This is a genomic window from Actinomadura sp. SCN-SB (assembly GCF_043906805.1).
Classification (GTDB): Bacteria; Actinomycetota; Actinomycetes; order Streptosporangiales; family Streptosporangiaceae; genus Spirillospora.
The window spans coordinates 1-43,364 of the sequence record NZ_JBIMPP010000066.1 but is presented as its reverse complement, the minus strand read 5'-3'; the positions used below and the strand labels follow the sequence as shown (position 1 = coordinate 43,364).

50 protein-coding genes and 1 pseudogene are annotated in these 43,364 nt (G+C 69.3%); 45 read left to right on the top strand and 6 right to left on the bottom strand.

Features of this window, described 5'->3' with window-relative positions; all coding sequences use genetic code 11:
- From ACGWYJ_RS31500 to ACGWYJ_RS31490, 3 genes are all read left to right on the top strand, one after another.
- A partial coding sequence (locus ACGWYJ_RS31500) for a hypothetical protein (protein WP_395110075.1) occupies positions 1–726 on the top strand: 726 nt, incomplete at its 5' end.
- Between the two features lie 345 nt (positions 727–1,071).
- Positions 1,072–4,539 (top strand): DNA-directed RNA polymerase subunit beta, encoded by a 3,468-nt coding sequence (rpoB, locus tag ACGWYJ_RS31495; protein WP_395110074.1) that lies wholly within the window; start codon positions 1,072–1,074, stop codon positions 4,537–4,539.
- A 20-nt stretch (positions 4,540–4,559) separates the two neighbouring features.
- The gene (locus ACGWYJ_RS31490; RefSeq protein WP_395110073.1) at positions 4,560–8,435 is read left to right on the top strand and encodes a DNA-directed RNA polymerase subunit beta'; all 3,876 of its coding nucleotides are present in this window, start codon (positions 4,560–4,562) and stop codon (positions 8,433–8,435) included.
- 128 nt (positions 8,436–8,563) lie between these two features.
- Here the strand turns inward: ACGWYJ_RS31490 and ACGWYJ_RS31485 are convergent, their stop codons facing one another.
- Complete coding sequence (locus ACGWYJ_RS31485) at positions 8,564–9,430, bottom strand: helix-turn-helix transcriptional regulator (protein WP_395110072.1); 867 nt, start codon at positions 9,428–9,430, stop codon at positions 8,564–8,566.
- Between the two features lie 187 nt (positions 9,431–9,617).
- Between ACGWYJ_RS31485 and ACGWYJ_RS31480 the strand changes: the two genes are divergently transcribed.
- A complete protein-coding gene (locus tag ACGWYJ_RS31480; RefSeq protein WP_395110071.1) occupies positions 9,618–10,379 on the top strand; it encodes an SDR family oxidoreductase in 762 nt (253 codons plus the stop codon).
- 221 nt (positions 10,380–10,600) lie between these two features.
- Positions 10,601–11,029, top strand: coding sequence for a replication initiator (locus ACGWYJ_RS31475; protein ID WP_395110078.1), 429 nt, complete (start codon positions 10,601–10,603; stop codon positions 11,027–11,029).
- 97 nt (positions 11,030–11,126) lie between these two features.
- On the opposite strand, the gene ACGWYJ_RS31470 is transcribed toward ACGWYJ_RS31475, so the two are convergent.
- Positions 11,127–11,552 (bottom strand): hypothetical protein, encoded by a 426-nt coding sequence (locus tag ACGWYJ_RS31470; RefSeq protein ID WP_395110070.1) that lies wholly within the window; start codon positions 11,550–11,552, stop codon positions 11,127–11,129.
- A gap of 90 nt (positions 11,553–11,642) precedes the next feature.
- Here ACGWYJ_RS31470 and ACGWYJ_RS31465 point away from each other — a divergent pair, with 90 nt between their 5' ends.
- A complete protein-coding gene (locus tag ACGWYJ_RS31465) occupies positions 11,643–12,881 on the top strand; it encodes a helix-turn-helix domain-containing protein (RefSeq protein WP_395110069.1) in 1,239 nt (412 codons plus the stop codon).
- A gap of 70 nt (positions 12,882–12,951) precedes the next feature.
- Here the strand turns inward: ACGWYJ_RS31465 and ACGWYJ_RS31460 are convergent, their stop codons facing one another.
- Positions 12,952–13,431, bottom strand: coding sequence for a hypothetical protein (locus tag ACGWYJ_RS31460; protein WP_395110068.1), 480 nt, complete (start codon positions 13,429–13,431; stop codon positions 12,952–12,954).
- Between the two features lie 243 nt (positions 13,432–13,674).
- Between ACGWYJ_RS31460 and ACGWYJ_RS31455 the strand changes: the two genes are divergently transcribed.
- The 31 genes from ACGWYJ_RS31455 to ACGWYJ_RS31305 all read left to right on the top strand — a co-directional run bounded on the left by ACGWYJ_RS31455 (position 13,675) and on the right by ACGWYJ_RS31305 (position 34,850).
- A complete protein-coding gene (locus ACGWYJ_RS31455) occupies positions 13,675–14,655 on the top strand; it encodes an aldo/keto reductase (protein ID WP_395110067.1) in 981 nt (326 codons plus the stop codon).
- 219 nt (positions 14,656–14,874) lie between these two features.
- A complete protein-coding gene (locus tag ACGWYJ_RS31450; RefSeq protein ID WP_395110066.1) occupies positions 14,875–16,413 on the top strand; it encodes a hypothetical protein in 1,539 nt (512 codons plus the stop codon).
- Between the two features lie 587 nt (positions 16,414–17,000).
- Entirely contained in the window at positions 17,001–17,375 is a 375-nt protein-coding gene (gene rpsL, locus ACGWYJ_RS31445; RefSeq protein WP_067889275.1) for a 30S ribosomal protein S12, read from the top strand.
- Positions 17,375–17,845, top strand: a complete 471-nt coding sequence (gene rpsG, locus ACGWYJ_RS31440; RefSeq protein WP_285694670.1) for a 30S ribosomal protein S7 — start codon at positions 17,375–17,377, stop codon at positions 17,843–17,845. Before rpsL ends, rpsG begins: the two co-directional genes overlap by 1 nt.
- Before the next feature lie 42 nt (positions 17,846–17,887).
- A complete protein-coding gene (gene fusA, locus ACGWYJ_RS31435; RefSeq protein WP_395110065.1) occupies positions 17,888–19,999 on the top strand; it encodes an elongation factor G in 2,112 nt (703 codons plus the stop codon).
- A gap of 102 nt (positions 20,000–20,101) precedes the next feature.
- Positions 20,102–21,295: an elongation factor Tu gene (tuf, locus tag ACGWYJ_RS31430; protein ID WP_285694668.1), complete on the top strand. Its 1,194-nt coding sequence runs from the start codon at positions 20,102–20,104 to the stop codon at positions 21,293–21,295.
- Between the two features lie 175 nt (positions 21,296–21,470).
- Entirely contained in the window at positions 21,471–21,779 is a 309-nt protein-coding gene (gene rpsJ, locus ACGWYJ_RS31425; protein WP_018657599.1) for a 30S ribosomal protein S10, read from the top strand.
- Positions 21,780–21,793: 14 nt separating this feature from the next.
- Positions 21,794–22,444, top strand: a complete 651-nt coding sequence (gene rplC, locus ACGWYJ_RS31420; RefSeq protein WP_395110064.1) for a 50S ribosomal protein L3 — start codon at positions 21,794–21,796, stop codon at positions 22,442–22,444.
- Positions 22,441–23,055 (top strand): 50S ribosomal protein L4, encoded by a 615-nt coding sequence (gene rplD, locus ACGWYJ_RS31415; protein ID WP_395110063.1) that lies wholly within the window; start codon positions 22,441–22,443, stop codon positions 23,053–23,055. The genes rplC and rplD overlap by 4 nt, the downstream gene beginning before the upstream one ends.
- Positions 23,052–23,351 (top strand): 50S ribosomal protein L23, encoded by a 300-nt coding sequence (gene rplW / locus ACGWYJ_RS31410; protein WP_285694665.1) that lies wholly within the window; start codon positions 23,052–23,054, stop codon positions 23,349–23,351. The genes rplD and rplW overlap by 4 nt, the downstream gene beginning before the upstream one ends.
- Before the next feature lie 48 nt (positions 23,352–23,399).
- The gene (gene rplB, locus ACGWYJ_RS31405) at positions 23,400–24,233 is read left to right on the top strand and encodes a 50S ribosomal protein L2 (protein ID WP_395110062.1); all 834 of its coding nucleotides are present in this window, start codon (positions 23,400–23,402) and stop codon (positions 24,231–24,233) included.
- Positions 24,234–24,245: 12 nt separating this feature from the next.
- Entirely contained in the window at positions 24,246–24,527 is a 282-nt protein-coding gene (gene rpsS / locus ACGWYJ_RS31400; RefSeq protein ID WP_285694663.1) for a 30S ribosomal protein S19, read from the top strand.
- Positions 24,528–24,562: 35 nt separating this feature from the next.
- Positions 24,563–24,943 carry a 50S ribosomal protein L22 gene (gene rplV / locus ACGWYJ_RS31395; RefSeq protein WP_395110061.1) on the top strand — a complete coding sequence of 127 codons (381 nt, stop codon included), beginning with the start codon at positions 24,563–24,565 and terminating at the stop codon, positions 24,941–24,943.
- A complete protein-coding gene (gene rpsC / locus ACGWYJ_RS31390) occupies positions 24,943–25,779 on the top strand; it encodes a 30S ribosomal protein S3 (protein ID WP_395110060.1) in 837 nt (278 codons plus the stop codon). The genes rplV and rpsC overlap by 1 nt, the downstream gene beginning before the upstream one ends.
- Positions 25,780–25,786: 7 nt before the next feature.
- Positions 25,787–26,206, top strand: coding sequence for a 50S ribosomal protein L16 (gene rplP, locus ACGWYJ_RS31385; protein WP_285694660.1), 420 nt, complete (start codon positions 25,787–25,789; stop codon positions 26,204–26,206).
- Positions 26,206–26,454, top strand: a complete 249-nt coding sequence (gene rpmC / locus ACGWYJ_RS31380; protein ID WP_285694659.1) for a 50S ribosomal protein L29 — start codon at positions 26,206–26,208, stop codon at positions 26,452–26,454. Before rplP ends, rpmC begins: the two co-directional genes overlap by 1 nt.
- Positions 26,447–26,722 (top strand): 30S ribosomal protein S17, encoded by a 276-nt coding sequence (gene rpsQ / locus ACGWYJ_RS31375; protein WP_395110059.1) that lies wholly within the window; start codon positions 26,447–26,449, stop codon positions 26,720–26,722. The genes rpmC and rpsQ overlap by 8 nt, the downstream gene beginning before the upstream one ends.
- Before the next feature lie 83 nt (positions 26,723–26,805).
- A complete protein-coding gene (gene rplN / locus ACGWYJ_RS31370; protein ID WP_285694657.1) occupies positions 26,806–27,174 on the top strand; it encodes a 50S ribosomal protein L14 in 369 nt (122 codons plus the stop codon).
- A complete protein-coding gene (rplX, locus tag ACGWYJ_RS31365) occupies positions 27,175–27,483 on the top strand; it encodes a 50S ribosomal protein L24 (protein ID WP_285694656.1) in 309 nt (102 codons plus the stop codon).
- A gap of 2 nt (positions 27,484–27,485) precedes the next feature.
- Positions 27,486–28,061 carry a 50S ribosomal protein L5 gene (rplE, locus tag ACGWYJ_RS31360; RefSeq protein WP_395110058.1) on the top strand — a complete coding sequence of 192 codons (576 nt, stop codon included), beginning with the start codon at positions 27,486–27,488 and terminating at the stop codon, positions 28,059–28,061.
- A gap of 56 nt (positions 28,062–28,117) precedes the next feature.
- The gene (locus ACGWYJ_RS31355) at positions 28,118–28,303 is read left to right on the top strand and encodes a type Z 30S ribosomal protein S14 (RefSeq protein WP_285694654.1); all 186 of its coding nucleotides are present in this window, start codon (positions 28,118–28,120) and stop codon (positions 28,301–28,303) included.
- A 112-nt stretch (positions 28,304–28,415) separates the two neighbouring features.
- A complete protein-coding gene (gene rpsH, locus ACGWYJ_RS31350; protein WP_117360379.1) occupies positions 28,416–28,814 on the top strand; it encodes a 30S ribosomal protein S8 in 399 nt (132 codons plus the stop codon).
- Positions 28,815–28,830: 16 nt separating this feature from the next.
- Positions 28,831–29,367, top strand: coding sequence for a 50S ribosomal protein L6 (gene rplF, locus ACGWYJ_RS31345; protein ID WP_395110057.1), 537 nt, complete (start codon positions 28,831–28,833; stop codon positions 29,365–29,367).
- A gap of 2 nt (positions 29,368–29,369) precedes the next feature.
- Positions 29,370–29,756 carry a 50S ribosomal protein L18 gene (gene rplR, locus ACGWYJ_RS31340; RefSeq protein WP_395110056.1) on the top strand — a complete coding sequence of 129 codons (387 nt, stop codon included), beginning with the start codon at positions 29,370–29,372 and terminating at the stop codon, positions 29,754–29,756.
- Between the two features lie 37 nt (positions 29,757–29,793).
- Positions 29,794–30,411 (top strand): 30S ribosomal protein S5, encoded by a 618-nt coding sequence (gene rpsE / locus ACGWYJ_RS31335; RefSeq protein ID WP_395110055.1) that lies wholly within the window; start codon positions 29,794–29,796, stop codon positions 30,409–30,411.
- A 79-nt stretch (positions 30,412–30,490) separates the two neighbouring features.
- Positions 30,491–30,676 (top strand): 50S ribosomal protein L30, encoded by a 186-nt coding sequence (gene rpmD, locus ACGWYJ_RS31330; RefSeq protein WP_395110054.1) that lies wholly within the window; start codon positions 30,491–30,493, stop codon positions 30,674–30,676.
- 2 nt (positions 30,677–30,678) lie between these two features.
- Positions 30,679–31,164 carry a 50S ribosomal protein L15 gene (gene rplO, locus ACGWYJ_RS31325; protein ID WP_395110053.1) on the top strand — a complete coding sequence of 162 codons (486 nt, stop codon included), beginning with the start codon at positions 30,679–30,681 and terminating at the stop codon, positions 31,162–31,164.
- Positions 31,165–31,477: 313 nt separating this feature from the next.
- On the top strand, positions 31,478–32,773 hold the full coding sequence (gene secY, locus ACGWYJ_RS31320; protein WP_395110077.1) for a preprotein translocase subunit SecY: 1,296 nt from the start codon (positions 31,478–31,480) through the stop codon (positions 32,771–32,773).
- A complete protein-coding gene (locus tag ACGWYJ_RS31315; protein ID WP_395110052.1) occupies positions 32,773–33,423 on the top strand; it encodes an adenylate kinase in 651 nt (216 codons plus the stop codon). The genes secY and ACGWYJ_RS31315 overlap by 1 nt, the downstream gene beginning before the upstream one ends.
- A 118-nt stretch (positions 33,424–33,541) precedes the next feature.
- Positions 33,542–34,366 carry a type I methionyl aminopeptidase gene (map, locus tag ACGWYJ_RS31310; RefSeq protein ID WP_395110076.1) on the top strand — a complete coding sequence of 275 codons (825 nt, stop codon included), beginning with the start codon at positions 33,542–33,544 and terminating at the stop codon, positions 34,364–34,366.
- Between the two features lie 31 nt (positions 34,367–34,397).
- Positions 34,398–34,850 carry a DUF1707 domain-containing protein gene (locus tag ACGWYJ_RS31305; protein WP_395110051.1) on the top strand — a complete coding sequence of 151 codons (453 nt, stop codon included), beginning with the start codon at positions 34,398–34,400 and terminating at the stop codon, positions 34,848–34,850.
- A gap of 42 nt (positions 34,851–34,892) precedes the next feature.
- Here ACGWYJ_RS31305 and ACGWYJ_RS31300 read toward each other — a convergent pair whose 3' ends face one another.
- Both ACGWYJ_RS31300 and ACGWYJ_RS31295 read right to left on the bottom strand, forming a co-directional pair.
- A complete protein-coding gene (locus tag ACGWYJ_RS31300) occupies positions 34,893–35,708 on the bottom strand; it encodes a phosphodiesterase (protein WP_395110050.1) in 816 nt (271 codons plus the stop codon).
- 232 nt (positions 35,709–35,940) lie between these two features.
- Complete coding sequence (locus ACGWYJ_RS31295) at positions 35,941–36,498, bottom strand: hypothetical protein (protein ID WP_395110049.1); 558 nt, start codon at positions 36,496–36,498, stop codon at positions 35,941–35,943.
- A gap of 300 nt (positions 36,499–36,798) precedes the next feature.
- Between ACGWYJ_RS31295 and infA the strand changes: the two genes are divergently transcribed.
- The 8 genes from infA to truA all read left to right on the top strand — a co-directional run bounded on the left by infA (position 36,799) and on the right by truA (position 41,872).
- Positions 36,799–37,020 (top strand): translation initiation factor IF-1, encoded by a 222-nt coding sequence (gene infA / locus ACGWYJ_RS31290; protein ID WP_197009446.1) that lies wholly within the window; start codon positions 36,799–36,801, stop codon positions 37,018–37,020.
- 71 nt (positions 37,021–37,091) lie between these two features.
- The gene (rpmJ, locus tag ACGWYJ_RS31285) at positions 37,092–37,205 is read left to right on the top strand and encodes a 50S ribosomal protein L36 (protein WP_395110048.1); all 114 of its coding nucleotides are present in this window, start codon (positions 37,092–37,094) and stop codon (positions 37,203–37,205) included.
- Positions 37,206–37,465: 260 nt separating this feature from the next.
- Positions 37,466–37,846, top strand: coding sequence for a 30S ribosomal protein S13 (gene rpsM, locus ACGWYJ_RS31280; RefSeq protein ID WP_395110047.1), 381 nt, complete (start codon positions 37,466–37,468; stop codon positions 37,844–37,846).
- A 128-nt stretch (positions 37,847–37,974) separates the two neighbouring features.
- Positions 37,975–38,376 (top strand): 30S ribosomal protein S11, encoded by a 402-nt coding sequence (gene rpsK / locus ACGWYJ_RS31275; protein WP_285694639.1) that lies wholly within the window; start codon positions 37,975–37,977, stop codon positions 38,374–38,376.
- Between the two features lie 17 nt (positions 38,377–38,393).
- The gene (gene rpsD / locus ACGWYJ_RS31270; RefSeq protein WP_395110046.1) at positions 38,394–39,020 is read left to right on the top strand and encodes a 30S ribosomal protein S4; all 627 of its coding nucleotides are present in this window, start codon (positions 38,394–38,396) and stop codon (positions 39,018–39,020) included.
- 144 nt (positions 39,021–39,164) lie between these two features.
- Positions 39,165–40,178, top strand: coding sequence for a DNA-directed RNA polymerase subunit alpha (locus ACGWYJ_RS31265; protein WP_285694637.1), 1,014 nt, complete (start codon positions 39,165–39,167; stop codon positions 40,176–40,178).
- Between the two features lie 98 nt (positions 40,179–40,276).
- On the top strand, positions 40,277–40,837 hold the full coding sequence (gene rplQ, locus ACGWYJ_RS31260) for a 50S ribosomal protein L17 (protein ID WP_395110045.1): 561 nt from the start codon (positions 40,277–40,279) through the stop codon (positions 40,835–40,837).
- Between the two features lie 114 nt (positions 40,838–40,951).
- Positions 40,952–41,872: a tRNA pseudouridine(38-40) synthase TruA gene (gene truA, locus ACGWYJ_RS31255; RefSeq protein WP_395110044.1), complete on the top strand. Its 921-nt coding sequence runs from the start codon at positions 40,952–40,954 to the stop codon at positions 41,870–41,872.
- A 26-nt stretch (positions 41,873–41,898) separates the two neighbouring features.
- Here truA and ACGWYJ_RS31250 read toward each other — a convergent pair.
- A pseudogene (locus tag ACGWYJ_RS31250) lies at positions 41,899–43,364 on the bottom strand (hypothetical protein); the annotation flags it as partial.

Genomic DNA, 43,364 nt, shown 5'->3' with positions numbered 1-43,364 from the left:
GCCGAGGCGGCGGCCCAAGCGGAGGCCGAGGCGGCGGCCGTAGAGGAAGCCGAAGAGGAAGAAGAGGCGGAGGCGGAGGCGGAGGAGACCGCCGGGTCCGCCTCGTCCAAGGCCGACCTCACGAAGGCCACCACCGAGGACGACGCCGAGGAAACCGTCAAAGACGAAGAAGGCGAAGAAGACGACGAGGAAGACGACGAGGAGGACGACGAGGACAGGCCGGCGGGCCGCGAGCGGCGGCGGTGGCTTCCGCCGCTGGGGACGCGGTCCTACGTGCTGATCGCGGTGAATCTCGCCCTGGCCGGAGCGCTCGGGTGGCTGGTCGTGGCCGTGCAGGGGCTCAAGGCGGACGAGCGGGCCGTCCAGCAGGTCACGTTCGCCGCGAAACAGGCCGCCGAGGATCTGTCGTCCTACGACTACCGGACGATCGACGCCGACCTGAAGCGGGCGTCCGATCACACCACGGGCGACTTCCGGAACGACTTCACCCGGATGACCGCCACGGTGAAGCCGTCGGCGCTCCAGCAGAAAGCGGTCGTGGAGGGGACGGCGGTCCGGACGTCGGTGGAGAGCCTGGACGGCCGTAAGGCGATCGCGCTGGTCTACCTGAACCAGGCGACGGCCAAGGCCGCCACCGCCGAGCGCACCCCCAGCCAGTACACGTTGCGCCTGGTCATGACCAAGGTCGGCGACCGGTGGCTGGTCTCGCAGCTCCAGATGATGTGACGCCGCGGCCGGGGCCGTCCGGCGCGCCCCTGCCGAGGGTGACCTCGCGGATCCTAAACTATGGCCTTCCTCACTGCAGGTCAGCGCCCGAAAAGTCCGGGCTCGCTCTTGACTCTGCGGCGTTCAGAAGCGATGCTCCATGGCAACTGTGATGCATACTGCGGCGCTAGAGTTGCAAGCGGTGTGGTGGTCGGCTACACTGCCCCTTTGCGCTGCCCTCTGACTATCCTCGTGTGAGAGCCTATTGTCCTGCCCCGGTTCGGGGCACTTCATCCCGCCTCTCGCACCTGGATCGTCTGGCGTGCGTGCCGTCAGTTACGCCGCGAGCCCTCGGAAGGACCACTCTTGGCAGCCTCGCGCAACGCCTCGAATACCGCAACCGGTCCGAACCGCGTCTCCTTCGCGCGCATCAAGGAGCCGCTCGAAGTCCCGGACCTCCTTGCGCTGCAGACCAACTCCTTTGACTGGCTGCTGGGCAACGAGAGGTGGAAGGCCCGGGTCGAGGCGGCCCAGAAGGCCGGAAGTAAGAGCGTCCCGACCCAGTCGGGCCTCGAAGAGATCTTTGAGGAGATCAGTCCCATCGAGGACTTCTCCGGAACCATGTCCCTGTCGTTCCGCGACCACCGCTTCGAGCCGCCCAAGTACTCCGTCGAGGAGTGCAAGGACAAGGACATGACCTACTCCGCCCCGATGTTCGTCACGGCGGAGTTCATCAACAACACCACCGGTGAGATCAAGAGCCAGACGGTGTTCATGGGCGACTTCCCGCTCATGACCCCCAAGGGCACCTTCATCATCAACGGCACCGAGCGGGTGGTCGTCTCCCAGCTTGTCCGCTCGCCCGGTGTGTACTTCGACCGCGCCCTGGACAAGGCGTCGGACAAGGACATCTACGGCTGCAAGGTCATCCCGAGCCGCGGCGCCTGGCTGGAGTTCGAGATCGACAAGCGCGACAACGTCGGTGTCCGCATCGACCGCAAGCGCAAGCAGCCGGTCACCGTGCTCCTCAAGGCGCTCGGCTGGACCGAGGACCGCATCCGCGAGCGGTTCGGCGCCTACGAGTCGATCAACGTCACGCTGGAGAAGGACCACACCTCCGGCCAGGACGACGCGCTGCTGGACATCTACCGCAAGCTGCGTCCGGGCGAGCCGCCGACCAAGGAGTCGGCGCAGACCCTGCTGGAGAACCTGTACTTCAACCCCAAGCGGTACGACCTGGCCAAGGTCGGCCGGTACAAGGTCAACAAGAAGCTCGGCCTCGACCTGGACATGAACCAGGGCACGCTGACCGAGGACGACATCGTCGCCACCGTCGAGTACCTCGTCCGCCTGCACGCGGGTGAGGAGGAGGGCACGGTGGGCACCGCCCAGGTGCCGATCGAGGTCGACGACATCGACCACTTCGGCAACCGGCGGCTGCGCACGGTCGGCGAGCTGATCCAGAACCAGGTCCGGCTGGGCCTGGCCAGGATGGAGCGCGTCGTCCGCGAGCGGATGACCACCCAGGACGTCGAGGCGATCACGCCGCAGACCCTGATCAACATCCGTCCGGTTGTGGCCTCCATCAAGGAGTTCTTCGGCACCAGCCAGCTGTCGCAGTTCATGGACCAGACCAACCCGCTGGCCGGGCTGACCCACAAGCGGCGCCTGAACGCGCTGGGCCCGGGCGGTCTGTCCCGCGAGCGGGCGGGCATGGAGGTCCGCGACGTCCACCCGTCCCACTACGGCCGGATGTGCCCGATCGAGACCCCCGAGGGCCCGAACATCGGCCTGATCGGCTCGCTGGCGGCGTTCGGCCGGGTCAACCCGTTCGGCTTCGTCGAGACGCCGTACCGCAAGGTCGTCGACGGCGTGGTCACCGACCAGATCGACTACCTGACCGCCGACGAGGAGGACCGGTACGTCATCGCGCAGGCCAACACGGCCCTGGCCGAGGACGGCTCGTTCGCCGACGACCGCGTCCTGATCCGCAAGAAGGGCGGCGAGGTCGAGCTGGTGGGCCCGCGCGAGGTCCAGTACATGGACGTCTCGGCGCGGCAGATGACCTCGGTCGCCACCGCGATGATCCCGTTCCTGGAGCACGACGACGCCAACCGGGCGCTGATGGGCTCCAACATGCAGCGCCAGTCCGTCCCGCTGCTGCGCAGCGAGGCGCCGCTGGTGGGCACCGGCATGGAGTACCGCGCCGCGGTCGACGCCGGCGACGTGATCGTCGCGGAGAAGGCCGGCGTGGTCGAGGAGGTCTCGGCCGACTACGTGACCGTGATGAACGACGACGGCACCCGCACCACCTACCGGGTCGCCAAGTTCAAGCGGTCCAACCAGGGCACCTGCTTCAACCAGAAGCCCATCGTGGACGAGGGGCAGCGGGTCGAGGTGGGCCAGGTCATCGCCGACGGCCCGTGCACCGACCAGGGCGAGATGGCGCTCGGCAAGAACCTGCTCGTGGCGTTCATGCCGTGGGAGGGCCACAACTACGAGGACGCCATCATCCTGTCCCAGCGGCTGGTGCAGGACGACGTCCTGTCCTCGATCCACATCGAGGAGCACGAGGTCGACGCCCGCGACACCAAGCTGGGCCCCGAGGAGATCACCCGGGACATCCCGAACGTCTCCGAGGAGGTGCTGGCCGACCTCGACGAGCGCGGCATCATCCGGATCGGCGCCGACGTCGTCCCCGGCGACATCCTGGTCGGCAAGGTCACCCCGAAGGGCGAGACCGAGCTGACCCCGGAGGAGCGGCTGCTGCGCGCGATCTTCGGTGAGAAGGCCCGCGAGGTCCGCGACACCTCGCTGAAGGTGCCGCACGGCGAGCAGGGCAAGGTCATCGGCGTCCGGGTGTTCTCCCGGGACGAGGGCGACGAGCTGCCGCCCGGCGTGAACGAGCTGGTCCGGGTGTACGTGGCGCAGAAGCGCAAGATCACCGACGGGGACAAGCTGGCGGGCCGGCACGGCAACAAGGGCGTCATCTCCAAGGTGCTGCCGGTCGAGGACATGCCGTTCCTGGAGGACGGCACCCCGGTCGACATCGTCCTGAACCCGCTGGGCGTGCCCGGCCGGATGAACGTCGGCCAGGTCCTGGAGACCCACCTCGGCTGGGTGGCCAGCCGCGGCTGGAAGGTCGAGGGCGACGACGCGGAGTGGAAGCGCGCGCTGCGCGCCATCGGCGCCGACGAGGCCCCGCCGTGGACCAACACCGCCACCCCGGTGTTCGACGGCGCCCGCGAGGACGACGTCACCGGCCTGATCGCCAGCACCCTGCCCAACCGGGACGGCGACCGCCTGGTCGGCCCCGGCGGCAAGGCCAAGCTGTTCGACGGGCGCACCGGCGAGCCGTACAAGGACCCGATCTCGGTCGGCTACATCTACATCCTCAAGCTGCTCCACCTGGTCGACGACAAGATCCACGCTCGCTCGACCGGCCCGTACTCCATGATCACCCAGCAGCCGCTCGGGGGTAAGGCCCAGTTCGGCGGGCAGCGGTTCGGTGAGATGGAGGTGTGGGCGCTGGAGGCGTACGGCGCCGCCTACGCGCTCCAGGAGCTGCTGACCATCAAGTCCGACGACGTGCTCGGCCGAGTGAAGGTGTACGAGGCCATCGTCAAGGGCGAGAACATCCCCGAGCCCGGCATTCCCGAGTCCTTCAAGGTGCTCATCAAGGAGATGCAGTCGCTGTGCCTGAACGTCGAGGTGCTCTCCAGCGACGGCATGTCCATCGAGATGCGCGACACCGACGAGGACGTCTTCCGCGCCGCGGAGGAGCTCGGCATCGACCTGTCCCGGCGTGAGCCGAGCAGTGTCGAAGAGGTCTGATCAACTCAAGGGGAAAACAGTTGCTTGACGTCAACTTCTTCGACGAGCTTCGCATCGGTCTGGCGACCGCCGACGACATCCGCCAGTGGTCGCACGGCGAGGTGAAGAAGCCGGAGACGATCAACTACCGGACCCTCAAGCCGGAGAAGGACGGGCTCTTCTGCGAGAAGATCTTCGGCCCCACCCGGGACTGGGAGTGTTACTGCGGCAAGTACAAGCGCGTCCGCTTCAAGGGCATCATCTGCGAGCGCTGCGGTGTCGAGGTGACGCGTGCCAAGGTGCGGCGTGAGCGGATGGGCCACATCGAGCTGGCCGCCCCGGTCACCCATATCTGGTACTTCAAGGGGGTCCCGTCCAGGCTCGGCTACCTGCTGGACCTGGCGCCCAAGGACCTCGAAAAGATCATCTACTTCGCCGCGTACATGATCACCAGCGTGGACGCGGAGCGGCGCGACCGCGACCTGCCCACGCTGGAGGCGCACATCTCGGTGGAGCGCCAGCAGATCGAGCAGGCCCGCGACGCCCAGGTCGAGGCCCGCCAGCAGAAGCTGGAGGCCGACCTGGCGGAGCTGGAGGAGGCCGGCGCCAAGGCCGACCAGAAGCGCAAGATCAGGGACGGCGCGGAGCGCGAGATGAAGCAGCTCCGCGACCGCGCCCAGCGCGAGCTGGACCGGCTGGAGGAGGTCTGGACCCGGTTCAAGAACCTCAAGGTCCAGGACCTGGAGGGCGACGAGCTCCTCTACCGCGAGATGCGGGACCGCTTCGGCAAGTACTTCGAGGGCGGCATGGGCGCCGCGGCCATCCAGGCGCGGCTGCAGAACTTCGACCTGGAGGCCGAGGCGGAGAAGCTCCGCGAGACCATCCGCACCGGCAAGGGCCAGAAGAAGGCCCGCGCCCTCAAGCGGCTCAAGGTCGTCTCGGCGTTCCTCAACACCCGCAACAGCCCGCTGGGCATGGTGCTGGACTGCATCCCGGTGATCCCGCCGGACCTGCGTCCGATGGTGCAGCTGGACGGCGGCCGCTTCGCGACCTCCGACCTGAACGACCTGTACCGCCGGGTGATCAACCGGAACAACCGGCTGAAGAGGCTGCTCGACCTGGGCGCGCCCGAGATCATCGTCAACAACGAGAAGCGGATGCTCCAGGAGGCCGTCGACGCGCTGTTCGACAACGGCCGCCGTGGCCGCCCGGTCACCGGGCCGGGCAACCGTCCGCTGAAGTCGCTGTCGGACATGCTCAAGGGCAAGCAGGGCCGGTTCCGCCAGAACCTGCTGGGCAAGCGCGTCGACTACTCCGGCCGTTCGGTCATCGTGGTCGGCCCGCAGCTGAAGCTGCACCAGTGCGGCCTGCCCAAGCAGATGGCGCTGGAGCTGTTCAAGCCGTTCGTGATGAAGCGGCTGGTCGACCTCAACCACGCGCAGAACATCAAGTCCGCCAAGCGGATGGTCGAGCGCGCCCGCCCGGTGGTGTGGGACGTGCTGGAAGAGGTCATCACCGAGCACCCGGTGCTGCTGAACCGCGCGCCGACCCTGCACCGCCTCGGCATCCAGGCGTTCGAGCCACAGCTGGTCGAGGGCAAGGCCATCCAGATCCACCCGCTGGTCTGCACCGCGTTCAACGCCGACTTCGACGGCGACCAGATGGCGGTGCACCTGCCGCTGTCGGCGGAGGCGCAGGCCGAGGCGCGGATCCTGATGCTGTCGACCAACAACATCCTCAAGCCGTCGGACGGCAAGCCGGTCACGATGCCCACGCAGGACATGGTCATCGGGCTGTACTGGCTGACCACGGAGAAGGAGGGCGCGGACGGCGAGGGCCGTGCGTTCGGCTCGGTCGCCGAGGCCATCATGGCCTACGACCGTGGCGAGCTCGACCTCCAGGCCAAGATCCACGTGCGGCTCAAGGACGTTCCGCCGCCGCGCGACTGGACCGCCCCCGAGGGGTACGAGCCGGGGCAGCCGTACCGGCTGGAGACCACGCTGGGCCGGGCGCTGTTCAACGAGACGCTGCCGGACGACTTCCCGTTCGTGAACTACGAGGTCGGCAAGAAGCAGCTGTCGGCGATCGTGAACGAGCTGGCCGAGGGCTACCCCAAGGTCGAGGTCGCCAACGCGCTGGACGCGCTGAAGAGCACCGGGTTCCACTGGGCCACCAGGTCCGGGGTCACCATCTCCATCGAGGACGTCGTCGTCCCGCCGAACAAGGCCGAGATCCTGGCGGACTACGAGCGCCGCGCCGACAAGGTGCAGCGCGAGTTCAACCGGGGCCTGATCACCGATGACGAGCGCAAGCAGGAGCTCATCGAGATCTGGAACAAGGCCACGGCCGACGTCGCGGTCGACATGGAGAAGGCGTTCCCGCGGACCAACCCGGTCTGGATGATGGTGAACTCCGGTGCCCGCGGCAACCCGCTGCAGGTGCGGCAGATCGCCGGCATGCGCGGGCTGGTGTCCAACCCGAAGGGCGAGACGATCCCGCGTCCGATCAAGTCCTCGTTCCGCGAGGGCCTGTCGGTCGTCGAGTACTTCATCTCGACCCACGGCGCGCGGAAGGGCCTGGCCGACACCGCGCTGCGCACCGCCGACTCCGGGTACCTGACCCGGCGCCTGGTGGACGTGGCGCAGGACGTCATCGTCCGCGAGGAGGACTGCGGCACCGACCGCACCATCCCGTTCCGCGTGGCCGACCGGGACGAGGCGACCGGCAGGCTGGTCAAGCCGGTCACCTCGGAGACCAGCCTGGTGGGCCGCACCATCGCCGAGGACGTCGTGGTCGACGGCACGGTCATCTTCCCGGCCGACACCGACCTGTCGGACTCGGTGGTGTCGCGCCTGGTCGAGGCCGGTGTCGAGGAGGTGCGCACCCGTAGCGCCCTGGTCTGCGAGGCCAAGATCGGTGTCTGCGCCGCCTGCTACGGCCGTTCGCTGGCCACCGGCAAGCGGGTGGACGTCGGTGAGGCCGTCGGCATCATCGCCGCGCAGTCCATCGGCGAGCCCGGCACCCAGCTGACCATGCGGACCTTCCACACCGGCGGTGTGGCCGGCGGTGACATCACCCACGGCCTGCCGCGTGTGCAGGAGCTGTTCGAGGCCCGTATCCCGAAGGGCGTGGCCCCGATCAGCGAGGTGGCCGGCCGGGTCAAGATCGACGAGACGGAGAAGACCCGCAAGGTCGTCATCGTCCCGGACGACGGCTCGGACGAGATCGCCTACCAGGTCCCGATGCGGTCGCGCCTGCTGGTGAAGGAGGGCGAGCGGGTCGCGGTCGGCCAGCAGCTCATCGCGGGCGCCATCAACCCGCACGAGGTGCTGCGCATCCTCGGCCCCCGCGCGGTGCAGCTGCACCTCGTCCAGGAGGTCCAGGAGGTCTACCGGTCGCAGGGCGTGTCGATCCACGACAAGCACATCGAGATCATCGTCCGCCAGATGCTGAAGCGGGTGAACATCCTCGAGTCGGGCGACACCGAGCTGCTGCCGGGCGACCTGGTCGAGCGTCCCCTCTTCGAGGAGACCAACCGCAACGTGGTCGCCGAGGGCGGGGTGCCCGCCGCGGGCCGTCCGGTCCTGATGGGCATCACCAAGGCGTCGCTGGCCACCGAGTCCTGGCTGTCCGCCGCCTCCTTCCAGGAGACGACGCGGGTGCTGACCGAGGCGGCCATGCACGCCAAGAGCGACCCGCTGCTGGGCCTCAAGGAGAACGTCATCATCGGCAAGCTCATCCCGGCCGGTACGGGCATGCCCCAGTACCGCAACGTCCGGGTCGAGCCCACCGAGGAGGCGAAGGCCGCGGTGTACTCGGTCGGGTCCTACGACGACGGCGCCGAGTACGCCTTCGGCCAGGGCTCCGGCGAGGCCGTCCCGCTGGAGGAGTACGACTTCGGCCAGTACAACCGCTGACGTTCCGTCCCGGGGCGCCGCCGCCCGCGGCGCCCCGGCTCGCGGACACCCTGACTGACGACGCGAAGAGGCCCCTCCCGCCCGGGAGGGGCCTCTGTCGTGCGCGGGGTCCGGGGGTCCTCGTCCTGTCAGGGCTTGTCTGTGGTGCGCGCCGTCGTGTCTGGTGCCGTGACCCCGGGGCCGGCCGGGGAGAGCGCGGCCAGGAGCCGCAGTTTCTCGTCGCTGTCGTCGCCCTTGTCGGGGTAGTAGACGACGAGGATGAGGTCGTCGAGCGGAAGTTTGTCGCGGTGCAGCCGCAGGTCGCCGACGACGGGGTGGTGGACGGTGGTGGTTCCTCCGTCGAGGGCTCGGACGTCGTGCCGGGCCCACAGGGTACGGAACCTCTGGCTGGACAGCGCCAGTTCCCCGACGAGTTCGACGAACCGGGGATCGTCGACGTCGTCCCCGATGGTGGTCCGGAGGGCGGCGACGAACCCGGCGGCGGCCTTCTCCCAGTCGTGGTGGAAGGCCCGTTCCTCGGGATCGAGGAAGAAGGAGCGGAGCCGGTTGCGGCCGGGCCGCAGCCGGGGCGAGAGCGCGACGGCCATGGCGTTGGAGGCCAGGACGTCGAACGCGCGGCCTTCGACGAACGCGGGGATCTGGAGGTGGGCGAGGAGCTGGTGCGCCCGCGGGGGCACCTGCTCCGGCCGCCTGCGGCGCGGTGCCTTGGGGCGTGGCGCGGCGAGGTCGAGCAGGTACGTCCGCTCGACGTCGTCGAGACGCAGGACGCGGGCAAGCGACTCCAGGACCTGCGGTGAGGGGTTCCTGTCCCGGCCCCGTTCCAGGCGCAGGTAGTAGTCGGGGCTGATCCCGGCGAGCAGGGCGACCTCCTCCCGGCGCAGGCCGGGGACGCGGCGGTTCCTCCCGGGCGGGATGCCCGCCTGCTCCGGGGTGACCAGCTCACGCCGGGCACGGAGGTAGGCGCCGAGCCGGTTGTCGGTTCCCTCGTCCCTCATGACTCCACCGTAATCGGGTACGCGGTTCTGCGAGGGGGCCCTGGCGGGACCAGGGAAAACGGGGGCACTGCCGCGCTCGGCGGGCGGTGCCGAGGATGGTGGCACCACACCGTGGAACGACAGTGATCAGCACCGGACGGCGCCGCGGCAGCGGCATCGCCGGTGCGACGAGTTCAGGGAGCACCTCATGAATGTCTCCGACCGTACCGTTCTCATCGTCGGCGGAACCTCCGGCATCGGACGGGAGCTGGCCCGGCGGTTCGCCGCGGCGGGCAGCGCCGTGGCCGTCGGCGGCCGCGACGCGGAGGCGCTCACCGAACTCTCCGGCGAGGGCATCGGCGCGTTCGCCGTCGATGTCACGGACGGCGCCTCCGTCGCGCGGGCCCGCGACGCCGTCCTTGCCCGGTACCCCGAGCTGGACACCGTGGTGACCATGTCGGGGGTCATGCTCATGGAGGACCTGCGCGATCCGGAGCACTTCGAGGCGGCACAGACGACCATCGACACCAACCTGGTCGGCACCATCAGGGTCATCGACGCCTTCACCCCGCACCTGGTCGGGCGCGGCGCCGGGACCTTCATCACCGTCACCTCCGGCATCGCGTTCCTGCCGTTCCCGCCCATGCCCACCTACGCCGCGTCGAAGGCCGCGGTCCACGCCTACTCCGAGGCGCTCCGCGCGCAGCTCGACGGCACCGGCGTCGGCGTCGTCGAGCTCGTCCCCCCGGCCGTCGCCACGCGCGGTCAGGAGAAGGTGAACCCGCACGCGCTGCCGCTCGACGACTTCGCCACCGAGGTCATGGAACTGCTCTCCCAGGAGCCGACCCCTGACGAGATCCTGGTGGAGCGGGTGCGCACGCACCGCTGGGCCGAGCGTGACGGCACCTACGACGACCTCGTCGCGCAGCGCGCCCAAGCCCTGGCGATGCTCCCCAGCCGCCAGGGCTGACCTCCCCGCTCGTAGATCACGATGTGGGCGCGGGGGCTCGGCGCCCTGGCAGGAAACGGCCACCGCGGACCTGTTCCCCGGCGCCAGGCTCGTCCCGGTGGCCGACTCCGCGACCTTCGTCCCCGAGGACCGACCGGTGGTGCTCGCCGACCTGATCATCGTGCTCGCGGGGGTGCCGCGGCGATGAGCCCGCGCCGGACGCGGGATCGACTGTCCCGAAGCTGATCACGGCCGCGCTACGCGAGCAGGCCCGGCTCTCCTACGCCCGCGTGATCGGGTACCAGCGACGAGGGCTGATCCACTTCCACGCCGTCATCCGGCTGGACGGTCCGGACGGCCCCGACCAGCCGCCGCCCGAGTGGGCAACCGCCGAGCTTCTGACCCGCACCCTGCACACCGCCGCCCAAACCGAAGTACCCGTGCCGCACCCGGACCGGACCATCCGTTCGCAGCGCGGCCCCGCCCACAGCCCCGCCCCGCTGGGGATGGTCCGCGCGCTCAGCACCGCGCCACCTCGGCCAGGCCCCCGCGTCAGGCCATGCGCTGAAGGGCCGGGCAGCGGCGTTCTCGATCGCCTCACGCAGCTCACGGGGAGTGAGCGCCTCCACCAGCCGAGACCCGCCCGGCACGGGAACCAGTGCCCACCATGAACCCGTTGCCTGCCCGTACCAGGCACGCACTCCAGGAAACTGTTCTTGGATGGCACGGGGTAGCGCCGGTCCTGTCCGCCAGTCGGGTCGCGTGTCGCTAAGGCCGCTCATCGTCCGCCCCGTCGCCGTACGGGACCGCCAGGACGTGCGCGATGCGTTCCGCCGCCGTCTCCACCTGTGAGACCGGGCACAACGGCTCCAGCTCCACGGGCGAGTCCCGCCGAGCACCCGACCAGGCCCACAGCCACCACAGCGACCCGCCCAGCGGACGGCACAGGACCTCTTGCTGAAGGTGGGGGCTCTGCGACTGCCCACGCTGATCGCCGGTTTCCGGATCGCATGTTGGATTCCGCGCCCACACCACGCCGTGCCCCTGCGCTTGGGCAACCAGGCCGCGCCCCTCCAGTTCAGAGACCAGCGCCAGCGCCGCATCACGCCACGGTTGTGGGTCGCTGGCCGTAGGTCCCTCGGCGACGTTGTTCGGGATGGCAGATTGACTGATGATTTGCGGTGCGCCTTCCATGTCGGTGAGCCTTCCGATTTCCTGGGTTCTCCAGAGGCGCCCGCCAGGAGGCCAAGGAGGGGCCAGACTGAAGGCCAGGGAGGGGCCAGGGTGACCGATGAGAGGCGGAAGCGGTTCGGCAGGTACCTCGCGCGCCGACGCCGCGAAGCGCGTAAGAGCCAGCGACAGCTGGCGGAACTGCTGTGCCGGATATCTGGCACAGCCTCAGTCACCCGTAATGAGGTCAGCCGATGGGAACGTGGGGAGCGCGTGCCCGTCGTGTGGCTCCCTGCTCTGGCCACAGCGCTTTCTGTTCCGCTGGGGGATCTTGAGCGCGCAGCGCTTCACGCACGAGGCGAGGACGCTGGCCCCGACGCACCTAGCCCCGCTGAAGCGCTTGCCTTCTTCCTCCCGGAAGACAATGCGCACCTGGGACCCCTGACCAGCACGGCAGGCCGCCGGGTCGGTAAATCAACGGCCGCCGATCTGGCTTCTCGCGCCCACGGCCTACGGCTCGCCGACGATGTGATCGCGGGTGGGGACCTGCTCTCCCCTGCGCTGCGCGAGCTGGATGCCGCCGTCCGCCTCTACCGGGGAACGACGCACACCGAGGACGTTGGACGGGCCTTGCTCGGTAGTATCGGCGAGCTGGCGCAGATAGCCGGATGGGTTGCGAGCGACGCAGGCCAGCACGAGCAGGCAACCCGCGTCTACAAGCTGGGTATGTCTGCCGCACGCGAGGCCGGAGACCGCGCGCTTGTCGGCAACCTCGCGGGCAGCCTTGCCTATCAGTACGCGAACACCGGCCGCGAGGACGACGCCGTGAGCCTCGCGCGATCGGCGCTGGAGGAGGCAGGCCCCGACGCGCCAGGCAAGGCCCGCGCACTCTGCTTCGATCGGGTGGCATGGGCCAATGCCAAGGCGGGGCAAGCCCAGCTAGCCATGAACGCACTCCGCCAGGCACACGAAGCGCTAGCGGACGATGGATCGGACGAAGCGCCCGCATGGGCCTACTGGGTCACCCCCGAAGAACTCGACGTGATGGACGCCCGCGTCTACACCGAATTGTGTAAGCCGCTTCGAGCCGTCCCGCTGCTGCAAGAAGTCCTCAGCCGCTACGACGCCACGCACACACGCGAGCTGGCGCTGTACCTCTCATGGCTTGCCGTTGCCCTGGCGGACGCCAACGAGCCCGAGGAGGCCGCCGCCACGGCCCGCCGGATGTTCGACCTCACGGCTGACTTCGCCAGTAGCCGGACAGCCGAACGTGGCCACCTCGTCCTAGCGAAGCTGGAACCGTTCCGGGACGTCCCGGACGTGCGCGAAGTGCTTGATACGTACGCGGCCTGAGCCATTGCCCACCGGACACGAGCGACCGGATGCCATGGCACGACATCCGGTCGCCTGTGTTGGCTCTTGTTCAGTCGGTTCGCCAGATGGGGTCAAGTAGGTCCGGGCTGAACCGCTTGTTGCCCTTGCCGGCCGGGTAGACGATCACCGCGTGCAGCGCCGACCGGATGTAGGTTTGCTTGACCGAGATCGGGAAGCCGCCTTTTTTCTCGGGCAGGTACCACCGGCGCCGGATTTCGGCTGCGCTCGCGTCGGCACGCTCCCGCTTGGCCGCGATCGCGGCATCGTGCTTGGCCTTGTCCGCCCGGATCTGGGCGATCTGCTGTTCAAGGCCGGGTGCCAGCTTGAAGAAGAGCTTGGCGTCCTTGTGGCGGTTCGAGCGAAGAGGCGTGTTGCAAAGCGCACCGTCCGGCAGCCGCTTCCCGCAGCGCAAGATGCCCGCCAACAGGTAGGTGGGATCGCGGTAGTCGGTCGGGTGGGGACGCCCGATCTTCATGTCTCGGCCGACGAAGTGGCCCTTCCGGCTCTCGAAGATGTCCCGGACGACCATCCACTCTTCCGGGGTGATGATCGAGCTCCCACTGGCCTTCCACGGGCGTCCCGTCCGGCCCGCGCACCAGCTCTCCGGAGATCTCACGCCAGCCGCAGATACGGCGGTTTTGGGTTCAGACGCTCGTCCTTCCAGCCGAAGGGACGGGGCGGGGCCGCGAGCCGGGTTCGGGCGGGGGCTTGGCGGCGGGCGGTGGCGGGGGGCATCGTGGGGGCGGAGATCGGAGCGTTGCGAGGAGGGGCCATGGAGCAGGTCAGGCTGGGGCGGACGGGGATGAGGGTCTCGCGGATCTGCCTGGGGATGATGAGCTACGGCGACAGGTCCCTCCGGGAGTGGGCGCTCGATGAGGACGAGGCCGAGCCGATCGTGCGGCGGGCCGTCGAGGCGGGGGTGACGTTCTTCGACACCGCCGACGTGTACTCGATGGGACGGTCCGAGGAGATCACCGGGCGGCTGCTGGCGAAGCTGTTCCCGAGGCGGGACGACTATGTCTTGGCGACCAAGGTGTGGGGGAAGCTCAGCGACAAGCCCAACGACCGCGGGCTGTCGCGCAAGCACATCATGGCGGGCATCGACAACTCGCTGCGGCGCCTCGGCACCGACTACGTCGACCTGTATCAGATCCACCGGTGGGACCCCGAGACGCCCATCGAGGAGACCATGGAGGCGTTGAACGATGTGGTGCGCGCGGGCAAGGCGCGTTACATCGGGGCGTCCAGCATGTACGCCTGGCAGTTCGCCAAGGCGCAGCACGTGGCCGAGCTCCACGGCTGGACGAAGTTCGTGGCCATGCAGAACCACTACAACCTGGTCTACCGGGAGGAGGAGCGTGAGATGAATCCGCTCTGCCTCGACCAGGGTGTGGGCCTTATACCCTGGAGTCCTCTCGCGCGTGGGATCCTCGCGGGCACCTGGGAGCGTGGCGGGGAGCGCCGTACCCTGCGCGCCAAGACGGATGCGTTCGCCGAGACGCTGTACGAGGACTCCGTTTTCGACGTCGTGGACGCGGTGCGGGAGGTCGCCAAGGAACGCGGCCTGCCCATGGCCCAGATCGCCTTGGCCTGGCTGCTGGGACGTCCCGGGGTGACGGCCCCCATTGTCGGCGCGACCCGCATCGGCCATCTCGACGACGCGGTCGCCTCGGTGGACCTCAAGCTGGACGCGGCCGAGATCGAACGGCTGGAGGCCCCGTACCGGCCCCACCCGATCCGAGGGCACAGCTAAGGCGTGTCGTGGCCGGGCTTGCCCCTTTCACGCAGGATGATTTGCGATAACACTGGCGATGGAGGCAGGCTTGGGGACGAAAGTCCCCAGCGTGGCGAGGCCGCCACGGGGGATACGGCAGGGTCCTGGAGACCGCGTTATGCGCCGCGCGTTTCCGGGTCGACGGCACGGGTCTGGGACGGGAATGCCCAGGGACGACGGCGCTGAAGGAGCCCGACGATGACCGAGCGAGACGGCACCCAGGGACCGCAGTGGCCGTTGCCTGACGACAAGGACACCCCCGCGGGCGAGCAGCAGCGCGAGCAGGAACAGCAGGAACCTCCGCAGCGGCCGCTCGGCGACCGCACGGTGGTCTTCGGCGCGCCCCAGCTCGGCGGCCAGGGCGCGGGCGCGCGGCCGGGAGCCGGCCATCCGGGCGGCCCGCCGCAGCCGCCCCAGCCGCCGGAGACCCGGCAGGAGGAGCGTCCCGCGCCGCCTCCGGCGCCGCCCACGATGATCGAGCCGATGCCGCCGCGGCAGCCCGAGTCCGAAGCGCCGCAGCAGCCGCCCCAGCCGCCGTACACGCCTCCGCAGGAGCAGCCGCAGTACGGGCAGCCCTCGGCGGGCGGCGGCATCTACGACCCGCCTCCGGGCGTTCCCGGCACCACTCCCGGCGGGTACGGGCAGGCGCCACAGCCCCCGTACGCCCAGCAGCCCCAGCAGGGCTACCAGGCTCCGCCGCAGCCGACGTCTCCGCAGGAGGCTCAGCAGGGGTACGGAGTGCCGCCCACGATCCCGGGCTACGAACAGCAGCAGCAGTCGCCCGGCTACGGGCAGCCCCAGTACGGGCAGCAGCAGAGCGCTCCCGAACCCGAGGCGGCCCAGCAGCCGCCGCAGGGCGGAGGCGAGGGCACGGCCGATCGCACGCTGATCGTCCCCGGGCCCGCCTCCGGCGCCCCCGAGCCCCAGCAGCCGCGGCCGCCCGTGGACGACCAGGCGACGCTGCACTGGTCGCCGGGCACCGACATCCCGGTCGCCACGGGCCCCGAGCGCAAGCCCGCCGACTCGCCGTCGGCGCCGTCCGGCTCGTCCGAGCCGTGGCAGCCGCCGGCGCCGCCGGCCACGCCCGAGGGCGGTGACCACGAGCGCACCATGATGGTGCCCCCGCCCGACTCCGGCTACGGCGCGGGTGCCTCCGCCCTCGGGCAGGAGAGTCCGGCCTTCGGAACCGCGTCCGCCGCTGCGTCGGCGGACGACAACCAGGCGACGCAGTCGTTCGACCCCTCGTCGCAAGGGGCACAGGGTCCGGCGGGTAGCGACGCACCGGCCAACCCCGAGCAGACTCGCCTGGACCTGGGCCGGCAGCAGTGGGGCCAGGCACAGCAGGGGTACGGGCAGCAGCAGTCGCCGTACGGCCAGCAGGAACAGCAGCAGCAACAGTTCGGCCAGCAGCAGTACGGCATGCCGGAAGGCCAGCAGCAGTTCGGCCAGCAGCAGCCCTCCCCGTACGGCGGCCAGCAGGAACAGCAGCAGCAGTTCGGGCAGCAGCCCCAGCAGGCGTACGGACAGCCGGGTCAGCAAGGACAGTTCGGCCAGCAGGGGCAGTTCGGGCAGCAAGGCCAGTACGGCCAGCCGCAGTACGGCCAGCCCGCCACCTACGGCGGCGAGGCCGGCGGTGGCCGCTCCAAGGGCGGCAACAAGAACATGATGCTGGCCATCGCGGCGATCGTCGCGGGGCTCGTGATCATCGCGGTGGGCCTGATCGCCTTCGTGTTCTAGCCCCATCGGTGCCCGCGGGGCGGGGAAGGGTCAAGTTTCGGCCAGATCTTCCCCAACCTGGGGCGGCGCGCGGCGCTCGCACCCTCCCGTTTCGGCGCCGTCCGTCCTGATTTCGGGATCAGGGTGTCGGCGCGGGAACTCCGGTCGGCGATCGAGCGTTGTACGCACGTAACGACGGCCGTGCCCGGCTTGCCGCGCGCGGCCCGGCGGCGGCGCCGCGCAGGCGGCCATGGCCGGGTGGCGTTCACTTTGCACTTTGTCGCGGGGCTGGGTACTCTCTACCTTCGTGCCCGCACTGCGGGCCGCTCTGCGTGCGCGCGGGTGAGGCCGCCTCAGGTGTACCTGCTCCAGGTGCATTTCCAAGGTGCACTGCACCGTGCCGCGCCAAACTCCCCGGCTTGATTCGGCCCCTGGGGCCGGGCGGTGGTGTGCGGAACCCGGAGAGGGCGACACGCCCGACCGCGTGGGTCGGAGAGAGTCGGGAAACCGGCAGGTCACAGCCACGTGTGTGGTGGTGATTAAGGGTCCACGCACAGGTGGTCCAGACAGAAGACTTACCGGCTTGGTACGAGGAAGACGGAGACGCGGTGCCCACGATCCAGCAGCTGGTCCGGAAGGGCCGCCAGGACAAGGTGACCAAGAACAAGACGCCTGCGCTCAAGGGCAGCCCCCAGCGCCGGGGTGTCTGCACGCGCGTCTACACGACGACGCCCAAGAAGCCCAACTCGGCGCTGCGCAAGGTCGCTCGTGTCCGGCTCTCCAGCGGGATCGAGGTCACGGCCTACATCCCCGGGGTCGGCCACAACCTGCAGGAGCACTCGATCGTGCTCGTGCGCGGCGGCCGTGTGAAGGACCTGCCGGGCGTCCGCTACAAGATCATCCGCGGCACGCTCGACACCCAGGGCGTCCGCAACCGCAAGCAGGGGCGCAGCCACTACGGCGCGAAGAAGGAGAAGGGCTGATGCCGCGTAAGGGTCCCGCGGGGAAGCGGCAGCTGGTCGCCGACCCGGTGTACAACTCGCCGCTGGTCACCGCTCTGGTCAACAAGATCCTCCTGGACGGCAAGCGCTCGATCGCGCAGAGCATCGTCTACGACGCCCTCGAAGGGTGCCGCGAGAAGACCGGCAACGACCCGGTCGTCACGCTCAAGCGCGCGCTCGACAACGTCAAGCCCACCCTGGAGGTCCGCAGCCGCCGTGTCGGCGGTGCGACGTACCAGGTCCCGGTCGAGGTCCGGCCGGCCCGCAGCACCACCCTCGCGCTGCGCTGGCTGGTCGTGTACGCCCGGCAGCGTCGTGAGAAGACGATGACCGAGCGGCTGATGAACGAGCTGCTCGACGCCAGCAACGGCCTCGGCGCGTCGGTGAAGAAGCGCGAGGACACCCACAAGATGGCGGAGTCCAACAAGGCTTTCGCCCACTACCGCTGGTAACCCCGGCGGTCAGGAACCACCACGAGACGACGCGAGGACACAGTGGCTACCAAAACCGGTGTAGACCTGGCCAAGGTCCGCAACATCGGGATCATGGCCCATATCGACGCGGGCAAGACCACGACGACCGAGCGGATCCTGTACTACACGGGCATCAGCTACAAGATCGGCGAAGTGCACGACGGCGCCGCGACCATGGACTGGATGGAGCAGGAGCAGGAGCGGGGGATCACCATCACCTCTGCTGCCACCACCACCGAATGGCCGGTCGAGGACGTCAAGCACACGATCAACATCATCGACACCCCGGGGCACGTCGACTTCACCGTTGAGGTGGAGCGCAACCTGCGGGTGCTGGACGGTGCCGTGGCGGTGTTCGACGGTGTGGCCGGCGTGGAGCCGCAGTCCGAGACCGTGTGGCGGCAGGCCGACCGCTACAACGTGCCGCGCATGTGCTTCGTCAACAAGATGGACCGCGTGGGCGCGGAGTTCCACCGCTGTGTCGACATGATCGAGAACCGTCTCAACGCGACCCCGCTGGTGCTCCAGCTCCCGGTCGGGGCCGAGGCCGACTTCAAGGGCGTCATCGACCTGGTGACGATGAAGGCCCTGCTGTGGAACGAGGAGGCCAAGCTCGGGGAGATGTACGACGTCGTCGACATCCCCGACACCCACGTCGAGGCCGCCCGCGAGTGGCACGACAAGCTGGTGGAGACGCTGGCCGAGAACGACGACGAGGTCATGGAGCTGTACCTGGAGGGCGAGGAGCCCACCGTGCAGCAGCTCTACGCCGGGATCCGCCGCGCCACCATCTCGGCCAAGGTGACGCCGGTGACCTGCGGCACCGCGTTCAAGAACAAGGGCGTGCAGCCCCTGCTGGACGCGATCGTCCGCTACCTGCCGTCCCCGCTGGACGTGGAGGCCATCGAGGGCCACGCCGTCCGCGACGAGGAGCAGGTGCTGACCCGCAAGCCCAGCGAGGACGAGCCGTTCTCCGCGCTGGCGTTCAAGATCATGAGCGACCCGCACCTGGGCAAGCTGACCTTCGTCCGGGTGTACTCGGGCGTTCTGGAGTCCGGCGCCAGCGTCATGAACTCCGTCAAGGAGCGCAAGGAGCGGATCGGCAAGATCTACCGGATGCACGCCAACAAGCGCACCGAGATCGAGCGCGCGGGCGCCGGTGACATCGTCGCGGTGATGGGCCTCAAGCAGACCACCACCGGCGAGACGCTGTGCGACGACAAGGACCCGATCGTCCTGGAGTCGATGAACTTCCCGGCGCCGGTCATCCACGTCGCGATCGAGCCGAAGACCAAGGCCGACCAGCAGAAGCTGTCCACCGCGATCCAGCGGCTGGCCGAGGAGGACCCGTCCTTCACGGTCCGCACCGACGAGGACACCGGTCAGACGGTCATCTCCGGGATGGGCGAGCTGCACCTGGAGATCCTGGTCGACCGGATGCGGCGGGAGTTCAAGGTCGACGCGAACGTGGGCCGCCCGCAGGTCGCCTACCGCGAGACGATCACCAAGAAGGTCGAGAAGGTCGAGTACACCCACAAGAAGCAGACGGGTGGCTCCGGCCAGTTCGGCCGCGTGATCATCGACCTGGAGCCGCTGGGCGGCGGGTCGGACGGCTACGAGTTCGAGAACAAGGTCACCGGTGGCCGCATCCCGCGGGAGTACATCCCGTCGGTGGACGCCGGGTGCCAGGAGGCCGCCGAGTTCGGCGTGCTGGCCGGGTACCCGATGGTGGGCGTCAAGGTCACCCTGCAGGACGGCGCCTATCACGAGGTGGACTCCTCGGAGATGGCGTTCAAGGTCGCCGGTTCCATGGCGTTCAAGGAGGCGGCCCGCCGGGCGGCCCCCACGCTGCTGGAGCCGATGATGGCGGTCGAGGTCACCACGCCCGAGGAGAACATGGGCGATGTCATCGGTGACCTCAACAGCCGGCGCGGTCAGGTCCAGTCGATGGACGAGCGCTCGGGGAACCGGGTCGTCAGGGCCCTCGTGCCCCTTTCGGAGATGTTCGGCTACGTGGGTGATCTGCGCAGCAAGACCCAGGGCCGGGCTGTTTTCACCATGCAGTTCGACTCCTACGCCGAGGTTCCCTCGAACGTCGCGCAGGAGATCATCGCCAAGGCCCGGGGCGAATGATCTTCGGATCAGCCTTGATCGTCCCGCTCGCATAGATCACAGCACAAGCCAGACATACGGAGCGGCCGGCTTCCGGCCGAGGATCGCAACAAGGAGCAACCAGTGGCGAAGGCCAAGTTCGAGCGGACCAAGCCGCACGTGAACATCGGCACCATCGGTCACATCGACCACGGTAAGACCACCCTTACCGCGGCGATCACCAAGGTGCTCCACGACCAGTACCCCGACCTCAACCCCTTCACGCCGTTCGACGAGATCGACAAGGCGCCGGAGGAGCGCGAGCGCGGTATCACCATCTCCATCGCGCACGTCGAGTACCAGACCGAGTCCCGGCACTACGCGCACGTGGACTGCCCCGGTCACGCGGACTACATCAAGAACATGATCACCGGTGCCGCCCAGATGGACGGCGCGATCCTGGTGGTCGCGGCCACCGACGGCCCGATGCCGCAGACCAAGGAGCACGTGCTGCTGGCCCGCCAGGTCGGCGTGCCGTACATCGTCGTCGCGCTGAACAAGTGCGACATGGTGGACGACGAGGAGATCCTGGAGCTGGTCGAGCTCGAGGTCCGCGAGCTGCTGACCGAGTACGAGTTCCCGGGTGACGACCTGCCGGTCGTGCGGGTGTCCGCCTACCAGGCCCTGCAGGGCGACGAGAAGTGGGCCGCGAGCATCACCGAGCTGATGAACGCGGTCGACGAGAACGTCCCCGAGCCGGTCCGCGACACCGACAAGCCGTTCCTGATGCCGATCGAGGACGTGTTCTCGATCACCGGCCGCGGCACCGTGGTGACCGGCCGGATCGAGCGCGGCGTGATCAACGTCAACGAGACCGTCGACATCATCGGCATCAAGCCGGAGTCGACCTCGACCACGGTCACCGGCGTCGAGATGTTCCGCAAGCTGCTCGACCAGGGCCAGGCCGGTGACAACGTCGGCCTGCTGCTGCGCGGCATCAAGCGCGAGGAGGTGGAGCGCGGCCAGTGTGTCATCAAGCCGGGCACCAACACCCCGCACACCGAGTTCGAGGCGCAGATCTACGTCCTGTCCAAGGACGAGGGCGGGCGGCACACGCCGTTCTTCAACAACTACCGCCCGCAGTTCTACTTCCGGACCACGGACGTGACCGGCGTCGTGAACCTCCCCGAGGGCACCGAGATGGTCATGCCCGGCGACAACACCGAGATCCGCGTCGAGCTGATCCAGCCCGTCGCCATGGAGGAGGGTCTGCGGTTCGCCATCCGTGAGGGTGGCCGCACCGTGGCCTCCGGCCGGGTCACCAAGATCATCAAGTAGCAGCGTCGCCGGTTCGGCGGCCCGCCGGCACACAGCGGGCGGGCCGCCGAACCGCGACAACGGCAGGAAAACCCAGCGGCACCGAGTGAATCGCTCCGGCGTTCGGCCCAGGCCCAGACGGCCGAACGGACGGGAGACAGATCGCTCGCCAGAAGTAAAGGACACCGAGGCCACCATGGCGGGACAGAAGATCCGCATCCGGCTCAAGGCCTACGACCACGAGGTCATCGACACCTCCGCGAAGAAGATCGTTGAGACGGTGACGCGGACGGGCGCCAAGGTCGCCGGCCCGGTGCCGCTGCCGACCGAGAAGAACGTGTACTGCGTCATCCGCTCGCCGCACAAGTACAAGGACTCGCGCGAGCACTTCGAGATGCGCACGCACAAGCGGCTGATCGACATCATCGACCCCACGCCCAAGACGGTCGACTCGCTGATGCGGCTCGACCTTCCGGCCGGCGTGGACATCGAGATCAAGCTCTAAAGGGACGCACCGAGATGAGTGAGCAGAGGAAGGGCGTCCTGGGCGAGAAGCTCGGCATGACCCAGGTCTTCGACGATGAGGGCCGGATCGTTCCGGTGACCGTCGTCCAGGCCGGGCCGTGTGTCGTCACCCAGATCCGCACCCAGGAGAAGGACGGCTACACCGCCGTCCAGATCGGGTACGGGCAGATCGACCCGCGCAAGGTGAACAAGCCGCGCACGGGTCACTTCGAGAAGGCGGGCGTCACGCCGCGCCGCTACCTCGTCGAGCTGCGGGCGGACGACACCTCCGGGTACGAACTCGGCCAGGAGATCACCGTGGAGGTCTTCGAGGCCGGCCAGAAGATCGACGTGACCGGGACGAGCAAGGGCAAGGGCACCGCCGGCGTCATGAAGCGCCACGGTTTCCGCGGCCTGGGCGCCTCGCACGGCACCCAGCGCAAGCACCGCTCGCCGGGCTCGATCGGCGGCTGCGCGACCCCCGGTCGCGTCTTCAAGGGCCTGCGCATGGCGGGGCGGCACGGCAACGCCCGCACCACCGTGCAGAACCTGACCGTCCACGCCATCGACACCGAGAAGAACCTGCTGCTGATCAAGGGCGCGGTTCCCGGGCCGAACGGCGGCGTGGTGCTGGTCCGCGATGCGGTGAAGGGAACGGGCAAGTGACGAACAAGCTCGACATCGACCTGCCTGCGGACATCTTCGACGCCAAGACCAGCGTCCCGCTGATCCACCAGGTCGTGGTGGCGCAGCAGGCCGCGGCCCGGCAGGGCACGCACGCGACCAAGACCCGCGGCGACGTCCGCGGCGGCGGGCGCAAGCCGTACCGGCAGAAGGGCACCGGCCGGGCCCGTCAGGGCTCGACCCGCGCGCCGCAGTTCGCCGGCGGCGGCACCGTCCACGGCCCGCAGCCGCGGGACTACTCGCAGCGCACGCCCAAGAAGATGAAGGCGGCCGCGCTGTGCGGCGCGCTGTCCGACCGCGCCCGGCACGGCCTGGTGCACGTCGTGGACAACCTCATCGAGGGCGACACCCCGAAGACGAAGACGGCGCTGAAGGCGCTGCGCGAGGTCTCCCAGGCCAAGCACGTCCTGGTGGTCCTGGACCGCGAGGACGAGGTGACCTGGAAGAGCCTGCGCAACGAGCCGTCGGTGCACCTGCTCGTCTCCGACCAGCTCAACACCTACGACGTGCTGCGGAACGAGGAGGTCGTCTTCACCAAGGCGGCGTTCGACGAGTTCGTGGCGCGCGCGAGCAAGAAGGAGGCGGCGAAATGACCAAGATCGCCGATCCCCGCGACATCATCATCGCGCCGGTGGTCTCGGAGAAGAGCTACGGGCTCCTGGACGAGAACAAGTACACCTTCATCGTCCGGCCCGACGCCAACAAGACGCAGATCAAGCAGGCCGTGGAGGCGGTGTTCAACGTCAAGGTGACGAGCGTGAACACCCTCAACCGGCCGGGCAAGCGCAAGCGGACCCGGTTCGGCTACGGCAAGCGCAAGGACACCAAGCGCGCCATCGTCAGCCTGGCCGAGGGCGAGCGGATCGACATCTTCGGGGGCCCGGCCTAAAGCGGGCCGGGACGCCACCGAAGAGCAGAAAAGGGATGAACGAAAAAGATGGGCATCCGTAACTACAAGCCGACGACCCCGGGGCGTCGCGGGTCCAGCGTGGCCGACTTCGTCGAGATCACGCGCCGCGAGCCGGAGAAGTCGCTGCTGCGTCCGCTTCCCAAGAAGGGCGGCCGCAACAACCACGGCCGCATCACCACCCGCCATCAGGGCGGTGGGCACAAGCGCGCGTACCGGCTGATCGACTTCCGCCGGCACGACAAGGACGGCGTCCCGGCCAAGGTCGCGCACATCGAGTACGACCCCAACCGCACCGCGCGGATCGCGCTGCTGCACTACGTGGACGGCGAGAAGCGTTACATCCTCGCCCCGCGCGGGCTCAAGCAGGGCGACCGGGTCGAGAACGGGCCGGGCTCGGACATCAAGCCGGGCAACTGCCTGCCGCTGCGCAACATCCCGACCGGTACGGTCGTGCACGCCATCGAGCTGAAGCCCGGCGGCGGCGCCAAGATCGCCCGCAGCGCGGGCGCGGGCGTCCAGCTGCTGGCCAAGGAGGGCAAGTACGCCACGCTGCGGATGCCGTCCGGCGAGATGCGGATGGTGGACGTGCGGTGCCGCGCCACGGTCGGCGAGGTCGGCAACGCCGAGCAGTCCAACATCAACTGGGGCAAGGCCGGCCGCATGCGGTGGAAGGGCAGGCGCCCGACCGTCCGCGGCGTGGCCATGAACCCGATCGACCACCCGCACGGCGGTGGTGAGGGCAAGACCTCCGGCGGTCGGCACCCGGTCAACCCCAAGGGCAAGAAGGAAGGCCGGACCCGCCGGGCCAACAAGTCCAGCGACCGGCTGATCGTCCGGCGACGCAGCAAGAAGAAGCGGTAGGAGTCGTTCGTCATGCCACGTAGCCTTAAGAAGGGCCCCTTCGTGGACGACCACCTGATGAAGAAGGTGGACGACCAGAACGAGAAGGGCACCAAGAACGTCATCAAGACGTGGTCGCGGCGCTCCATGATCGTGCCGGAGATGATCGGTCACACGATCGCCGTGCACGACGGCCGCAAGCACGTGCCGGTGTTCATCACCGACGCCATGGTGGGTCACAAGCTCGGCGAGTTCGCGCCGACCCGCACCTTCCGCAGCCACGTCAAGGAAGACCGCCGCAGCCGTCGCGGCTGACGGCGGGCAGAGAGACCGTAGAAAGAGGGACAGCGATGGAAGCCAGGGCCCAGGCGCGGTTCATCCGCGTCACGCCCAGGAAGGCCCGCCGCGTGGTGGACCTCATCCGCGGCCTGCCCGCCGCGGAGGCGCAGGCGGTGCTGCGCTTCGCCCCCCAGGCCGCGAGCGAGCCTGTGGGCAAGGTGCTGGCGAGTGCCATCGCCAACGCCGAGCACAACTTCAACCTCGCCGCCGACACGCTCGTCGTGAGCCGGGCGTACGTGGACGAGGGGCCGACGCTGAAGCGTTTCCGGCCCCGCGCGCAGGGCCGTGCGTACCGCATCAACAAGCGCACCAGCCACATCACGGTGGTCGTGGAGTCGCGCGATGAGGCCGCCGCGTCCAGTGGTGGCAGGAAGCAGAGGAGGGCCCGGTAGTGGGTCAGAAGATCAACCCGCACGGGTTCCGGCTCGGCATCACCACCGACCACAAGAGCGTGTGGTTCGCCGACAAGCTCTACAAGGACTACGTCAAGGAGGACGTCCAGATCCGGCGCATGCTGCAGAAGGGCATGGACCGGGCTGGCATCTCCAAGGTGGAGATCGAGCGGACCCGTGACCGTGTCGAGGTCAACATCCACACCGCCAGGCCGGGCATCGTCATCGGCCGGCGCGGGGCGGAGGCCGAGCGGCTGCGCGGCGACCTGGAGAAGCTGACCGGCAAGCAGGTGCGGCTGAACATCCTCGAGGTGAAGAACCCCGAGATCGACGCCCAGCTGGTCGCGCAGGGCGTGGCCGAGCAGCTGTCCAGCCGGGTGGCGTTCCGCCGCGCGATGCGCAAGGCGATCCAGTCGGCGATGAAGTCGGGCGCCAAGGGCATCAAGGTGCAGTGCGGCGGCCGTCTCGGCGGCGCCGAGATGTCGCGGTCGGAGTTCTACCGCGAGGGCCAGGTCCCGCTGCACACGCTGCGCGCCGACATCGACTACGGGTTCTACGAGGCCCGTACGACCTTCGGCCGCATCGGCGTCAAGGTGTGGATCTACAAGGGCGAGGCGGCGGCGACCCGCGCCGAGCGCGAGCAGCAGGCCGCTCAGCAGCGCGCCGCGGGCGGCGGCGGTGGTCGCGAGCGCCGCGGTGAACGGCGTGGCGGCGGCCGTGGTGGCCGTGGCGGGCGCGGTGGCGAGCGCGGCGAGCGCGCGCCCAGGCAGCAGCAGCAGTCGGAGCAGCAGCCGGCTCAGCAGAGCGAGGCCGCTGCCAGTGGTGAGGGGAGCTGAGTAACCCATGCTGATCCCTCGCAAGGTCAAGCACCGCAAGCAGCACCATCCGAGGCGCCGTGGCATGGCCAAGGGCGGCACGCGGGTGACGTTCGGCGAGTACGGCATTCAGGCGGTCGAGGGCGCGTACGTGACCAACCGGCAGATCGAGGCCGCGCGTATCGCGATGACCCGGCACATCAAGCGTGGCGGCAAGGTGTGGATCAACATCTTCCCGGACCGCCCGCTGACCAAGAAGCCCGCCGAGACCCGGATGGGGTCCGGTAAGGGCTCGGTCGAGTGGTGGGTGGCCAACGTGAAGCCGGGCCGTGTGATGTTCGAGATCTCGTACCCGAACGAGACCGTGGCCCGTGAGGCGCTGACCCGTGCGATCCACAAGCTCCCGATGAAGTGCAAGATCGTGAAGCGAGAGGTGGGTGAGTCCTGATGGCCAAGGGTCTTACCGCCGAGGATCTGCGGACCGAGCCCCAGGACGTCCTGGTCACCAAGCTGAAGGAGGCGAAGGAAGAGCTGTTCAACCTGCGCTTCCAGGCCGCCACCGGACAGCTGGAGAGCCATGGGCGGCTGCGCACCGTGAAGCGCGAGATCGCCCGCATCTACACCGTGATGCGCGAGCGTGAGCTCGGCATCGTGACGGTGACCGAGGAGGACGCCGCGGAGGGCGACGATGAGTGAGCAGACGAGCGAGCGGCAGCGCAACACCCGGAAGGTCCTTGAGGGCCTGGTGGTGAGCGACAAGATGGACAAGACCGTGGTCGTGTCCGTCGAGGACCGCGTCACCCACCGGCGTTACCACAAGGTGATCCGCCGCACCACCAAGTACAAGGCGCACGACGAGGCCAACGAGTGTGGCGTCGGCGACCGCGTCCGTCTCATGGAGACCCGGCCGCTGTCGGCGACCAAGCGCTGGCGCGTGGTGGAGATCCTCGAGAAGGCCAAGTAACCGAAGGCCGCAGGCAAACCCATTGGTTCCACCAGGCTCCGCCCAGGCGAGGCGGAGAACCGGTGTGACGAACAGGAGTCAACGTGATCCAGCAGGAGTCGCGACTCAAGGTCGCCGACAACACGGGTGCCAAGGAGATCCTTTGCATCCGGGTGCTCGGCGGCTCGGGTCGGCGCTACGCGGGAGTCGGCGACGTCATCGTCGCGACGGTGAAGGACGCCCTTCCCGGAGCGGGCGTGAAGAAGGGTGACGTGGTCAAGGCCGTCATCGTGCGCACCCGCAAGGAGCGCCGGCGGCCGGACGGCTCCTACATCCGTTTCGACGAGAACGCGGCCGTCCTCATCCGGGACGGCGGCGACCCCCGCGGCACCCGGATCTTCGGCCCGGTGGGCCGTGAGCTGCGCGAGAAGAGGTTCATGAAGATCATCTCGCTCGCCCCGGAGGTGCTGTAAGTGAAGATCAGGAAGGGCGACGAGGTCATCGTCATCGCGGGCAAGGACAAGGGCGCGACCGGCAAGGTGCTGCGCGTCGATCCGCGCCGCGAGCGCGTCGTCGTCGAGGGCGTCAACCTCATCACCAAGAACATCAAGGCCGACCAGCAGCGCGCGGGCAAGGAGAGCGGCCGGGTCACGGTCGAGGCGCCGCTGCACGTCAGCAACGTCGCGATCGTCGAGGACGGCAAGCCGGTCCGGGTCGGATACCGCATCAACGAGGACGGGACGAAGGTCCGGATCTCGCGGCGCAGCGGTAAGGAGATCTGACCATGACCGAGACGACCGAGGCCCGTCCCGTCCCGGTGCCGCGCCTGAAGGTGCGCTACCGCGAGGAGATCGCGCCCGCGATGCGCGAGCAGTTCGGCTACGCCAACGTGATGCAGATCCCCGGGCTGACCAAGATCGTGGTCAACATGGGGGTCGGCGAGGCCGCCCGCGACGCCAAGGTGATCGAGGGCGCGGTCCGCGACCTCACCGCGATCACCGGCCAGAAGCCGATGGTGAACCGGGCCCGCAAGTCCATCGCCCAGTTCAAGCTGCGGGAGGGCATGCCGATCGGCGCGCACGTCACGCTGCGCGGCGACCGGATGTGGGAGTTCCTCGACCGGCTGCTGTCCACGGCGCTGCCGCGGATCCGTGACTTCCGCGGGCTGTCGCCCCGGCAGTTCGACGGCAACGGCAACTACACCTTCGGGCTGACCGAGCAGGTCATGTTCCACGAGGTGAACCCGGACCGGATCGACCGCACCCGGGGCATGGACATCACGGTGGTCACCACCGCGAAGACCGACGACGAGGGCCGGGCGCTGCTGAGGCTCCTGGGCTTTCCGTTCAAGGAAGCCTGAGCTTCCGCAGGCGGCTGGGCGACCGGCCGACGATCGCAACGAGGAGAACTGAACCGATGGCGAAGAAGGCTCTGATCGCCAAGGCGGCCCGCAAGCCCAAGTTCGCTGTGCGCGCATACACTCGGTGTTCGCGCTGCGGGCGTCCGCGGTCGGTCTACCGGAAGTTCGGCCTGTGCCGGATCTGCCTCCGGGAGATGGCCCACCGCGGCGAGCTGCCGGGCATCACGAAGTCGAGCTGGTAACCAGCCGAAAGCTTGTCATAACCACCAGGGCGCCTGAGCAAGGCGTCCACGACCACGCCAAAGGTCCACGGGGAACACCAAGGAAACCGTGGCGAGGGAGGGCCTGTAGCCCATGACGATGACTGATCCGATCGCAGACATGCTGACGCGTCTGCGCAACGCGAACTCGGCGTACCACGACTCGGTGTCGATGCCGTACTCGAAGATCAAGGCGCACATCGCCGAGATCCTCCAGCAGGAGGGCTACATCTCGGGCTGGAGCGTCGAGGACGCCGAGGTCGGCAAGAAGCTCGTGATCGAGCTGAAGTTCGGCCCGACCCGGGAGCGTTCGATCGCCGGTATCAAGCGCGTGTCGAAGCCGGGTCTGCGGGTGTACGCGAAGAAGGACAACCTGCCCAAGGTCCTGGGCGGACTGGGCGTCGCGATCATCTCGACGTCGTCCGGCCTGATGACCGACCGGCAGGCCGGCAAGCGCGGCGTGGGCGGGGAAGTCCTCGCCTACGTCTGGTGAGGGGAGGGCACTACACATGTCGCGTATCGGACGTCTCCCCATCACCGTTCCCAGCGGCGTCGACGTGCGGATCGAAGGCCGGCAGGTCAGCGTCAAGGGGCCGAAGGGCGAGCTGAGCCACACCGTCGCCGAGCCCATCTCGGTGGAGGTGGAGGACGGCAAGGTCACCGTGACCCGGCCGGACGACGTGAACGTCAACCGGGCGCTGCACGGCCTGACCCGGTCGCTGATCAACAACATGGTGGTCGGCGTGACCGAGGGCTTCCGGAAGACCCTGGAGATCCACGGCGTCGGTTACCGTGTGGCGGCCAAGGGCAAGAACCTGGAGTTCTCGCTCGGGTACAGCCACCCGATCGTGGTGGAGCCGCCGGAGGGCATCAGCTTCACCGTGGAGCGGCCGACCCAGCTGGTCGTCGAGGGGATCGACAAGCAGAAGGTCGGCGAGGTCGCCGCCAACATCCGCAAGTTGCGCAAGCCCGACCCGTACAAGGGCAAGGGCGTGCGCTACCAAGGCGAGCAGATCCGCCGCAAGGTCGGAAAGGCTGGTAAGTAGTCATGGCAGGCACCAAGACCCTGGCCCGCAAGGCCACGTCGGCCCGCGCGCGGTCGCGCAAGCGCCGGCACTTCCGGGTCCGCAAGAAGGTCGTCGGCACCGCCGCGCGGCCGCGCCTGGTCGTGACCCGCTCCACCAAGCACGTGTTCGTCCAGGTGATCGACGACACCGCCGGGCACACGCTGGCGTGCGCCTCCACCATGGAGGCCGACCTGCGTGCCTTCGACGGCGACAAGACGGCCAAGTCCCGCCGGGTCGGCGAGCTGGTGGCCGCCCGCGCCAAGGAGGCCGGGATCAGCGCCGTCGTGTTCGACCGCGGCGGCAACAAGTACCACGGCCGCGTGGCCGCCGTCGCGGACGGCGCACGCGAGGGGGGCCTCGAGCTCTGATGGCCCTGATCTTCGACAACGGGAAGAGGAACCACTGATGGCAGCGCAGAGGCGTGGTGGCGGTCAGGGTGGCGACCGTCGCGACGGCCGCCGCGACGACCGCCGCGGTGGCGCCGACAAGGGCCAGTCGTACATCGAGAAGGTCGTGGCGATCAACCGGGTCGCCAAGGTCGTCAAGGGCGGACGGCGCTTCAGCTTCACCGCCCTGGTGATCGTCGGTGACGGCAACGGCACCGTCGGCGTCGGCTACGGCAAGGCCAAGGAGGTGCCCGCGGCGATCGCCAAGGGCGTCGAGGAGGCCAAGAAGCACTTCTTCAAGGTGCCGCGGATCCAGGGCACCATCCCGCACCAGGTGCAGGGCGAGGCGGCGGCCGGCGTGGTGCTGCTGCGCCCGGCCAGCCCCGGTACCGGCGTGATCGCCGGTGGCCCGGTGCGCGCGGTGCTGGAGTGCGCCGGCATCCACGACGTGCTGAGCAAGTCGCTGGGCACCGACAACGCGATCAACATCGTGCACGCGACGGTGGACGGGCTGAAGTCGCTCAAGCGGCCCGAGGAGATCGCGGCCAAGCGCGGTCTGCCGATCGAGGACGTCGCCCCCGCCGCCATGCTGCGGGCGCGCGCCGCCGGCAGCGAGCCGCGGGCGGAGGCGTCATGACCGAGCGGAGCGAGGGCATGATCGCTGCATGTGACGGGGGGCCTGGGGGGTTGCCCCCCCAGAAAGGAAGGGCCTCCTGATGGCCGGTCGGCTGAAGATCACCCAGACCAAGTCGGTGATCAGCGAGAAGCAGAACCAGCGTGACACGCTGCGCACCCTCGGCCTGAAGAAGATCGGGCAGAGCGTGGTGCGGGACGACCGTCCCGAGGTGCGCGGCATGATCCGGACGGTGAACCACCTGGTCACCGTCGAGGAGGTCGACTGACGATGGCCGATCTGAGCAAGGCCGGCGAGGGTGCCGAGGGAACCCCGCTCGGGCTGCACGATCTGCGCCCGGCCCGCGGCGCCAACCGCCCCAAGACCCGTAAGGGACGGGGCGAGGCGTCCAAGGGCAAGACCGCGGGCCGCGGCACCAAGGGCACCAAGGCCCGCGCCACGGTGCCGGTCGGGTTCGAGGGCGGCCAGATGCCGCTGATCCGCCGGGTTCCCAAGCTCAAGGGCTTCAAGAACCCCAACCGGGTCGAGTACCAGGTGGTCAACCTGGACCGGCTGGCCGAGCTGTACCCCGAGGGCGGCGAGGTCACGGCGGAGGACCTGGCGGCCCGTGGCGCGGTGCGCCGCAACCGCCCGGTGAAGATCCTCGGAACCGGCGAGATCTCCGTCGCGGTCCAGGTCAAGGCGCACGCCTTCTCCGGATCCGCCAAGGAGAAGATCACCGCTGCCGGCGGCTCCACCGAAGAGCTGTCCCGGTAAGCGGCGAGGTAGAAGGACCCGTGATGCCGGGGACGCGCCCGACCGCGCGCGCCGGGGCGGCATGTGCCGGTGGGGGGGCGACCCCCCACACCCCCCGGGGGAGCAGGCCGTCGCGGTTCCCTGCGCTCCGCCGGCGCTCTGCTCCGGGACCCGGAACGGCGGCCCCGGCGCGACGGCGCGCGGCCCCGGCATCATCTGCTGTTAGAGTCTCACCGGCGGCGGTGTCGGCAACTCCTCGGCGCCGCGCCGTCCATGGACCCGAACCCGGCCCCTCGTCGGCGGCCAAGGATTCGCCAGTCGCGCAGGAGGAATGGTGCTGACCGCGTTCGCCCGGGCTTTCCGTACGCCGGACCTGCGTAAGAAGATTCTGTTCACGCTCTTCATCATCGTGATCTTCCGGATCGGCTCGGTGCTGCCGTCCCCGGGCGTGAACACCGAGGTCCTGCGTGAGACCGCCGATGCGGCGAGGGAGAGCAACCAGCTCTACGGGCTGGTCGACCTGTTCAGCGGCGGCGCGCTGCTGAAGCTGTCGGTGTTCGCGCTGGGCATCATGCCCTACATCACGGCGAGCATCATCCTGCAGCTGCTGACGGTGGTGATCCCGCGCCTGGAGGCCCTGCGCAAGGAGGGCCAGGCCGGCACCACCAAGATCACGCAGTACACCAGGTACCTGACCGTGGGCCTGGCGATCCTCCAGGCCACCGGCATCGTGGCGATGGCCAGCACGGGACAGCTGTTCCAGGGCGTGGCCGGCAGCGGTGACGTGCTCTACGACAACGACATCTTCACGATCATCACGATCGTGATCGTGATGACCTCCGGCACCGCGGTCATCATGTGGCTGGGCGAGCTGATCACCGACCGCGGCGTCGGCAACGGCATGTCCTTGCTGATCTTCACCCAGGTGGTGGCGGTCTTCCCCGCCCAGTTCTGGAGCATCTACACCAGCAAGGGCGGCTTCGTCTTCTCCATCGTGCTCATCGTCGGCCTGGCGATCATGGCGGGCGTGGTGTTCGTGGAGCAGGCGCAGCGGCGGATCCCCGTCCAGTACGCCAAGCGGATGGTGGGACGCCGGATGTACGGGGGCACCTCGACCTATATCCCGCTCAAGGTCAACCAGGCCGGCATCATCCCGGTGATCTTCGCCTCGTCGCTGCTGTACCTGCCGGTGCTGGCGACCCAGCTGTGGCCGGAGACCGACTGGCTCCAGCGCATCCAGCCGTACCTGGCGCAGGACAACCCCTGGCACATGGCGGTCTTCTTCGGCTTCATCGTGTTCTTCACGTACTTCTACGTGGCGATCACCTTCAACCCCACTGAAGTCGCCGACAACATGAAGAAGTATGGTGGCTTCATCCCAGGTATCCGTCCGGGCCGGCCGACCGCCGAGTACCTCGACTACGTGCTCACCAGGATCACCACGCCCGGTTCGCTGTACCTGGGTGTCGTCGCCCTGATCCCGATGGTCGCGTTCGCGCTCATCGGCGCGAGCCAGGACTTCGCGTTCGGGGGGACGAGCATCCTCATCGTCGTCGGCGTCGGACTGGATACCGTGAAGCAGATCGAGAGTCAGCTCCAGCAGCGCAACTACGAGGGCTTCCTCCGGTAGTGCGTATCGTCCTGGTGGGCCCCCCGGGAGCGGGCAAGGGGACACAGGCCCAGTTCATCGCATCGCACCTGTCCATCCCGAAGATCTCGACAGGTGACATCTTCCGCGCCAACGTGAGCAAGGGGACGGAGCTGGGCCGGCAGGCCAAGAAGTACATGGACCGAGGCGACCTGGTGCCCGACGAGATCACCATCGCGATGGTGCGGGACCGGCTGGCCGAGGACGACGCCCGGCACGGCTTCCTGCTGGACGGCTTCCCGCGCAACGTGCCGCAGGCCGAGACGCTGAAGAAGATCCTCGCCGAGTGGGACGTCAAGCTGGACATCGTCCTGGAGCTGGTCGTCGACGAGGACGAGGTGATCAGGAGGCTGTCGGGTCGGCGCACCTGCGAGCGGTGCGGGCGGATCTGGCATGTCGACTTCGACGACAAGCAGGACGACATCTGCGACGAGTGCGGCGGCCACCTCTTCCAGCGCGACGACGACAAGGAGGAGGTCGTCCGGCACCGCCTGGAGGTGTACCAGCAGGAGACGGCTCCGCTGGTGCAGTTCTACGCCGACGAGCGGATCCTGGTCGGCATCGACGCGACGGGGCCGGTGGAGGAGGTCACCAACCGGGCCCTGGCCGCGCTGCGTCCTCTGGAACGCTGAGAGGCCGTCTCCTGGACCGCCCGCCGCCCGCCCTCGCCGGCGTGTCGCGTCGCCCGCTTCGCCGCCCGGTCCCCCCATTCCGGATTGCTCGTAAGATCGGGAATGAGGGGGATTCATGTTGAGACGGCGCAGGCGGCACGGCATCCAGGTCAAGACCGCCGAGCAGGTGGAGCTGATGCGCGCGGCCGGGCTGCTGGTCGGCGAGACGCTGGAGATGCTGCGCGAGGCGGTCAAGCCCGGGATCACCACGATGGACCTGGACGTGCTCGCCGAGCAGCATATCCGCGACCACGGCGGCGTCCCGTCCTTCAAGGGCTACCACGGCTTTCCCGCGACGATCTGCACCTCGGTGAACGAGGAGATCGTGCACGGCATCCCCAGCGCCGACCGGGAGCTGCGGGACGGGGACGTGCTCTCCATCGACTGCGGCGCGATCGTGGCGGGCTGGCACGGCGACTCGGCGATCACCGTCCCGGTGGGGGAGATCACGCCGGAGGAGGCACGGCTGCTGGAGGTCACCGAGGCGTCCCTGTGGCGCGGTCTGGCGGCCGGAACGGCCGGGGCCAGGCTGACCGACATGTCCCACGCGATCGAGTCTCATATCCGCTCTCAGGGCTCCTACGGCATCGTCGAGGGGTACGGGGGGCACGGCATCGGGACGCGGATGCACATGGACCCGCTGATCCCGAACCACGGGGAGCCCGGTCACGGCCCCGTCCTGGAACCGGGCATGTGCTTCGCGGTCGAGCCGATGGTCAACCTCGGCACCAAGGACACCCTGGAGCTGGCCGACGGCTGGACGGTCGTCACCGGCGACGGCCGCCGTTCCGCCCACTTCGAGCACACCTTCGCGGTCACCGAGGACGGCCCCCGGGTCCTCACGGCCCTTGATGAGGGCCGGGAGTGGTTCACGAAGCTGGGAATCGTCAAAGCTGGGAAGTAGCCTTCCTCCTGAGAGCTGTGAAGGGGCCGGTATGCCGCCTAATCCTGATATCCGCGCCTCTGACGCCGACCGTGACCGCGTGGCCGGGTCGCTGCGCGAGCACTGTGCCCAGGGCCGCATCACCATGGACGAGCTCCAGGAGCGGCTTGAGGCGGTCTACGCCGCCAAGACCCTCGGGCAGCTCCAGGAGATCACCTCCGACCTGCCCGAGGAGGACCTGTACGAGCTGCCCGTGCCGGCGTCCCAGCACACGACCGCCGCTCCGGCGACGCGCCCCGAGATGGGCACGGACTCCTTCCGGTCGGGACGCCGCGCGCTGTGGACCACGTGGGCGGTCGTCGGCTCCCTCAACGTCACGGTCTGGCTGGTCCTCGCCCTCACGGGCACCCTGGTGTACCCGTGGTGGATCTGGGTCCTGGGGCCGTGGGGCGCCGCTCTGCTGATCGGAACGCTCCTCGGCCGGCCCAGGCGCCCCAGCCGCTGAGAGCCCGGCGCTGCTCACCGCACGGCGTGCTCATTCCACGGCTCATTCCACATCCATGAGCGGCCGGTGGCTGCCGCTGGGCACGAAGTGGGTGGTCGCGCCGCCGTCCTTGCCGATCAGATGGACGGCGAAACCGGCCGGCTCGCCGGTGACCGCCGCGCGGCCGGGCCGGCTGAGGTCGAGGAACAGCTGCCGGTAGGTGCTGGGGCAGGTGGTGCTGACCCGGCCCGCGAACGTGCCCGCCGAGCCGCGGTGCACATGGCCGCTGATCATCCGGATCACCTGGTCGTGGCGCCGGATGACCTCGGCGAACCCGGTGGTGTCGCGGAAGCGCATGTCGTCGATGAACCGGATCCCGATCGGATAGGGCGGGTGGTGGGTGGCCACCACGGTGGGGGTGCCGGGCTCGGCGGCGAGGGTGTCGTCCAGCCAGGCCAGCCGCTCGGGGTCCATCGCGCCGTACGGGGATCCGGGGACGGTGGTGTCGCAGCAGACGAGCCGTGTCCCCGCCACGTCCACCGCGTACTGGACGGGCGCCAGCGGCCCGTCGGCGGTCGCCGCGACGGCCGGGTGGGCGCCGAAGGCGGCGCGCAGCGCGTCCCGGTCGTCGTGGTTGCCGGGCATCGGGTGGACGGGCATCGGCAGCGGTGACAGCAGGGCGCGCAGCCGGTCGTACTCGGCGGCCCGCCCCGCCTCGGTGAGGTCGCCGGTCAGCACCACCGCGTCGGGACGGGCGGGCAGGGCCAGCAGGGCGGACACCGCGGCCCGCAGGGCGCGCACCGGGCCGGAGTCGTCGGGCACCACGCCCCGTTCGTCCGCGGTGATATGGGTGTCGCTGAACTGCGCGATGATCGCCATTGATGCCTTCCCTCCAGCACGCTCACGCCCTCCGGCAGGGCCATGGATCGCGGGCGGTGTCCGGCGCCGTGCCGGCGGCCGTCCTCCGTGCCGGGTGCCGTCCGATCCGATCCTCGTCCTCGCGGGCGGGCCTGTCGATCCACCCCGGCGAAAGCAAGATCACTCCTGTCGGGAAGATCCCCGATCCCGCGCGGGACATGTCCGCCCCGGTGGGGCGGCGTGCCGGGGCGGGTCAGGCCACATGCGGGATGACCGCGGACAGGGCCGAGGTGACGTCCTCGGGGGCCGGGGCGATCGAGGGGACCACGTCGCGCAGCGCCAGCCAGCCGTTGATCGCCTGGACGGTGGGCCGGGCCTCCCGCAGCTGCGGGTCGTCCACCTCGTACCAGGCGGCGATCTTGGACCAGCGCCAGAGCCGGTGGCCCGCGCTCGACATCTCCGAGGCGGGGAAGCCGCCCGGCCCCCGCGCGCCGGTGATCGACAGCCGTACCGAGTCGACCGACCGGCCGACCCGCTCGGCGATGTCGCGGATGGTCAGCAGCGGGTCGGCCTCCACCCGCTGGACGTGCAGGCCGGGCGCGCTGGTCTCCACGTGCTCCACCAGCTCCATGATCGCCGCCGCCAGCGTGGGCCCCTGCCAGCTACAGGAGGCGTTGCCCGGCCGGTCGGCGTGCTCGGGCTCGGTGATGATCGACACCGTGACCTGGCCGTACGTGCGGTCGAACAGGGCGTCCAGTTCCTCCTCGTAGAGGGGACGGCTGAGGATCAGCGCGAAGTCATAGCTCGGCATGCCGATCCTCCTTGGACTCCTCCTTGGACGTCCTTCCTTCCGGAAAGGTACAACGCGCGGGCGCTGTATGCTGGGGCCGGGAGCGGTGTCGGGCACCGGAACATGCGCCGATTTCACAATCGGCGGTCCGGTGACGTAGACTCCTATGTCGGTCCTGCTGTCGGCCGCCCACGATTCCTGCCCGGAGATTCGATCTCGGCATGGTCGCGGCCGGAGTCCCGTGGAGATCTCTTATCCCAGAGTTCTGTCCGGGGGTCCCGCGGGCCGGTCCCAAGAGCCGATCAGTGAAGCGCGGAGGACATGCCCAAGAAGGAAGGCGCCATCGAGATCGAGGGCACCGTCATCGAGTCCCTCCCCAACGCCATGTTCAGGGTGGAACTGGACAACGGGCACAAGGTGCTCGCCCACATCAGCGGCAAGATGCGGATGCACTACATCCGGATCCTGCCGGACGACCGCGTCGTCGTGGAGCTGAGCCCCTACGACCTTTCGCGCGGCCGGATCGTCTACCGCTACAAGTGAATCGATAACCCACTGGGGTTGCCTTCCTCATGCGTGGCGGCGTGAGGGTGACCCTGAACGAAGGAGACCCAGTGAAGGTCAAGCCGAGCGTCAAGAAGATCTGCAACAACTGCCGCATCATCCGCCGGCACGGCCGGGTCATGGTGATCTGCTCCGACCCGCGCCACAAGCAGCGCCAGGGCTGAGGCCCCGGCCCGGCGAGCGGCATCGCCGAACGGCATAACCGAAAAAGACAAGCGCGTCGCGATCTTTCACCACGTGGCCGTACGACCCTTGATCGGGTCGTGCGGCACCGGTGTCCCCGGGGCCGGAGGCACGGCCTCCTCCACGGGGATCCGCGCGGGTGAAGGGGGACCCTCGGACGGAGGCCGAGGCCGCCACCCGGGCAGGGTGTTCGCGGGAGCGGCGCGCACACACCTCCGCGACATGAAGGGAACTGCCCTAGATGGCACGCCTGCTCGGCGTCGACCTCCCGCGCGACAAGCGCGTGGAGATCGCTCTCACCTACATTTACGGCATCGGCCGTACCCGGGCGCAGGAGACGCTGGCCAACACCGGTGTCAACCCGGACCTGCGCGTCCACCAGCTCGGCGACGAGGAGCTGGTCAAGCTGCGCGACTGGATCGAGGCGAACTACAAGACCGAGGGCGACCTGCGCCGCGAGGTCCAGGCCGACATCCGGCGCAAGATCGAGATCGGTTGCTACCAGGGCATCCGGCACCGCCGCGGGCTTCCCGTGCACGGCCAGCGCACCCAGACCAACGCGCGGACGCGCAAGGGCAAGAAGAAGACCGTGGCCGGCAAGAAGAAGGCCGGGAAGAAGTGAGCGCTTCCCTTCCGATCCTCGCCGGAACGCCGGACCGTCCGAACGTGCAGAGGACGAACATCATCCAGTAGTCCGGCCTCCGGCGTGCGCCGGATCCGGATCGACGACCTCAGGAGTAGAGAGAGCAGATGCCTCCCAAGAGCCGTGCCGGCGCCAAGAAGGTGCGCCGCAAGGAGAAGAAGAACGTCGCTCACGGGCACGCCCACATCAAGAGCACGTTCAACAACACGATCGTTTCGATCACCGACCCGAACGGGAACGTGATCTCCTGGGCCTCCTCCGGCCATGTCGGGTTCAAGGGCTCGCGCAAGTCGACCCCGTACGCCGCCCAGCAGGCCGCCGAGTCGGCCGCCCGGCGTGCCATGGAGCACGGCATGCGCAAGGTCGACGTCTTCGTGAAGGGCCCGGGCTCGGGCCGTGAGACCGCGATCCGGTCGCTGCAGGCGACCGGCCTCGAAGTGGGCTCGATCCAGGACGTCACGCCCGTTCCGCACAACGGCTGCCGGCCGCCGAAGCGCCGTCGGGTCTGAGGGGGAGATTCAGGACAATGGCTCGTTACACCGGCGCCGACTGCAAGCTGTGCCGTCGCGAGAAGATGAAGCTGTTCCTCAAGGGCAGCAAGTGCGAGGGACCCAAGTGCCCGATCGAGATCCGGCCCTACCCGCCGGGTGAGCACGGGCGCGGCCGTCCCAAGGAGACCGAGTACCTGCTCCAGCTGCGTGAGAAGCAGAAGGCCAAGCGCATCTACGGGGTGCTGGAGCGGCAGTTCAGCAACTACTACGTCGAGGCCAACCGGCAGGGCGGCAAGACGGGTGAGAACCTGCTGTCCCTGCTGGAGCGGCGGCTCGACAACGTGGTCTACCGCGCGGGCTTCGCCAAGTCCCGCGACATGGCCCGCCAGCTGATCCGGCACGGCCACTTCCGGGTCAACGGCAAGAAGGTCAACATCCCGTCCTACCTGGTCAGCGAGGCCGACATCATCGATGTGCGGGCCAAGTCGCTGGAGATGACCCCGTTCCAGGTCGCCAAGGCCGAGGCGGGCGAGCGCCAGGTCCCGGCGTGGCTGGGCGTGGACGCCGATCGGATGCGGATCTTCGTGCACTCGCTGCCCGTCCGGCAGCAGATCGACGCTCCCGTCCAGGAGCAGCTGATCGTCGAGCTCTACTCGAAGTAAGGGCTCGTCCAGGCAAGGGCTCGCGGCCCGTCCCGGCCGGCCTCCGTCCCGTGGAGACGCGGAACGGGGGCCGACCGGGGGCGGGCAAGTACCATGGAGCACGCGGTCGTCAAATAGCGGGCACCGCGGAAAGAAGGAATTCCCATGCTCATCGCTCAGCGTCCCACCCTCACCGAGGAGCAGGTCGACGAGTTCCGGTCGCGGTTCACCATCGAGCCGCTGGAGCCGGGCTTCGGTTACACGATCGGCAACTCGCTCCGCCGCACCCTGCTGTCCTCGATTCCCGGCGCCGCCGTCACCAGCATCCGGATCGAGGGCGTGCTGCACGAGTTCTCCACCGTGCCCGGGGTCAAGGAGGACGTCACCGACATCATCCTGAACCTCAAGGAGCTGGTGGTCTCCTCCGAGCACGACGAGCCGGTGGTCATGTACCTGCGCAAGCAGGGCCCCGGCGAGGTGACCGCGGCCGACATCGCGCCGCCCGCCGGCGTCGAGGTGCACAACCCCGACCTGCACATCGCCACCCTCAACAACAAGGCCAAGCTGGAGATGGAGCTGACCGTCGAGCGCGGTCGCGGCTACGTCTCGGCGGCCCAGAACAAGCAGCCGGGCCAGGAGATCGGCCGGATCCCGATCGACTCGATCTACTCGCCCGTCCTGAAGGTCACCTACAAGGTCGAGGCGACCCGGGTCGAGCAGCGCACCGACTTCGACCGCCTCATCCTGGACGTGGAGACCAAGCAGGCGATGCTGCCGCGGGACGCGGTGGCCTCCGCCGGCAAGACCCTCGTCGAGCTGTTCGGGCTGGCCCGGGAGCTCAACGTCGAGGCCGAGGGCATCGACATGGGCCCGTCCCCGACGGACGCGGCGCTGGCCGCCGACCTGGCGCTGCCCATCGAGGAGCTCAACCTCACGGTCCGCTCCTACAACTGCCTCAAGCGCGAGGGCATCCACTCGGTGGGCGAGCTGGTCGCCCGCTCCGAGCAGGACCTGCTGGACATCCGCAACTTCGGCGCCAAGTCGATCGAAGAGGTCAAGCAGAAGCTCAGCGACATGGGTCTGTCCCTGAAGGACTCCCCGCCCGGGTTCGACCCGAGCGCGGCGGCCGACAACTACGGCGACGACGACACCAGCTACGCCGAGACCGAGCAGTACTAAGCACTTTCCATCCCAGGCCGGGGGTCGCGAACGCGGACCCCGGCCTGGAATCAGGCTGACGCCGGTACCTGATACGGCCGGCGCAGGAAGGAACGACGATGCCTCAGCCCACCAAGGGCGCCCGTCTGGGCGGCAGCCCCGCGCACCAGCGGCTCATCCTGGCCAACCTGGCGACGGCGCTGTTCGAGCACGGCCGGGTCACCACCACCGAGGCCAAGGCCCGGCGGGTGCGCCCGCTGGCCGAGAAGCTGATCACCAAGGCCAAGCGGGGCGACCTGCACAACCGCCGCCAGGTGGCCAAGGTGATCCGGGACAAGGGCGTCGTGCACGAGCTCTTCACCGAGATCGCGCCGCGCTACGAGAACCGTCCCGGCGGTTACACCCGGATCACCAAGATCGGGCCGCGCAGGGGCGACAACGCCCCGATGGCCGTGATCGAGCTCGTCCAGGAGGAGCTGTCCGCCTCGACCGGCCGTCCCGCCGCGGCTCCGCAGTCCAAGGCCGCCGTGGTGGCGCCCACCCCGGCCGAGGTCACCGAGAAGGGCGAGGCCGAGGACGAGGTGACCCTGTCCAAGGGCGAGGACGCCGAGACCGAGGCCACCGAGGCCGGGGACACGGCCACGGATGAGGCCACCGACGAGGGTGACACCAAGAAGTAGCAGGTCAGGGCGCCTTTTGGTGCGTTCGACATGCGCTCGGGCCCGCCGGTCCCTTACGGGACGGCGGGCCCGATCTTTGCCAGACTGCTGTCATGGTCACGTGAGAGGGGTGGGATGACCGCACTGGTACGGCTCCGGCTCGACATCGGCTACGACGGGTCGGGGTTCGCCGGCTGGGCGCGCCAGCCCAACCAGCGGACCGTGCAGGGCGTCATCGAGGACGCCCTGGCCCGCCTGCTGCGCCTCGACCCGCCTCCGGCGCTCACCGTGGCGGGCCGCACGGACGCGGGCGTGCACGCGCGGGGCCAGGTGGCGCACGTGGTGGTGCCGGTCGCCTCGTACTCAACGGTCAACGGCACCATGCCGCGGCGGCTCGCGGGGCTGCTGCCGCCGGACGTGCGGGTGTGGCGGGTGTCGGTCGCCCCGGAGGGGTTCGACGCGCGCTTCTCCGCCCTGTCGCGCCGGTACGTGTACCGGGTGTGCGACGACCCGGTCGGGGTGGACCCGCTGCGCCGCCACGACGTCCTGTGGCATCCCCGTCCGCTGGACCTGGACCGCATCAACACCGCGGCGGCGATGCTGCTGGGTGAGCACGACTTCGCCGCGTACTGCCGCAAACGGGAGGGCGCGACCACCATCCGGGAGTTGCAGCGTTTCGAGTGGCACCGTGAGGAGCCCTACGGCGTGAGGGACGCCGCGCGGGGTGACGTGCCGCGTTCGCCGGTTCAGCAGCGGGGGATGGTCGTGGCGACCGTCGAGGCCGACGCGTTCTGCCACTCGATGGTGCGCGCCCTCGTCGGCGCGATGCTGGTGGTGGGGGACGGCAGGCGCGCCGTGGAATGGCCCAAGGAAGTGCTGTCACGGCGGGTCCGCGACTCGGCGGTGAACGTGGCGCCCGCGCACGGGCTTTCCCTGGAGGAGATCCGCTACCCGGAGCCGGAGAACCTCGCGCGGCGCGCCCAGGAGACCCGGCGTGTCCGCACGCTCAACTCCGGGTCCGGCTCCGGGTTGTCCGGTGACTCCGTGGCCGGTTAGCGGGCCGGCCAGCGCCGTGCCATGGTTCAGCCGCGGGCGCGCGTGTCGATGGGACGCAGCGCGTACCCCACGAACTGCTCGGCGACGGCCTTGAGCATCGGGTCGCCCGGCTGTGGCCGCTTGCCGTTGGCGTACGTCGCGTACGCGTAGACGATGTAGCGTCCCCTGACCGTGCTGGCCGCGTACCCGCCCGCCCGGTCGATGTCGGGGGTGCGCTTGCCGGGCATCCCGCGGAACCACTCGTACGTGCTCGGGTCGCCGGCCGTGTTGGCTCTGAGCGCCGCGGCTTTGGTGGGCAGCACCGCGATGCCGGACGTGACGGCGAGGGACCGTTTCCTGTCGAGGTAGGTGACCCGGACGACGCTGCTGCATCGCAGCGCGGTGAGCGCCTTCGCCATCGCGCCGCGGGCGACCAGGGCGCACTGGTGGTTGACCGACGAGCGGTCACGGGCGTAAGCACGCCCGCCCAGGACGATCCGCGAGGTCGGGAACGCCTCCGTGAGCGCCAGCGGCTTCGGATCGGTGCGCACGCTGTCGATGACGGACGGTTCCGAGGGTGGGGCCGAGGTGGAGGAGGGGTTCTGGGACGGGGTGGGGCCGTTCTGCGCGACCTGCGGTCCCGAGGTCTCGGCCGCCCCGGCGCGGCGGGTGGCGCTGTCGGAGCCCCCGTTCGTGACGACGAAGCCGCCGGCGCCGATGAGCAGTGCCACGACGGCCACACCCCCGCCGATCAGCAGCGCCTTGCGGCGTCCACCGGAGGCGCGGTCCGTGCCCTTGTCGCCGCCCGTGTTGAGCAGGCCGTCGGCGAACGGCGTGCTGTCGATCGAGAGCCCGCCCTCCGCGTGGTAGACGGGTGTGATCACCTGTGGGCGGGTCTCCTTGGACGCCTCGGTGACGATGGGAGCGGCCAACGGAGTGGGCGTTGTGGGCGTTCGGTCGCCGTCCTCGGGCGGTGTCGTCCCGGGCGGGAGGAAGGAGTCGGGCGAGAGGACCTTTCCGGAGACCTCCGCCTCCGGGGCCGGAGGCTCGGGCTCGGGCTCCGGTGCGGGCTCGGGCTGGGCCGCGGGCTCGGGTTCCGGTTCCGCCGCCGTGACGGCGGGGATGCCGTCCGGATCGGTGTCCCGGGACGCGGGGCGGGGGCGCTCGACGATCGGCTTGTTCGGGACGGCCCGCCGGGTGTCGACGCTCGGGACGCCCGTCCCGGCGACCAGCGTGCCCGGGATCCCCTCGGGCTCCGGCGCCTCCTCGGGCTCGGCCTTCTCGGGCTTCGCCTTCTCGGGCTCTGCGGCCCTCTCAGGCTCCGGCACGGGCTCAGGCTCCCGCTGAGGCTCCGGCGCGGGCTCGGACGCGGTGGGGGCGGGCTCGTCATCGTCCGCCCACCACGGCTTCTGCAGGCCGATCGGCAGCCGGATTTCGACGGGCACGGAACCCGCGTCCGCCGTCTTCTCGCCGGGGGCGGAGGCGGCCTCAGTGGCGGCCTCAGTGGCGGCCT

What these genes read in the sequence shown, in the direction of transcription:
- ACGWYJ_RS31455 (WP_395110067.1), top strand. Translation starts at nt 13,675, where the DNA reads ATGGAGCAGGTCAGGCTGGGGCGGACGGGGATGAGGGTCTCGCGGATC.
- ACGWYJ_RS31480 (WP_395110071.1), top strand. Translation starts at nt 9,618, where the DNA reads ATGAATGTCTCCGACCGTACCGTTCTCATCGTCGGCGGAACCTCCGGC.
- rpsG (WP_285694670.1), top strand. Translation starts at nt 17,375, where the DNA reads ATGCCGCGTAAGGGTCCCGCGGGGAAGCGGCAGCTGGTCGCCGACCCG.
- rpsE (WP_395110055.1), top strand. Translation starts at nt 29,794, where the DNA reads ATGGCAGCGCAGAGGCGTGGTGGCGGTCAGGGTGGCGACCGTCGCGAC.
- rpsS (WP_285694663.1), top strand. Translation starts at nt 24,246, where the DNA reads ATGCCACGTAGCCTTAAGAAGGGCCCCTTCGTGGACGACCACCTGATG.
- rplR (WP_395110056.1), top strand. Translation starts at nt 29,370, where the DNA reads ATGGCAGGCACCAAGACCCTGGCCCGCAAGGCCACGTCGGCCCGCGCG.
- rplP (WP_285694660.1), top strand. Translation starts at nt 25,787, where the DNA reads ATGCTGATCCCTCGCAAGGTCAAGCACCGCAAGCAGCACCATCCGAGG.
- rplC (WP_395110064.1), top strand. Translation starts at nt 21,794, where the DNA reads ATGAGTGAGCAGAGGAAGGGCGTCCTGGGCGAGAAGCTCGGCATGACC.
- rpsD (WP_395110046.1), top strand. Translation starts at nt 38,394, where the DNA reads ATGGCTCGTTACACCGGCGCCGACTGCAAGCTGTGCCGTCGCGAGAAG.
- ACGWYJ_RS31470 (WP_395110070.1), bottom strand. Translation starts at nt 11,552, where the DNA reads ATGGAAGGCGCACCGCAAATCATCAGTCAATCTGCCATCCCGAACAAC.
- rpsM (WP_395110047.1), top strand. Translation starts at nt 37,466, where the DNA reads ATGGCACGCCTGCTCGGCGTCGACCTCCCGCGCGACAAGCGCGTGGAG.
- ACGWYJ_RS31305 (WP_395110051.1), top strand. Translation starts at nt 34,398, where the DNA reads ATGCCGCCTAATCCTGATATCCGCGCCTCTGACGCCGACCGTGACCGC.
- rplW (WP_285694665.1), top strand. Translation starts at nt 23,052, where the DNA reads ATGACCAAGATCGCCGATCCCCGCGACATCATCATCGCGCCGGTGGTC.
- rpsH (WP_117360379.1), top strand. Translation starts at nt 28,416, where the DNA reads ATGACGATGACTGATCCGATCGCAGACATGCTGACGCGTCTGCGCAAC.
- truA (WP_395110044.1), top strand. Translation starts at nt 40,952, where the DNA reads ATGACCGCACTGGTACGGCTCCGGCTCGACATCGGCTACGACGGGTCG.
- rplQ (WP_395110045.1), top strand. Translation starts at nt 40,277, where the DNA reads ATGCCTCAGCCCACCAAGGGCGCCCGTCTGGGCGGCAGCCCCGCGCAC.
- ACGWYJ_RS31355 (WP_285694654.1), top strand. Translation starts at nt 28,118, where the DNA reads ATGGCGAAGAAGGCTCTGATCGCCAAGGCGGCCCGCAAGCCCAAGTTC.
- rplE (WP_395110058.1), top strand. Translation starts at nt 27,486, where the DNA reads ATGACCGAGACGACCGAGGCCCGTCCCGTCCCGGTGCCGCGCCTGAAG.
- rpmD (WP_395110054.1), top strand. Translation starts at nt 30,491, where the DNA reads ATGGCCGGTCGGCTGAAGATCACCCAGACCAAGTCGGTGATCAGCGAG.
- ACGWYJ_RS31485 (WP_395110072.1), bottom strand. Translation starts at nt 9,430, where the DNA reads ATGAGGGACGAGGGAACCGACAACCGGCTCGGCGCCTACCTCCGTGCC.
- ACGWYJ_RS31300 (WP_395110050.1), bottom strand. Translation starts at nt 35,708, where the DNA reads ATGGCGATCATCGCGCAGTTCAGCGACACCCATATCACCGCGGACGAA.
- rplB (WP_395110062.1), top strand. Translation starts at nt 23,400, where the DNA reads ATGGGCATCCGTAACTACAAGCCGACGACCCCGGGGCGTCGCGGGTCC.
- ACGWYJ_RS31295 (WP_395110049.1), bottom strand. Translation starts at nt 36,498, where the DNA reads ATGCCGAGCTATGACTTCGCGCTGATCCTCAGCCGTCCCCTCTACGAG.
- rplF (WP_395110057.1), top strand. Translation starts at nt 28,831, where the DNA reads ATGTCGCGTATCGGACGTCTCCCCATCACCGTTCCCAGCGGCGTCGAC.
- rplV (WP_395110061.1), top strand. Translation starts at nt 24,563, where the DNA reads ATGGAAGCCAGGGCCCAGGCGCGGTTCATCCGCGTCACGCCCAGGAAG.
- rpsQ (WP_395110059.1), top strand. Translation starts at nt 26,447, where the DNA reads ATGAGTGAGCAGACGAGCGAGCGGCAGCGCAACACCCGGAAGGTCCTT.
- rpsJ (WP_018657599.1), top strand. Translation starts at nt 21,471, where the DNA reads ATGGCGGGACAGAAGATCCGCATCCGGCTCAAGGCCTACGACCACGAG.
- rplO (WP_395110053.1), top strand. Translation starts at nt 30,679, where the DNA reads ATGGCCGATCTGAGCAAGGCCGGCGAGGGTGCCGAGGGAACCCCGCTC.
- rpmC (WP_285694659.1), top strand. Translation starts at nt 26,206, where the DNA reads ATGGCCAAGGGTCTTACCGCCGAGGATCTGCGGACCGAGCCCCAGGAC.
- rpsK (WP_285694639.1), top strand. Translation starts at nt 37,975, where the DNA reads ATGCCTCCCAAGAGCCGTGCCGGCGCCAAGAAGGTGCGCCGCAAGGAG.
- ACGWYJ_RS31460 (WP_395110068.1), bottom strand. Translation starts at nt 13,431, where the DNA reads ATGGTCGTCCGGGACATCTTCGAGAGCCGGAAGGGCCACTTCGTCGGC.
- ACGWYJ_RS31450 (WP_395110066.1), top strand. Translation starts at nt 14,875, where the DNA reads ATGACCGAGCGAGACGGCACCCAGGGACCGCAGTGGCCGTTGCCTGAC.
- infA (WP_197009446.1), top strand. Translation starts at nt 36,799, where the DNA reads ATGCCCAAGAAGGAAGGCGCCATCGAGATCGAGGGCACCGTCATCGAG.
- ACGWYJ_RS31265 (WP_285694637.1), top strand. Translation starts at nt 39,165, where the DNA reads ATGCTCATCGCTCAGCGTCCCACCCTCACCGAGGAGCAGGTCGACGAG.